The 57,671-nt window shown below is 51.6% G+C and carries 49 protein-coding genes (1 of these 49 running past the window's edge); 27 read left to right on the top strand and 22 right to left on the bottom strand.

Annotated features, from left to right (window positions below; translation table 11 throughout):
- Nucleotides 1-677, top strand: the 3' portion of a protein-coding gene (fruA, locus tag M975_RS12100) for a PTS fructose transporter subunit IIBC (protein ID WP_064559693.1). The gene continues 1,018 nt to the left of window position 1, outside the view; only the last 677 of its 1,695 coding nucleotides appear in the window; its start codon lies beyond the left edge, outside the window; the stop codon is at nt 675-677.
- 89 nt (nt 678-766) lie between these two features.
- Here the strand turns inward: fruA and nfo are convergent, their stop codons facing one another.
- Both nfo and M975_RS12090 read right to left on the bottom strand, forming a co-directional pair.
- Entirely contained in the window at nt 767-1,624 is an 858-nt protein-coding gene (gene nfo / locus M975_RS12095; RefSeq protein WP_064560072.1) for a deoxyribonuclease IV, read from the bottom strand.
- Between the two features lie 66 nt (nt 1,625-1,690).
- Entirely contained in the window at nt 1,691-2,740 is a 1,050-nt protein-coding gene (locus M975_RS12090) for a YeiH family protein (RefSeq protein ID WP_064559690.1), read from the bottom strand.
- Between the two features lie 157 nt (nt 2,741-2,897).
- Between M975_RS12090 and yieE the strand changes: the two genes are divergently transcribed.
- From yieE to cirA, 5 genes are all read left to right on the top strand, one after another.
- Nucleotides 2,898-3,764 (top strand): DNA-binding transcriptional regulator YeiE, encoded by an 867-nt coding sequence (yieE, locus tag M975_RS12085; RefSeq protein WP_064559687.1) that lies wholly within the window; start codon nt 2,898-2,900, stop codon nt 3,762-3,764.
- Between the two features lie 136 nt (nt 3,765-3,900).
- Nucleotides 3,901-4,386: a hypothetical protein gene (locus M975_RS12080; RefSeq protein WP_157093375.1), complete on the top strand. Its 486-nt coding sequence runs from the start codon at nt 3,901-3,903 to the stop codon at nt 4,384-4,386.
- 240 nt (nt 4,387-4,626) lie between these two features.
- Entirely contained in the window at nt 4,627-5,736 is a 1,110-nt protein-coding gene (locus M975_RS12075; protein WP_064559681.1) for an SDR family oxidoreductase, read from the top strand.
- Between the two features lie 200 nt (nt 5,737-5,936).
- Complete coding sequence (locus M975_RS12070) at nt 5,937-7,406, top strand: amino acid permease (protein WP_064559678.1); 1,470 nt, start codon at nt 5,937-5,939, stop codon at nt 7,404-7,406.
- A 259-nt stretch (nt 7,407-7,665) separates the two neighbouring features.
- Complete coding sequence (cirA, locus tag M975_RS12065) at nt 7,666-9,636, top strand: catecholate siderophore receptor CirA (protein ID WP_064559675.1); 1,971 nt, start codon at nt 7,666-7,668, stop codon at nt 9,634-9,636.
- Between the two features lie 103 nt (nt 9,637-9,739).
- Here cirA and fghA read toward each other — a convergent pair whose 3' ends face one another.
- Nucleotides 9,740-10,570, bottom strand: coding sequence for an S-formylglutathione hydrolase (gene fghA, locus M975_RS12060; protein ID WP_064559673.1), 831 nt, complete (start codon nt 10,568-10,570; stop codon nt 9,740-9,742).
- A gap of 107 nt (nt 10,571-10,677) precedes the next feature.
- On the opposite strand from fghA, the gene M975_RS12055 reads away from it, so the two are divergent.
- The 7 genes from M975_RS12055 (at nt 10,678) to mglC (ending at nt 19,011) form a co-directional block, all read left to right on the top strand.
- Complete coding sequence (locus tag M975_RS12055; RefSeq protein ID WP_064560070.1) at nt 10,678-11,802, top strand: YbfB/YjiJ family MFS transporter; 1,125 nt, start codon at nt 10,678-10,680, stop codon at nt 11,800-11,802.
- Between the two features lie 128 nt (nt 11,803-11,930).
- On the top strand, nt 11,931-12,596 hold the full coding sequence (gene folE / locus M975_RS12050; protein ID WP_064512467.1) for a GTP cyclohydrolase I FolE: 666 nt from the start codon (nt 11,931-11,933) through the stop codon (nt 12,594-12,596).
- A 20-nt stretch (nt 12,597-12,616) separates the two neighbouring features.
- Nucleotides 12,617-13,774, top strand: a complete 1,158-nt coding sequence (gene yeiB / locus M975_RS12045; RefSeq protein WP_064559670.1) for a DUF418 domain-containing protein YeiB — start codon at nt 12,617-12,619, stop codon at nt 13,772-13,774.
- Nucleotides 13,775-13,929: 155 nt separating this feature from the next.
- The gene (gene galS, locus M975_RS12040; RefSeq protein ID WP_064559668.1) at nt 13,930-14,952 is read left to right on the top strand and encodes an HTH-type transcriptional regulator GalS; all 1,023 of its coding nucleotides are present in this window, start codon (nt 13,930-13,932) and stop codon (nt 14,950-14,952) included.
- 416 nt (nt 14,953-15,368) lie between these two features.
- Nucleotides 15,369-16,367 carry a galactose/glucose ABC transporter substrate-binding protein MglB gene (gene mglB, locus M975_RS12035; protein ID WP_064559666.1) on the top strand — a complete coding sequence of 333 codons (999 nt, stop codon included), beginning with the start codon at nt 15,369-15,371 and terminating at the stop codon, nt 16,365-16,367.
- Between the two features lie 92 nt (nt 16,368-16,459).
- Nucleotides 16,460-17,980 carry a galactose/methyl galactoside ABC transporter ATP-binding protein MglA gene (gene mglA / locus M975_RS12030; protein ID WP_064559664.1) on the top strand — a complete coding sequence of 507 codons (1,521 nt, stop codon included), beginning with the start codon at nt 16,460-16,462 and terminating at the stop codon, nt 17,978-17,980.
- Between the two features lie 20 nt (nt 17,981-18,000).
- A complete protein-coding gene (gene mglC / locus M975_RS12025) occupies nt 18,001-19,011 on the top strand; it encodes a galactose/methyl galactoside ABC transporter permease MglC (RefSeq protein ID WP_064559662.1) in 1,011 nt (336 codons plus the stop codon).
- 58 nt (nt 19,012-19,069) lie between these two features.
- On the opposite strand, the gene sanA is transcribed toward mglC, so the two are convergent.
- The 5 genes from sanA to ldtB all read right to left on the bottom strand — a co-directional run bounded on the left by sanA (nt 19,070) and on the right by ldtB (nt 23,185).
- The gene (gene sanA / locus M975_RS12020) at nt 19,070-19,789 is read right to left on the bottom strand and encodes an outer membrane permeability protein SanA (protein WP_064559660.1); all 720 of its coding nucleotides are present in this window, start codon (nt 19,787-19,789) and stop codon (nt 19,070-19,072) included.
- Nucleotides 19,790-19,920: 131 nt separating this feature from the next.
- Nucleotides 19,921-20,805 carry a cytidine deaminase gene (gene cdd / locus M975_RS12015; protein ID WP_064559658.1) on the bottom strand — a complete coding sequence of 295 codons (885 nt, stop codon included), beginning with the start codon at nt 20,803-20,805 and terminating at the stop codon, nt 19,921-19,923.
- Between the two features lie 130 nt (nt 20,806-20,935).
- On the bottom strand, nt 20,936-21,631 hold the full coding sequence (locus M975_RS12010; RefSeq protein ID WP_064559656.1) for a CidB/LrgB family autolysis modulator: 696 nt from the start codon (nt 21,629-21,631) through the stop codon (nt 20,936-20,938).
- Nucleotides 21,628-22,029, bottom strand: coding sequence for a CidA/LrgA family protein (locus M975_RS12005; protein WP_064559653.1), 402 nt, complete (start codon nt 22,027-22,029; stop codon nt 21,628-21,630). Before M975_RS12005 ends, M975_RS12010 begins: the two co-directional genes overlap by 4 nt.
- Nucleotides 22,030-22,264: 235 nt before the next feature.
- Complete coding sequence (gene ldtB, locus M975_RS12000) at nt 22,265-23,185, bottom strand: L,D-transpeptidase (protein WP_064559651.1); 921 nt, start codon at nt 23,183-23,185, stop codon at nt 22,265-22,267.
- A gap of 234 nt (nt 23,186-23,419) precedes the next feature.
- On the opposite strand from ldtB, the gene M975_RS11995 reads away from it, so the two are divergent.
- Nucleotides 23,420-25,015 (top strand): ABC-F family ATPase, encoded by a 1,596-nt coding sequence (locus M975_RS11995; protein WP_064559649.1) that lies wholly within the window; start codon nt 23,420-23,422, stop codon nt 25,013-25,015.
- Between the two features lie 103 nt (nt 25,016-25,118).
- Here the strand turns inward: M975_RS11995 and M975_RS11990 are convergent, their stop codons facing one another.
- Nucleotides 25,119-27,482 (bottom strand): glycoside hydrolase family 31 protein, encoded by a 2,364-nt coding sequence (locus tag M975_RS11990; protein ID WP_064559647.1) that lies wholly within the window; start codon nt 27,480-27,482, stop codon nt 25,119-25,121.
- 17 nt (nt 27,483-27,499) lie between these two features.
- On the bottom strand, nt 27,500-28,801 hold the full coding sequence (locus M975_RS11985; protein ID WP_064559645.1) for an MFS transporter: 1,302 nt from the start codon (nt 28,799-28,801) through the stop codon (nt 27,500-27,502).
- Between the two features lie 295 nt (nt 28,802-29,096).
- On the opposite strand from M975_RS11985, the gene M975_RS11980 reads away from it, so the two are divergent.
- The gene (locus tag M975_RS11980; RefSeq protein ID WP_064560068.1) at nt 29,097-30,170 is read left to right on the top strand and encodes a LacI family DNA-binding transcriptional regulator; all 1,074 of its coding nucleotides are present in this window, start codon (nt 29,097-29,099) and stop codon (nt 30,168-30,170) included.
- Here the strand turns inward: M975_RS11980 and moeB are convergent.
- Nucleotides 30,158-30,919 (bottom strand): molybdopterin-synthase adenylyltransferase MoeB, encoded by a 762-nt coding sequence (gene moeB / locus M975_RS11975; protein WP_064559643.1) that lies wholly within the window; start codon nt 30,917-30,919, stop codon nt 30,158-30,160. The two genes, M975_RS11980 and moeB, sit on opposite strands and share 13 nt — an antisense overlap.
- Nucleotides 30,920-30,921: 2 nt before the next feature.
- A complete protein-coding gene (gene moeA / locus M975_RS11970; RefSeq protein ID WP_064559641.1) occupies nt 30,922-32,154 on the bottom strand; it encodes a molybdopterin molybdotransferase MoeA in 1,233 nt (410 codons plus the stop codon).
- A gap of 328 nt (nt 32,155-32,482) precedes the next feature.
- Here moeA and iaaA point away from each other — a divergent pair, with 328 nt between their 5' ends.
- From iaaA to gsiD, 5 genes are all read left to right on the top strand, one after another.
- Entirely contained in the window at nt 32,483-33,436 is a 954-nt protein-coding gene (iaaA, locus tag M975_RS11960) for a beta-aspartyl-peptidase (protein WP_064559637.1), read from the top strand.
- Nucleotides 33,436-35,286: a glutathione ABC transporter ATP-binding protein GsiA gene (gsiA, locus tag M975_RS11955; RefSeq protein ID WP_064559635.1), complete on the top strand. Its 1,851-nt coding sequence runs from the start codon at nt 33,436-33,438 to the stop codon at nt 35,284-35,286. The genes iaaA and gsiA overlap by 1 nt, the downstream gene beginning before the upstream one ends.
- A 37-nt stretch (nt 35,287-35,323) precedes the next feature.
- Nucleotides 35,324-36,865: a glutathione ABC transporter substrate-binding protein GsiB gene (gene gsiB, locus M975_RS11950; protein ID WP_064559633.1), complete on the top strand. Its 1,542-nt coding sequence runs from the start codon at nt 35,324-35,326 to the stop codon at nt 36,863-36,865.
- A 141-nt stretch (nt 36,866-37,006) separates the two neighbouring features.
- Nucleotides 37,007-37,927 carry a glutathione ABC transporter permease GsiC gene (gsiC, locus tag M975_RS11945; RefSeq protein ID WP_064559631.1) on the top strand — a complete coding sequence of 307 codons (921 nt, stop codon included), beginning with the start codon at nt 37,007-37,009 and terminating at the stop codon, nt 37,925-37,927.
- A gap of 2 nt (nt 37,928-37,929) precedes the next feature.
- Entirely contained in the window at nt 37,930-38,841 is a 912-nt protein-coding gene (gene gsiD, locus M975_RS11940; protein WP_064559629.1) for a glutathione ABC transporter permease GsiD, read from the top strand.
- Nucleotides 38,842-38,956: 115 nt separating this feature from the next.
- Here the strand turns inward: gsiD and rimO are convergent, their stop codons facing one another.
- Nucleotides 38,957-40,270, bottom strand: coding sequence for a 30S ribosomal protein S12 methylthiotransferase RimO (gene rimO / locus M975_RS11935; protein ID WP_064512424.1), 1,314 nt, complete (start codon nt 40,268-40,270; stop codon nt 38,957-38,959).
- Nucleotides 40,271-40,480: 210 nt separating this feature from the next.
- On the opposite strand from rimO, the gene M975_RS11930 reads away from it, so the two are divergent.
- From M975_RS11930 to M975_RS11915, 4 genes are all read left to right on the top strand, one after another.
- Complete coding sequence (locus M975_RS11930; RefSeq protein WP_064559627.1) at nt 40,481-40,786, top strand: hypothetical protein; 306 nt, start codon at nt 40,481-40,483, stop codon at nt 40,784-40,786.
- A 3-nt stretch (nt 40,787-40,789) separates the two neighbouring features.
- Nucleotides 40,790-41,998, top strand: a complete 1,209-nt coding sequence (locus M975_RS11925) for a serine hydrolase domain-containing protein (RefSeq protein ID WP_064559625.1) — start codon at nt 40,790-40,792, stop codon at nt 41,996-41,998.
- A 142-nt stretch (nt 41,999-42,140) separates the two neighbouring features.
- Nucleotides 42,141-42,524 carry a biofilm formation regulator BssR gene (locus M975_RS11920; RefSeq protein WP_064559623.1) on the top strand — a complete coding sequence of 128 codons (384 nt, stop codon included), beginning with the start codon at nt 42,141-42,143 and terminating at the stop codon, nt 42,522-42,524.
- 105 nt (nt 42,525-42,629) lie between these two features.
- On the top strand, nt 42,630-43,748 hold the full coding sequence (locus M975_RS11915) for a PQQ-dependent sugar dehydrogenase (RefSeq protein ID WP_064559622.1): 1,119 nt from the start codon (nt 42,630-42,632) through the stop codon (nt 43,746-43,748).
- Between the two features lie 4 nt (nt 43,749-43,752).
- Here the strand turns inward: M975_RS11915 and M975_RS11910 are convergent, their stop codons facing one another.
- On the bottom strand, nt 43,753-44,379 hold the full coding sequence (locus tag M975_RS11910; RefSeq protein WP_064559621.1) for a glutathione S-transferase family protein: 627 nt from the start codon (nt 44,377-44,379) through the stop codon (nt 43,753-43,755).
- Between the two features lie 250 nt (nt 44,380-44,629).
- Here M975_RS11910 and dacC point away from each other — a divergent pair, with 250 nt between their 5' ends.
- Nucleotides 44,630-45,835 (top strand): serine-type D-Ala-D-Ala carboxypeptidase, encoded by a 1,206-nt coding sequence (gene dacC, locus M975_RS11905; protein WP_064559620.1) that lies wholly within the window; start codon nt 44,630-44,632, stop codon nt 45,833-45,835.
- A 135-nt stretch (nt 45,836-45,970) separates the two neighbouring features.
- On the opposite strand, the gene deoR is transcribed toward dacC, so the two are convergent.
- The gene (gene deoR, locus M975_RS11900) at nt 45,971-46,735 is read right to left on the bottom strand and encodes a DNA-binding transcriptional repressor DeoR (protein WP_064559619.1); all 765 of its coding nucleotides are present in this window, start codon (nt 46,733-46,735) and stop codon (nt 45,971-45,973) included.
- 84 nt (nt 46,736-46,819) lie between these two features.
- Nucleotides 46,820-47,428: an undecaprenyl-diphosphate phosphatase gene (ybjG, locus tag M975_RS11895; RefSeq protein ID WP_064559617.1), complete on the bottom strand. Its 609-nt coding sequence runs from the start codon at nt 47,426-47,428 to the stop codon at nt 46,820-46,822.
- Nucleotides 47,429-47,628: 200 nt separating this feature from the next.
- Here ybjG and M975_RS11890 point away from each other — a divergent pair, with 200 nt between their 5' ends.
- Nucleotides 47,629-48,849, top strand: a complete 1,221-nt coding sequence (locus M975_RS11890) for an MFS transporter (RefSeq protein ID WP_064559615.1) — start codon at nt 47,629-47,631, stop codon at nt 48,847-48,849.
- Between the two features lie 82 nt (nt 48,850-48,931).
- On the opposite strand, the gene M975_RS11885 is transcribed toward M975_RS11890, so the two are convergent.
- The 6 genes from M975_RS11885 to metG form a co-directional block, all read right to left on the bottom strand.
- Nucleotides 48,932-49,990, bottom strand: a complete 1,059-nt coding sequence (locus tag M975_RS11885) for an ABC transporter ATP-binding protein (RefSeq protein WP_064559613.1) — start codon at nt 49,988-49,990, stop codon at nt 48,932-48,934.
- Between the two features lie 3 nt (nt 49,991-49,993).
- Nucleotides 49,994-50,854, bottom strand: a complete 861-nt coding sequence (locus M975_RS11880; RefSeq protein WP_083967888.1) for a carbohydrate ABC transporter permease — start codon at nt 50,852-50,854, stop codon at nt 49,994-49,996.
- Nucleotides 50,832-51,737 carry a carbohydrate ABC transporter permease gene (locus M975_RS11875; RefSeq protein ID WP_064559611.1) on the bottom strand — a complete coding sequence of 302 codons (906 nt, stop codon included), beginning with the start codon at nt 51,735-51,737 and terminating at the stop codon, nt 50,832-50,834. Before M975_RS11875 ends, M975_RS11880 begins: the two co-directional genes overlap by 23 nt.
- A 9-nt stretch (nt 51,738-51,746) precedes the next feature.
- Nucleotides 51,747-53,078, bottom strand: a complete 1,332-nt coding sequence (locus tag M975_RS11870) for an ABC transporter substrate-binding protein (protein WP_064559609.1) — start codon at nt 53,076-53,078, stop codon at nt 51,747-51,749.
- Between the two features lie 23 nt (nt 53,079-53,101).
- A complete protein-coding gene (locus M975_RS11865) occupies nt 53,102-54,037 on the bottom strand; it encodes a TauD/TfdA dioxygenase family protein (protein ID WP_064559607.1) in 936 nt (311 codons plus the stop codon).
- Nucleotides 54,038-54,240: 203 nt separating this feature from the next.
- On the bottom strand, nt 54,241-56,274 hold the full coding sequence (gene metG, locus M975_RS11860; protein WP_064559605.1) for a methionine--tRNA ligase: 2,034 nt from the start codon (nt 56,272-56,274) through the stop codon (nt 54,241-54,243).
- A gap of 163 nt (nt 56,275-56,437) precedes the next feature.
- On the opposite strand from metG, the gene apbC reads away from it, so the two are divergent.
- Nucleotides 56,438-57,550: an iron-sulfur cluster carrier protein ApbC gene (apbC, locus tag M975_RS11855; RefSeq protein WP_064559603.1), complete on the top strand. Its 1,113-nt coding sequence runs from the start codon at nt 56,438-56,440 to the stop codon at nt 57,548-57,550.
- Nucleotides 57,551-57,671 lie beyond the last annotated feature (121 nt).

Genomic DNA, 57,671 nt, shown 5'->3' with positions numbered 1-57,671 from the left:
CTTCCAGCATGGAAGCGTTGAAACCTATCCTCATCATTCCACTGTTCTCAAGCTTGATTGTTGGTCTGGCGATGATTTACCTGATCGGTACGCCGGTTTCGAAAATCCTCGAAGGGTTGACTCACTGGCTGCAAACCATGGGCACAGCAAATGCGGTCCTGCTGGGTGCAATCCTCGGTGGCATGATGTGTACTGACATGGGCGGGCCGGTAAACAAAGCGGCTTATGCGTTTGGTGTCGGTTTGCTGAGTACCCAAACATACGCTCCAATGGCCGCCATTATGGCCGCCGGCATGGTGCCACCGCTGGCAATGGGTCTGGCAACGCTGGTTGCGCGTCGTAAATTCGACAAAGCTCAGCAAGAGGGCGGTAAAGCAGCGATGGTTCTTGGCCTGTGCTTTATCACCGAAGGGGCAATCCCGTTCGCGGCTCGTGATCCAATGCGTGTATTACCGTGCTGTATCATTGGCGGAGCGGTGACTGGCGCAATATCCATGGCAGTGGGTGCCAAACTGATGGCGCCACACGGTGGTCTGTTCGTTCTGCTGATTCCAGGTGCGATTACCCCGGTTGTGGGTTACCTGATTGCCATCGTTGCAGGAACACTGCTGGCGGGTCTGTCTTATGCCTTCCTGAAGCGTTCAGAAACAGATATTGCGGTAGCGAAAGCGGCCTAATACGATTCAAATCTTCAAGGTCGGATTAGCGAAGCGACATCCGACATTTATTCAGGCTCCCTGCAGGTATCTGCAGGGAGCTTTTTCGTTTATACAGTCGCTTCTTCGTGCTGTTGAGCCTTCAGCCACGCAATCTCTTCAGCCCAGATATCAGGGTTCGTGGTTTCCAGAATCAATGGAATACCATCGAAACGGTTATCGCGCATGATCCAGGCAAACGGCGTGTGGCCGATGTTACCTTCGCCCAGGCTGTTGTGGCGGTCAACGCGGCTACCAAAGGCGCTTTTGGCGTCATTAAGATGCATACCGCGTAAATACTCGAACCCAACGATACGGTCAAAGTCTGCAAACGTCTCTTCGCAGTTAGCTTCAGTACGCAGGTCGTACCCTGCGGCAAAGGCGTGGCAGGTATCAATACAAACACCTACACGGGATTTGTCTTCTACACCGTCAATGATGGCGGCGAGATGCTCAAAGCGAAAGCCAAGATTGCTGCCCTGGCCTGCGGTGTTTTCAATCACTGCCGTCACGCCTTCGGTTTTATCCAGCGCGATGTTTATCGACTGTGCGATACGAACCAGGCACTCTTCTTCGGGGATTTGCATCAGGTGGCTGCCGGGGTGGAAATTCAGCAGCGTTAAACCGAGCTGCATGCAGCGTTCCATCTCGTCAATGAAGGCTTCACGGGATTTTTCCAGCGCTTCTTCAACCGGATGGCCCAGGTTAATCAGATAGCTGTCATGCGGAAGGATTTGGCCTGGACCGTAATGATACTTTTCACAGGCACGTTTGAAATTACTGATAACTTCGTCAGTGAGCGGAGCGGCACGCCACTGGCGTTGGTTTTTGGTAAACAGGGCAAAAGCTGTGGCTTCGAGTTCGTGTGCACGAATTGCGGCATTTTCCAGACCACCTGCAGCACTGACGTGTGCGCCAATAAACTTCATCATTCTTACTCCTGTCAAAACCCGCTATCGGGAAACGGGTAATGATAGCGGGTTCAGGCGTAAATATCAGGCCATTAAATGGTGGATACCCAGGTTAATCGCGCCACCGCCGACAATCAGCCAGATAAACAGCACCAGCGCCATCAGCAGTGGCCGTACACCTGCTTTTTTCAGCGCGCTAAAGTGGGTGGTTAAACCCAGTGCAGCCATCGCCATAGCCAGCAAGAAAGTATCCAGCGTTATCAAGGCATTGACCGCCCAGGCAGGCAGCAGGTGCAGCGAGTTAAACATCGCGACCACAATAAACAGCACGGCAAACCATGGAATCGTGATTTTGCTTTTCTGCGCCTGACCGGCTGGCGCCAGTTGTTTAACGCGGGCTGCCAGGAAAATCAGGAACGGCGCCAGCATCATGACGCGCAGCATTTTCGCAATCACCGCCGCATTTTCAGTTTCCGGGCTGATGGCATGCCCTGCGGCAACCACTTGAGCGACTTCATGCATCGTTGAGCCGGTATAAATCCCAAAGGTTTCCGGGGTGAACCAGTGCGTCACATAGGGATAAATCATCGGGTAAATGAAGATCGCAAGTGTACCGAAAATAACCACCGTTGCGACGGCAACCGTGACCTTGCTGGCTTCTGCTTTTACCACCGGTTCAGTTGCAAGAATGGCTGCGGCGCCACAAATACTGCTACCCGCACCGATTAACCAGCTGGTTTGCTTATCCAGCCCAAACACTTTCTGACCCAGCCAGCAGGCGAGGGCAAAGGTGCTGGTTAAGGTTAAAATATCAATAATGACACCGCTGGCCCCTACGTCCGCAATTTGTGAGAACGTCAGGCGGAAGCCATACAAAATGATGCCAAGGCGCAATAAATGCTGTTTGGCGAATAACACACCACCATCGCAGTGCTGCCAGATTTTTGGGTAAAGCGTGTTGCCAATCACCATGCCGCACAGAATAGCGAGTGTTAATGCACCCAGGCCGAGGCCCGCAACGGAAGGAATGTTACCCAACCAAAGCGCCAGAGCCGTAATACTGGCAGCAAGAGCAAGACCTGGCAGAAAATGCCACAATGTATGTCGATGATCGGGAATTGATAGCGTAGCCATAACCTTCTCCTTTATGTACCCGTCATAGTTCAAGCTGCAGCTTTCCTGTAACTCGAACTATCCTGGCTGTTGGCAAAAGAGTAAGGCCTGCTGGCTTAAAAATAAAATTGATTATATATTTATAATCAATCTGAATAAGTGTTAAGGCGCATCCATCATGCATATTACACTGCGGCAACTTGAAGTCTTCGCTGAAGTCCTCAAAAGCGGTTCAACCACCCAGGCTTCACAGATGCTGGCGCTGTCGCAGTCTGCGGTGAGTGCAGCGCTGTCGGATCTCGAAGGGCAACTGGGTGTGCAACTATTTGACCGGGTAGGTAAACGCCTGGTGGTTAACGAGCATGGCCGTTTACTCTACCCGCGAGTGGTGGGTTTACTGGAGCAGGCGGTCGAAGTCGAACAACTGTTTAAAGAAGATAACGGGGCAATCCGCGTTTATGCCAGTAGCACCATCGGTAACTACATCCTGCCGGAAATGATTGCCCACTATCGCCGTGATTTCCCCACGCTCCCGCTGGAGATGAGCGTGGGAAACAGCCAGGATGTGATTAACGCCGTGGCGGATTTCCGGGTCGATATCGGCCTGATTGAAGGCCCAAGCCATATGACGGAGCTGGTTACCGAACCGTGGCTGGAAGACGAACTGGTGGTGTTTGCGCCGCCAACTGCACCTTTATTGCAGCATCCAATTACGCTGGAAAGCCTGGCGCAACAGCATTGGATCCTGCGTGAAAAAGGATCCGGTACGCGTGAAATCGTGGATTACCTGCTGCTTTCGCATTTGCCGCAGTTCCATCTCGGTATGGAGTTGGGAAACTCCGAGGCGATTAAACATGCGGTGCGCCATGGGCTCGGCATTAGTTGCCTGTCGCGCAGGGTGATTGCGGAACAACTCGACACGGGGTCGCTGGTGGAGGTGCCAGTACCTTTGCCGCGCCTGGTGCGTACTTTGTACCGTATTCATCATCGTCAGAAACATATTTCCAATGCGTTACAGCGTTTTTTGAAATATTGCGACGATTAGCAGAATAGCTAGATTCAGTGGTGTTGTTTACAGGGCGGTCTTGTTTAAAATCAATTAAGATTTTGCTGTTTTGGGTATCCTGCTGCTCCGCAAACAGGCTGTTACCTGCTTTGTAAACGTCAGAGATTATGAATCAATGGATGTTAAAGAAACTGCACCCGCTCGCTACACCGACAACCTGAATCTTTATCGACTATGCGCAAACTGTGCCGCAATTTTAACCATCATTGTTGGCACGGGATTATTACTGCTTCATATCGTTACATTACACGGCGTTGCTATGCAGTGGGTGATGTTAGGGGCCGCAGTAGGCACCACAATTTTATTGATTGGGAGGAGTTACTTTCCTCGATTTTGTTCAGCCTGTTTGCTCGCAAAGTTTCACTTTTCTAATGCCTATTTTGCCTGGAAAGGGTTTGAAATCAGTCCTTGGTTTACGCTAATTAGTTCCACCTTTTTCTGCATGGGTTATGTTGAATCGGTGCAGTCTATGCGGATTAAAAAGGGGCTAAATTCATTTTGGCTTGCGCTGCCACGTGTACTACCAACCGTAATAATTATATTAATTGGCACTCTTTTGGCTATGATTTCTAGCGGTTATATATATAAACTGATTTTTTAATAAAATAAATTATATAACTTTCGTTAAATTAAAGTTAGCTGCTTGGGTTGATAATGCACTTGTAATTTATGAAATCAATATACAATGCTTAAACGAGATTACTTTTTTGTTTTATAAAAAAACAATAAATACAGTAAGTTACAAATAAAACTCAACCCTGTTTTTTGTTATTTGTTTTATTGATGCACTGTTTATAAATCGCCACATAGTATGGCGTTTTTTCATTCAGAGTATTTCATCATGAGCAATCTACTGATAACCGGATCAACAGGTTTTCTGGGCGGTGCTGTATTAGCACGGGCTATTTCTGACTCTTCAATTCGCTCAATTCTATTGCTGGTGAGGGCTGACTCTCCCGCCGAAGGTGTAACACGAGTCAGAAACAATCTGGCTAAGTTTGGTTGCCACGAGCACCTACTGAATAAAATTAATGAAAATAATATCTTACTGGGCGATTTAGCTTATTCAGACGATTTTTTGGATGACGCCAGGCTTTCAACCATCACGCATGTGATCAATTCCGCGGCCGTTGCTTCATTCGGCGATAACGCGCTGATCTGGAAAGTGAATGTGGAAGGCACGCTGAAGTTTGTGAAACGAATGGCAGAGGTTTCGGGTCTGGTTCGCTTTGTTCACGTGGGAACGGCAATGTCATGTGTGCCGGAAGCGGGAACGCTGGTAACCGAAAGCATGGAGCGCAAACCTGAAGAAGAGCACCTGGTTCAATATACCTGGTCCAAATCCACCATTGAACAATTGATGATTGAACACTGCCCGCAGCTGCCGCTGGTGATTGCGCGACCTTCTATTGTCGTTGGTCACAGTGAAGAAGGGTGTCGCCCATCCAGCAGTATTTTTTGGGTATTCCGCATGGCGCTGATGCTCGGGAAATTCATGTGTTCGATGGAAGATAAAATTGATGTTATCCCGGTCGATTATTGCGCTGAAGCCCTGTTGTTATTAACCAAAAGCACTGAGCTGAGCGAGAAGGTTTACCACATATCGGCCGGTGATGCCGGGAGCACTCCGTTTATTGAAATAGATGCAGCCATGGCCGCGGCATTAAATCAAAAACCGATTCGCTCCACTTACCAGCAGGTGGATTACAGCGAACTGGTAAAAAATCGCAAAGATTTCAAAACCATTTATGGTCCATGTAATGAACGCCTGATGCTCAGAGCAATGCGTTTGTATGGCGAGTTTTCGATGCTGAATGTGCGTTTTTCAAATAAAAAACTGTTGGATTTAGGGATGTTACCGCCACCTCGTTTTGTTGATTACATCAGCCGCTGCGTGGAAACCACTCGCGATTTCACCATTCCTGAACTCATGAAAGTCGATTTTAAGTAACAGCCTCAAATTCCCCGGGGAATGGATTCCCATCACTCACGTTTATTGATTCCCACGCTCACATCGACTCCTGCCATAAGTGCTTTACTTATAATTCGCCCCCGATTATGAAGCTCTCTTATAACAGCGTATTTCTACTATCTGTCTCAGTTTGGTTTGCTACAATCTCGCCTCATTTTTAGGACGGACCACAATTTTCTATGGTTTCTCAAGATAAAACAACACAAGCGCCTGGCTTACGTCGTGAGCTAAAAGCGCGCCACTTGACGATGATCGCCATCGGCGGTTCCATCGGGACTGGGCTATTTGTTGCCTCTGGTGCAACCATTTCTCAGGCGGGCCCTGGCGGCGCGCTGCTCTCTTACATGCTGATTGGTCTGATGGTGTACTTCCTGATGACAAGCCTGGGTGAGCTTGCGGCATATATGCCGGTTTCTGGTTCATTCGCCACCTACGGGCAGCAATACGTAGAAGAAGGTTTTGGTTTCGCACTGGGCTGGAACTACTGGTACAACTGGGCGGTGACTATCGCCGTTGACCTGGTTGCATCACAATTGGTGATGAACTACTGGTTCCCTGATACCCCAGGCTGGATCTGGAGTGCGCTGTTCTTGGGCATCATGTTCTTGCTGAACTACATCTCCGTAAAAGGTTTTGGTGAAGCAGAATATTGGTTCTCGCTGATTAAAGTGGTCACCGTTGTCATCTTTATCATTGTCGGTGTGATGATGATCCTCGGCATCTTTAAAGGTGCACAACCAGCAGGCTGGAGCAACTGGGGGATTGGTGATGCGCCATTTGCCGGTGGGTTCTCGGCCATGATTGGCGTGGCGATGATAGTCGGCTTCTCATTCCAGGGGACTGAGCTTATCGGTGTGGCTGCGGGCGAATCTGAAGATCCAGGCAAAAACATCCCACGCGCTGTGCGTCAGGTGTTCTGGCGTATCCTGCTGTTCTATGTGTTCGCGATTCTGATTATCAGCCTGATCATTCCTTATACCGATCCGAGCCTGCTGCGTAATGATGTAAAAGACATCGGCGTGAGCCCGTTCACCCTGGTATTTGAACATGCAGGTCTGTTGTCTGCGGCAGCAGTAATGAATGCGGTAATTCTGACTGCGGTACTGTCTGCGGGTAACTCCGGGATGTACGCTTCCACTCGTATGCTCTACACCCTGGCATGCGACGGCAAAGCACCACGCATTTTCTCTAAGCTGTCCAAAGGTGGTGTACCGCGCAATGCGCTGTACGCGACAACCGTTGTAGCGGGTTTGTGCTTCCTGACATCCATGTATGGCAACCAGACAGTTTACCTGTGGCTGCTGAACACCTCGGGGATGACTGGTTTTATCGCCTGGTTGGGTATTGCGATTAGCCACTACCGTTTCCGCCGTGGCTATATCAAGCAAGGCCTTGATCTTAAAGACCTGCCATATGTGTCCGGTTTCTTCCCGGTAGGGCCGATTTTCGCCTTCGTCCTGTGCCTGATCATTACGCTTGGTCAGAACTATGAAGCGTTCCTGGCCGATAAAATCGACTGGGCAGGCGTAACGGCTACCTATATTGGTATTCCATTGTTCCTGGCAATCTGGATGGGCTACAAGATCACCAAAGGCACGCATTTCGTGAAGTATGAAGAAATGACGTTCCCAAAAACGTTTAAGAACTAAGTCAGAAGGGCGCGATTATCGCGCCCTTTTTTATCCCTTCTCGCATCAGCCTTTCGCATTATCCCCTTTCTATACATTACAAATTTTAACAATTTGATTGATAACCATTCTCGTTTAATTTATGGTGTCGCCTCGCTTTACCGCTGCTGGATGTAGTGAGTAGGGCGCGCAGTTGCTTGCCAAAGTAGCCAGCAACGCATCAAGGAATGTGAGCGCAATTAATTCAGTAATGTTTGCCATTCACCTCATGGAGAAAGGAATGTTAAGGTTGAATCCCATCGTCCGGGGAGGACTTTGCGCGTCGATAATCAGTGCTGCGTTTCCGGTTATTGCCGAAGAACGTGAAGACACCATGGTGGTTACTGCTTCGGCTACCGAGCAAAACCTCAAAGATGCCCCCGCCAGTATTAGCGTTATCACCCAGGAAGACCTGAAAAGGAAACCGATCCAGAACCTGAAAGATGTCTTGCAGGAAGTCCCGGGCGTGCAGCTCACGAACGAAGGGGATAACCGCCAGGGCGTCAGTATCCGTGGCCTGAGTAGCAGCTACACGCTGATTCTGGTGGATGGCAAGCGGGTTAACTCGCGCAACGCCGTGTTCCGCCACAATGATTTTGACCTTAACTGGATCCCGGTCGATGCCATTGAGCGCATCGAAGTAGTGCGTGGGCCGATGTCTTCACTCTACGGCTCGGATGCGTTAGGCGGCGTGGTGAACATCATTACGCGCAAAGTAGGCAAAGCCTGGCATGGCACCGTGACGGCGGACACCACGATTCAGGAAGATCGCGATCGCGGCGATTCTTATAACAGTAACTTCTTTGCCAGTGGGCCGATCATTGACGATCTGCTTGGGGTGAAAGTTTACGGCAACCTTGGTAAGCGCGAGAAAGATAAACAGGAAGCGTCAAGCACCAGCGCAACGGGCGAAACGCCACGCATTGAAGGCTTTACTACGCGTAGCGGCAGCGCTGAGTTTGCTTTGACACCAGCCGAAAACCAGGACATGAGTTTTGGCTACGGGTTTGACCGCCAGGACCGTGATTCAGATTCGCTGAATCAAAACCGCATGGAGCGCCAGGATTACTCGATTTCCCACAATGGACGTTGGGATTACGGTAATACCGAACTGCGTTTCTATGGCGATAAGATTGATAACCTCAATCCAGGCAACAGCTCGCCTATCACTTCACGCAATAACAGCCTCGACGGCAAACTGGTTCTGCCATTAGGTGAAATCAACCAGTTGCTGACCTTCGGTGGAGAGTGGCGACACGACAAGCTGACAGATCCGGTGAACTTAACGGGCGGCAACAGCTCAGAAACATCCGCCAGCCAGTACGCGCTATTTTTGGAAGATGAATGGCGGATTTTCGAACCACTGGCATTGACCACCGGCGTGCGTATGGATGACCACGAAACCTATGGTGACCACTGGAGCCCGCGTGCCTATCTGGTGTATAGCGCGACGGATACCATCACCATGAAAGGTGGCTGGGCAACGGCATTCAAAGCCCCTTCATTACTGCAACTTAGCCCGGACTGGACCAGTAACTCCTGCCGTGGCTCTTGTAAGATTGTCGGTAGCCCGGATTTGAAACCGGAAACCAGTGAAAGTTTCGAGCTGGGTCTGTACTACGCAGGTGACGAAGGCTTGCTGGAAGGGGTTTCAGGTAGCATCACCACCTTCCAGAACAATCTCGACGATATGATTGATATTAATCGTACTTCGAGCATCAGCCAGGCTCCGTCCTACCCTAACTTTGTTGGTTTTGACAGCGCGGGCCGCCCGATCTTCAAATACTACAACGTTAACAAAGCGCGTGTACGGGGTGTGGAAACCGAGTTGAAAGTACCGTTCAGCGAGCAGTGGAAACTCACCCTGAACTACACCTATAACGATGGCCGTGATTTGAGTGGCGGTGGCAACAAACCGCTGGCGTCGCTACCATTCCACACCGCTAACGGTACGGTGGATTGGGTGCCATTGGATGACTGGTCGTTCTACGTTTCGGCGAACTACACCGGTGAGCAACGTGCGACAACCGACGGCTCGCCAACGCCTGGTGGCTACGTGGTGTGGAATACGGGTGCAGCGTGGAAGGCAACGAAGAGCGTTAAGTTACGTGCCGGGGTAATGAACCTGGGTGATAAAGATCTGAGTCGTGACGATTACAGTTACAATGAGGATGGTCGTCGCTACTTTATGGCGGTGGATTACACGTTCTGATTTGAGCTTTTGCCCTCACCCTAACCCTCTCCCACGGGAGAGGGGACATCCGGTTTTCTCCCTCTCCAGGGGGAGAGGGCCGGGGTGAGGGCAAACCCAACGGTTAAGCCAAATGCTCCGCGTGGAACCGCAAATGGTCTTCGATAAACGAAGCAATAAAGTAATAACTATGGTCGTAACCCGGCTGCACGCGCAGGGTCAGCGGCCAGCTTTTTTGCCGGGCAACCTCAGCAAACTGCGCCGGTTGTAGCTGGTCTGCCAGGAACTGATCGGCATCACCCTGATCGATAAGCACAGGAATGGCATGGGTAGTATCGGCCTGCATCAGCAAGCAGCAGCTATCCCACTCGCGCCATTTCCCTTCGTCAGCACCTAAATAAGCATTAAAGGCTTTTTGCCCCCACGGCACGCGGGTTGGGTTCACAATCGGCGCAAAAGCAGAAACAGAGCAGTAACGGCCCGGGTTTTTCAACGCGATACTAAGTGCACCGTGGCCGCCCATAGAGTGCCCGAAAATAGAGGCTTTCTCACTGATGCTGAAGTTATCAGCAATCAACGCTGGCAACTCATCATTAATGTAGTCGTACATACGGAAATGGTCGGCCCACGGCTGTTCGGTGGCGTTCAGGTAAAAACTTGCACCCTGGCCGAGATCGTAACTTTCATTATTAGGCACATTTTCGCCGCGCGGGCTGGTGTCAGGCATGACCAAAACAATTCCCAACTCAGAAGCGACTCGTTGCGCGCCCGCTTTGGTGGTGAAATTTTCGTCATTACAGGTCAAACCGGAGAGCCAATAGAGCACCGGTGGGGGAGTCGTACGTGGCGTTGGCAGAAAAATACTGAACGTCATTGGGCATTTCAGTACCGCGGAATCATGGCGCCAGCGCTGCTGCCAGCCTTCAAAGCATCGGTGTTCTTCAAGCAGTTCCATCCAGAGGTTCCTCAAATATATTCAATATCAATGAATAACTTTCACTTCACCCCAGTCTAGCCATGCGGCATCATGCTGGCAACGAAATCGCAACATTTGGGGTGGCTGTGGCTGCACGTATAGCATTGACGGGTTTTTTAGTGCTGGTGGTGGCAATGGGCATTGGCCGCTTTGCTTTCACGCCGCAAGTCCCGCTGATGATCACGGAAGGGCAACTTACCTTAACCCGTGCGGGTTTGGTAGCGGCGATTAACTACCTTGGTTATCTGGTTGGTGCGTGGGATGCCATGCGAGCCCATCGGCGGGTAGAGCTGCGCCTGCACGCCGGAGTCTGGGGAGCGGTCATTCTTACGCTGCTTTCTGCTACCGTGGATGCAGCCCTGTGGCATGCGTTGATCCGTTTTATGATTGGTTGCGCCAGTGGCTGGGCGATGGTGTTAATTGCCGCATGGAGCAATGAGCAGCTGGCACATTTAGGTAAGCCGGGGTTAAGTGCGGCGGTGTTCGCAGGGCCGGGGGCGGGAATATTTATCAGCGGTTTGTTGGCGGTGGCAATCCACAGTTACGGGTTGTCAGCAAGCAGTGCCTGGCTGGTTTATGGCACTTTGGCGCTGCTTTTTATCCTGTTAATCGCCCGAAATTTGCCACGCAAAGGGGAGTTGCACCGCCCGGAAACGGCACCCGAGCCGCTGGTGTTAACGCCACAACTCAAACGCCTGGTGTGGAGTTACAGCCTGGCCGGGTTTGGTTATATTCTGCCCGCCACATTTTTATCGCAGATGGCGAGCGCACGTTTCCCTGGTAGCGCGTTTGCGCAGTTTGTCTGGCCGATATTTGGCGGTGCGGCGGTTTGCGGTATTTTGCTCGGCATTGCCGCCCGTCAAAAGCTACAAAGTCATCAGCGCCTGGCGCTGGTTTTGTGGTTACAAGCGCTTGGGGTATTCGCCTCAGATATGATTCCCGGTATGGTCGGGCTAGTTTTAGGTTCGTTGCTGGTGGGCGGTGGCTTCTTATGTGCGGTGCAATTATCGTTGCAATATGGTCGTGAACTGGCGCCAAAGCATACCCGTTACATGGCAGGGTTACTCACTACCGGTTACGCCATGGGGCAATTAGTCGGACCGATGCTGTCAGCATTATCGACTTCGCTTACCGGGCAACTTGAGCCTGCGCTATATGTTGCGGGTTTTGCCTTGTTAGTCGCAGGCGGTTTGGTCTGGCGAAGGTATTGACGATTTCTATGATTATTTAGCGCAATTATCGTTCGCACTACTGGATTATGCGACCGCGCTCACGCACAATGAGCGCACACTTTGCCCCACGTAGGGCCGAGGTCAGTCACACCTGCAGGAGAAAAAACATGTCATCACTAAGTCCAGAAGCCGCATTGGTTCATGAAGCATTGGTTGCACGCGGCCTGGAAACGCCACTGCGCCCACAATTGCGTGAGCTTGATAACGAAACCCGCAAACGCGAGATTGCCGGGCATATGACGGAAATCATGCAGTTGCTGAATCTTGATCTCAGCGACGATAGCTTGATGGAAACCCCGCATCGCATTGCTAAAATGTATGTCGATGAGATTTTCTCCGGCCTTGATTACGCTAACTTCCCGAAAATCACCGTCATTGAGAATAAGATGAAGGTTGATGAGATGGTCACCGTGCGCAACATTACGCTCACCAGCACTTGTGAACACCATTTCGTGACGATCGACGGTAAAGCGACAGTGTCTTATCTGCCGAAAGATACCGTGATTGGCTTGTCGAAAATTAACCGCATTGTGCAATTCTTTGCACAGCGCCCGCAGGTTCAGGAACGCTTAACCCAGCAAATCCTGATTGCACTGCAAACCTTGCTTGGCACCAACAATGTGGCGGTCTCTATTGATGCAGTCCATTATTGTGTGAAAGCCCGTGGCGTGCAGGATGCAACCAGTGCGACGACAACCACGTCGTTGGGTGGATTGTTTAAATCGAGCCAGAATACACGCCAGGAATTCCTGCGCGCTGTGCGTCATAACTAATCATTAAGCGAGCAGGGTTTATGGAGAGAAATGTCACGCTGGATTTTGTCCGTGGCGTCGCTATTCTCGGCATCCTGCTACTTAATATCGTGGCCTTCGGTTTACCGAAGGCGGCGTACCTCAATCCAGCATGGTCCGGTACGATTACCGAAAGGGATGCCTGGACATGGGCGATTTTAGATCTCTTCGCTCAGGTAAAATTCCTCACCTTATTTGCTCTGTTATTTGGCGCGGGCTTGCAGATGTTGTTACATCGCGGCAAACGCTGGATTCAGTCACGTCTGACGCTACTCGTCCTGCTCGGTTTTATGCACGCTATCTTCTTTTGGGATGGCGATATTTTGCTGGCCTACGGTTTAGTTGGGCTGGTGTGCTGGCGCTTGATTCGTGACGCGCCGGGAAACCGCTCGCTGTTCAATACTGGCGTGATGCTTTATCTCACCGGCATCGGCGTGCTGCTGCTGTTAGGCTTTATTTCAGGTGATGCGCCAAACCGTTCCTGGGTTCCGGATGCTGCCAATTTGCAGTACGAGCAGTGGTGGAAGCTGGGTGGTGGCAGCGAAGCCATCAGTAATCGTATTGATCTGCTCTCCTCAAACTTAGTGGCATTAGGCGCACAATACGGCTGGCAGCTGGCTGGCATGATGTTAGTGGGCGCGTCATTAATGCGCAGCGGCTGGCTGCGAGGCGAGTTTAGTCTGCATCATTATCGCCGCATTGGGTTGTGGCTGATTGTGGTCGGGATGCTGATTAACATTCCTGCGATTTATGCCCAGTGGCACGTTGGCTGGATGTATCGCTGGTGTGCTTTCTTGCTGCAGGCACCGCGTGAATTGAGTGCTCCGTTTCAAACCATCGGCTACGCGGCCCTCGCATTTGGCTACTGGCCGCAGCTTTCGCGTTTACGCATAGTGAATGCTGTCGCGCATGTCGGGCGTATGGCGCTGTCGAACTATTTGCTGCAAACGCTGCTTTGTACCACCTTCTTCTTCCATATGGGGTGGTTTATGAAATTTGACCGCCTTGCATTGCTCGGTATTGTGCCGGTTATCTGGGTTATCAATATTCTTTTCTCTATGATTTGGCTGCGTTATTTCCGCCAGGGACCCGTTGAATGGCTCTGGAGACAGCTCACCGCACGAGCCGCAGGGGTTTCCCTGAAACATCCAGCAAGATAATGATATACATCACAAACGTTAACGATTTGTATGTAACCGTTTTCATTGATGTGATCATCCTCACGTAGTCATTCCCAACTCGCTGCCAGAATAGCCACCTTGCCAAATACAGGGTGCATTCATGAGACTAACTCTTCCTTCGCCTGGTGATACCTATGATCACCATTCGTGACGTTGCTCGCATCGCCGGCGTCTCCGTGGCGACGGTATCCCGTGTACTCAATAACAGTGCGCTGGTCAGTGCTGATACCCGTGAAAGTGTCATGCAGGCGGTGGCACAACTAGGCTATCGTCCAAATGCCAACGCCCAGGCGCTGGCCACTCAGGTCAGCGACACCATCGGTGTGGTGGTGATGGATGTCTCCGATCCCTTCTTTGGTGCGCTGGTGAAAGCAGTGGATGTTGTGGCACAGCTTCACAATAAATACGTGCTCATCGGTAACAGCTATCACCAGGAAGAAAAAGAACGTCATGCTATCGAAGTGCTGATTCGTCAGCGCTGTAATGCATTGATTGTTCATGCGAAAGCATTAAGCGATCAGGAGTTAGGCGCATTCCTCGAAGACATTCCTGGCATGGTGTTGGTCAACCGCATTGTGCCGGGTTACGAGCACCGATGCGTCGGGCTTGATAACGTCAGTGGTGCGTTAATGGCGACCCGAATGCTGTTTAATCAGGGCCATCAACGCATTGGTTATCTGGCTTCCAGCCATGCCATTGAAGATAACGCCCATCGCCGGGAAGGGTGGATGCGCGGCATGACGGAGCAGGGGATTACCCCGCCGGAAAGCTGGGTAGGCGTGGGTTCGCCCGATATGCAAGGCGGCGAAGCCGCAATGGTGGAACTGCTTGGCCGCAACCTGCAACTCAGTGCGGTGTTCGCCTATAACGACAGCATGGCGGCTGGAGCGTTAACCGCCCTGAAAGATAACGGGATTATCGTTCCGCACCATGTGTCAGTGATTGGTTTTGATGATATTCCGATAGCGCGTTACACCGACCCGCAGTTAACAACGGTGCGTTACCCCATTGTTTCAATGGCGCGACTGGCGACTGAACTGGCGTTACAAGGGGCCGCAGGCACGCTCGATAATGGTGCAACACACTGTTTTATGCCGACTTTAGTTCGTCGCCATTCTGTGGCTCCGCGGCAAATTGCGGCACCGATCACTCTCTGAATAAAGTCTTTTATGTAACCGGTTTCAATTTGTGAGTAAATTCACAGTTAATTAACATTGCGATGACTATGATGTCAGCGTCTTATCAGCTGAAACTATATGTAACGGTGACTAATCAGTTTACCTATAGGTATTCAGCCAAAAAAATTATACCCAAATAATTCAAGTTGAAGAAAGGCGGCAAGAGCGTGAGTCCCGATGAGCTTACTCTGGTAAGAGATTCGGGCGAACAAACGCAGCCAACGCATCAGCAACTTGAAGTATGACGGGGATATCAATAAAAGCAGTTATGGATCGTTACAGAACACGGAAGAGTTTTTTACTATAGAAAAATTTTCGGCATTCAGTAACGTTTTATTAACAATGCTGCCTGCCTGAATACCACTGAACTACCCTGCAAAAAAACCGGAGATACCATGAATAAGAAGGTTTTGACCCTGTCCGCCGTTATGTCTTGCATGTTGTTTGGCGCAGCCGCTCATGCAGCTGATACCCGTATTGGCGTGACCATTTATAAATACGACGATAACTTCATGTCGGTCGTGCGCAAGGCAATCGAAAAAGACGCAAAAGCATCTCCAGACGTAGAACTGCTGATGAACGACTCCCAGAACGACCAGTCCAAGCAGAACGATCAGATTGACGTGCTGTTGGCAAAAGGCGTGAAAGGTCTGGCAATCAACCTGGTTGACCCTGCTGCTGCTGGCACCGTTATCGAAAAAGCCCGTGGCCAGAACATTCCAATCGTGTTCTACAACAAAGAGCCTTCTCGTAAAGCGCTGGATAGCTACGACAAAGCTTACTACGTTGGTACCGACTCTAAAGAATCCGGTGTGATTCAGGGCGACTTGATTGCTAAACATTGGGCAGCAAACCCGGCGTGGGATCTGAACAAAGATGGTCAGGTTCAGTTCGTTCTGCTGAAAGGTGAGCCAGGCCACCCGGATGCTGAAGCTCGTACAACTTACGTTATCAAAGAGCTGAACAACAAAGGCCTGAAAACCCAACAGCTGCAGTTAGATACTGCAATGTGGGACACCGCTCAGGCGAAAGATAAAATGGACGCATGGTTGTCCGGCCCGAACGCTAACAAAATCGAAGTGGTTATCGCCAACAACGATGCGATGGCAATGGGTGCTGTAGAAGCTCTGAAAGCACACAACAAATCGTCTATTCCAGTCTTCGGTGTGGATGCCCTGCCAGAAGCGTTGGCAATGGTTAAATCTGGCGCAATGGCCGGTACTGTTCTGAACGATGCGAACAACCAGGCTAAAGCAACCTTCGATCTGGTGAAAAACCTGGCCGCTGGCAAACCAGCAGCAGAAGGCACTAACTGGAAAATCGAAGACAAAATTGTCCGTATTCCTTATGTCGGCGTTGATAAAGACAACCTGGCTCAGTTCGTCGGTAAATAAGTATCGCGTCCAGGATAGGGTTTTAAGTGTGTCGAATCCGGGCGAATTTTCGCCCGGTATCAGGCCTGATAATCAGCCACACAGGTATAACTATGGTTGACACTAATACAAATCAGTCGTCGGAATATTTGTTGGAAATGACCAACATTAATAAATCATTCCCCGGCGTTAAGGCACTGGATAATGTTAATTTAAAAGTTCGTCCTCATTCCATTCACGCATTAATGGGTGAGAACGGCGCAGGTAAATCAACATTATTAAAATGTCTTTTTGGGATCTACAGCAAAGATTCCGGCAGCATTCTTTTTCAGGGACAAGAAGTTAATTTTTCCAGCACCAAAGAAGCGCTGGAAAACGGTATCTCCATGGTGCATCAGGAATTAAATCTGGTTTTACAACGCACCGTAATGGATAACATGTGGCTGGGGCGTTACCCAACCAAAGGTGTATTTGTCGATCAAGACAAAATGTACCGCGATACCAAACACATCTTCGATGAACTGGATATTGATATTGACCCTAAAGCTCGTGTGGGCACTTTGTCAGTATCGCAAATGCAGATGATCGAAATCGCTAAAGCGTTTTCTTACAATGCCAAAATCGTCATTATGGATGAGCCAACATCCTCACTGACGGAAAAGGAAGTTAATCACCTTTTCAAAATCATTCGTAAGTTAAAAGAGCGTGGCTGCGGCATTGTTTATATCTCTCACAAAATGGAAGAGATCTTCCAGTTGTGTGATGAAATCACCATCTTGCGTGACGGACAGTGGATTGCCACCCAGCCTTTAGAAGGGTTGGACATGGATAAAATTATCTCCATGATGGTTGGCCGCTCTCTGAACCAGCGTTTCCCGACAAAAGAAAACGTCCCGGGCGAAGTGATTATGGAAGTCCGTAACCTGACTTCTTTACGCCAGCCGTCTATTCGTGATGTTTCCTTCGATTTGCATAAAGGTGAAATCCTTGGCATTGCAGGTCTGGTGGGTGCGAAACGTACTGATATTGTTGAAACGCTTTTTGGTATCCGCGAGAAATCAGGCGGTACCATTATGCTACACGGCAAAAAAATTAATAACCACTCGGCGAATGAAGCCATTAACCACGGTTTTGCGTTAGTCACCGAAGAGCGCCGCTCTACGGGTATTTACGCTTATCTCGATATTGGTTTTAACTCGCTGATTTCTAATATTCGCAATTATAAAAATAAAGTCGGCTTGCTGGATAACTCGCGTATGAAAAGCGACACCCAGTGGGTTATCGACTCAATGCGTGTAAAAACACCAGGCCATCGCACCTCTATTGGTTCGCTGTCCGGTGGTAACCAGCAGAAAGTTATTATTGGCCGTTGGTTGTTAACCCAGCCAGAAATTTTAATGTTAGATGAACCCACCCGTGGGATTGATGTCGGCGCTAAATTTGAAATTTATCAGTTAATCGCTGAGTTGGCCAAAAAAGGGAAAGGAATCATCATTATTTCGTCCGAAATGCCGGAGTTGTTAGGGATTACAGATCGTATTCTGGTCATGAGCAATGGTCTTGTTGCCGGAATTGTAGACACTAAAACAACCACACAGAACGAAATATTACGTCTTGCGTCTGTGCACCTTTGATAATTTAGGGGCTATTAAAAATGAGTGCGTTAAATAAGAAAAGTTTTCTAACTTATCTGAAAGAAGGCGGCATTTATGTCGTATTGCTGGTGCTACTGGCGATTATTATTTTCCAGGATCCCACGTTTTTAAGCTTGATGAACTTAAGTAACATTCTGACCCAATCCTCGGTGCGTATTATTATTGCACTGGGTGTGGCGGGGCTGATTGTGACCCAGGGTACTGACCTTTCGGCTGGTCGCCAAGTTGGCCTGGCGGCGGTCGTTGCGGCAACGCTTTTGCAGTCCATGGAAAACGTGAACAAAGTTTTCCCTGAAATGAGCACCATGCCTATTCCGGTGGTTATCCTGATCGTTTGTGCGATTGGCGCCATCATTGGTTTGGTTAACGGTATTATCATTGCTTACCTGAATGTGACGCCGTTTATCACCACTTTGGGCACCATGATCATCGTTTACGGTATCAACTCCCTGTATTACGACTTTGTGGGGGCGTCGCCAATTGCCGGGTTCGACAGCGGGTTCTCGACCTTTACCCAGGGCTTTATCAAAATGGGTAACTTTAAGCTCTCGTACATCACGTTCTATGCGTTGATTGCGATTGGCTTTGTCTGGATCCTCTGGAACAAAACTCGCTTTGGTAAGAACATCTTCGCCATCGGTGGTAACCCGGAAGCGGCTAAAGTTTCAGGCGTTAACGTTGCGCTGAACCTGATCATGATTTATGCGCTGTCTGGTGTGTTCTACGCCTTCGGTGGGATGCTGGAAGCGGGGCGTATCGGTTCTGCAACCAACAACCTCGGCTTTATGTACGAACTCGATGCGATTGCGGCGTGTGTGGTAGGCGGCGTGTCATTTAGCGGCGGTGTGGGTACGGTAGTTGGTGTGGTGACCGGTGTTATCATCTTTACGGTTATCAACTACGGTTTGACTTATATCGGCGTGAACCCTTACTGGCAGTACATTATCAAGGGCGCGATTATTATCTTCGCAGTAGCGCTTGATTCCCTGAAATACGCTCGTAAGAAGTAATCTCTACGGTTTTACCAAGACCCGCACAGGAAGATATGTGCGGGTTTTTTTATGCATTCTACTTCTTATCTTTCTTCTGCAATTCCAGCAACTGCTCTGGTGTGACTGCAGGATAAGCCTGCGCATCTTCGGGGACTTCGTGCATGGCGGGGATTGGTACCAGCGGCCCAAGGAAACGTGGCTCACGTTTGAAGAGATACAAATCTGCCAGCGCACCCAAACGCGCACCAAATTCCCTGATACGCACCGTCATCATATTTTTTGGTGAAGGTACTGCGTAGCACTGCGCCTGAATGCCCATATGCAGCGCGATAAACAACGCACGCTCACAATGGAAACGCTGAGTGATGATAATAAAATCGTTGGTATCAAAGACTTTACGAGTACGAACGATGGAGTCGAGGGTACGAAAACCTGCGTAATCCAGCACGATATCGGCAGGGTCAACGCCACCGGCAATCAGGTCTTTGCGCATGGTCATCGGTTCGTTGTAGCTTTGCATGGCATTGTCACCGCTTAACAACAGGTAGTTCACTTTCCCGCTGTTATACGCGTTTAATGCACCCTGAATGCGGAATTGATAATACTGATTGATAACACCGGTGCGGTAATATTTGGCGGTTCCCAGCACCACGCCGACCTGGCGATAGGGCAAATCTTGCAGCTCATCGTAGACGTAAGGCGCAGTTTTCCAGCTTATCCAGCGGTCAAGGCACAGCGCAGTGACCACAGCCAAGCCGATGATAACCAACAGGCCATAAAACACGCGCTTCAACATGGACTTGCGACTCAATAATGGGATGAAATTTTATCCAAGGCTACTTTACCTGGTGGTGAAGAGCAAGATTCGAGGTGTTGGTTGAAGCATTTTTCATCACTAAGGGCGTGCTTGCGCCCTTAGTGCGAGTCTTAGCTTAAAAGTGCGCGATCGATATTTGAGCAGCCCAGCGCTTTTAATGTCGCAGCAGTTGCATCCCACTGTGTCAGTGGTGCATCGGCTTTTTCCGCCAGAATTGCGCGCTGGATTTCATTGTAGTCATAACCCGAAAGGCTCAGCAGATTCAATGCCGCTTGCAGCGGAGGCAGGGAAGGGTTGAATGCGGCGTTTTCGGCATAGCTGCCTTTGAAAATAGAGCCGTCACGCATTTCCAGTGCAACACCTGATGGCGCATTACTGTATGGCGCGTGGCTGCGGTTTGCCGCCGCAATCGCGGCCTGGCTCAGTTCATCACCCTGCAACTCAAAACCATGATCCATTTCATCCAGTAACAGCGTCTTAATTTCTAAGTCACGCGGGCCAAACGCATCTGGCAAATAGTCGCCAAGTGTTGCAGGTTTGCGGCCAGGCAGATTAATACGTAATGCAACACCGCTGTTCAGTTCGTTCATAAACTGGCGGCAATGCCCGCATGGCGTGTAGTTAACGGTAATGGCTGCGAGGACTTTTTCACCGCGCATCCACGCGTGAGTAATCGCGCTTTGTTCAGCATGAACGGTTTGTTGCATGGTGGAGCCGAGGAACTCCATGTTGCCGCCAAAATAGAGATTACCGCTGACGCCACGCGCCACAGCACCCACATAGAATTGAGATAAATCGGCACGCGCGCAGGAGGCTGCAAGCGGCAGCAAAGCAAATGCCAACGCATCGTCATCAAGGCCAGTCTGGCCTTTCAGTGATTCCACTTCCGCTGCACTAAACATCGCTGAGAAGTGGTCATCAGCAAGCAAGGGTTGCAAAGCGGCTTGCAGAGAAGCCGGGAGTTGTGCGAGAGCAGCCTGAAAACGTGAGCGCATAAGTAGTAGCCTCATAACAAGTAATTGAACCGTAGTTTACGGGTCTGTATGGGCTTTATATGTGATCTTTATCTAATTACAAATGCAACTTATGAAATAAAAAATGAAAATGCGCGATCTCTCGCAAGTTTTAACGGAAAACCGCCAGAATTATCGGGAAAAGGAAAGGGGCAATCAGTGATGTGATTATGCCGCAAATGACCAGCGCCAGTGAGCTAAATGCCCCTTCCTGGAAGTCCAGTTCGGCACAGCGAGCGGTGCCCAGCGCATGTGAAGCTGTCCCCATCGCCAGCCCACGCGAGGCTTTGGTAGTGATTTTCATCAGGTTCAGCAATGCATGGCCAAAAACAGCACCCAAAATCCCTACAAAAATCACACAAACTGCGCTGATTGCCGGAATACCACCGATGCTTCCACCCACCGCCATCGCAATCGGCGTAGTGACGGATTTCGGTAACACTGAAGCCGCAATTTCAGGAGTTGCACCCATCAGCAGTGCAACAGATGTGCCGGTGATCATCGCTACCATGCTGCCAATAAAGCAGATAGTGATAATGGACTTCCAGCGCGCACGAATCTGATGAAGTTGTTCGTAAAGCGGGAAGGCGAGGGCAACCACCGCAGGTTGAAGTAAGTCATTCAACACTTTGCTGCCCTGGAAATAGTGGTCGTATGGCGTGCCGGTAAACACCAGAATGGGAATAATGACAATCATTGAAACCAGTAATGGGTTCAGCAATGGTGTCTTAAAACGAGAACCGATTTGGCGCGCAAGGAAAAAAGTCACCAGGGTTAAGGGTAAAGACCACCAGATATGATGCATCATTTTGTTTCGCCCTCGCTTTCGCCAATCACTTTGCGTTCACCGTGCACCAGTTGGGAACTCAGGCTCACCACCACTAATACCACCAGCGTACTGATAAAACATGACACCACCACCGGGCCAAATTGCTGTTTTATCACATCGACATACTGCATTACGCCCACGCCAATCGGCACAAATAACAGCGCCATGTAGCGGATAAGCAAATGGCAGCTTGGCTTGACCCATTTGGCTGGCAGGATTTGCAATGACAGCAAAACGAACAGAATTAACATGCCGATAATACTGCCGGGAATGGTAATGGGGAGCAGTGATGCAATGGCAATGCCTGCATATAAGCATATGTAAATTAATACAAAAGAACGCAGGTACTGCCAAATTACGGTGAGCGAATTACGCATGGTGATTACCCTTTAATAAACGCATTCATCATACAATTAAACTTTAAAATGTGCTACCGATCACATCATGAATTATGAGCATACCAAATATTCCTGTCTGGAACTTTTCCTCATTTGTTTTCTCTTTCTGGCGAAGACAGTCGGGACGAGGGAAACCGGGCATCAGGCAGGGTGTGACGAAGGTGACAGGCATAAAAAAAGCGACCGAAGGTCGCTTTTTAACTCAAACGCTTGATTAGTTCAGGCGTACTGGCATACCGGAACGGCCCAGAACAGCTTGATCGACCACAGCGGTGTCAACATCAGGCTGAGCGGTAATCGCAGTCACATTGCTTTTCAGCGTGATTGGCACGATCTCAGTTGAGTTGAACTGTTCTTCAGTTGTAGACAGTGGGTTATGCACTTCAATGTAGCGCGCACCATCTGGCTCAACGGTTGCTTTCACAGGTTCGTTGATGAACTGAACGCGAGTTCCGACCGGCACTTTCTCGAACAGGAACTTGATGTCTTCGTTACGCAGACGCACACAACCGTGGCTCACACGCAGACCAATACCAAAGTTTGCGTTAGTGCCGTGGATGGCATACAGGCGGCCAATGTACAGCGCGTACAGACCCATAGGGTTGTCCGGACCGGCTGGCACAACGGCTGGCAATGGTGTACCCGCAGCGATGTATTCCGCGTGCATTTTCGCCGTTGGCGTCCAGGTCGGGCCTGCTTTTTTACGTTCGACTTTTGTCGTCCAGTTCAGCGGGGTGTCTTTACCCAACTGGCCGATACCGATTGGCAACACGATGACCGTGTTAGTACCCGCCGGGTAGTAGTAGAGGCGCATTTCAGCACTGTTGATCACAATGCCTTCATGAACGGTATCCGGCAGAATTAACTGCTGAGGAATGTTCAGGATGGTACCAGGTTTTGGCAAATACGGGTCAACGCCTGGGTTTGCTTCCAGCATGTTGGAAAGGCCCATCTGATAACGCGCCGCATACTCTTCCAGCGGTGCAGTGCTACCTTCAGGAATAGTAACGACCTGGTTTTGACCAATCAGACGGCTGCCATCAGTAGGCAGTGGATAGGTCACGGCAGAAGCTGTCTTACTGAAAGACACAACAGCTACAAATGCCAGTAAAATTGTGCGTAGTTTCATATTCATGTTATGTGAAGTATTTACGGCCCTGCAGGCGAGTTAGTGAAGAAACGGAGCGATTTGAGCGCGCATTATATGTGCATTACATCGGCCTGGGAAATCGGATGTGGATTAAATCACACTTTTTTGTTATTTGATTATTTTATCACCACTGCATAAGCAGAGCGATCTGCACGTTGAGTTATGGCATAATGTGCACGATCTCACATATTACAAACCTTCTTTTACCAGGACATCTCTGTGCTAGTTTCCAGTAACGTCACAATGCAGTTCGGCAGTAAGCCGTTGTTTGAAAATATTTCTGTCAAATTTGGCGGCGGCAACCGTTACGGCTTGATCGGCGCTAACGGTAGCGGCAAGTCTACCTTTATGAAAATCCTCGGTGGTGATTTAGAGCCAACGCTGGGTAACGTTTCACTTGATCCGAACGAACGCCTCGGTAAGTTGCGTCAGGATCAATTCGCCTTTGAAAAATTCACCGTGCTCGACACCGTGATCATGGGCCACGCTGAACTCTGGGAAGTAAAAGAAGAGCGCGACCGCATTTACGCGTTACCAGAGATGAGCGAAGAAGACGGCTACAAAGTCGCTGACCTGGAAGTGCTGTACGGCGAAATGGACGGTTACACCGCTGAAGCTCGCGCGGGTGAACTGCTGTTAGGTGTAGGCATTCCTGTAGAACAACATTACGGCCCGATGAGCGAAGTCGCTCCAGGCTGGAAACTGCGTGTGCTGCTGGCGCAGGCACTGTTCTCAAACCCAGAAATTCTGCTGCTTGATGAACCGACGAACAACCTGGACATCGACACCATTCGTTGGCTGGAAACCGTGCTGAACGAACGTAACAGCACCATGATCATCATTTCGCACGACCGTCACTTCCTGAACATGGTGTGTACTCACATGGCGGATCTGGACTACGGCGAACTGCGTGTTTATCCAGGCAACTACGACGAATACATGACGGCGGCAACACAAGTGCGTGAACGCCTGTTGTCTGATAACGCGAAGAAAAAAGCGCAAATTGCAGACCTGCAATCCTTCGTAAGCCGTTTTAGTGCCAACGCCTCTAAATCTCGCCAGGCGACTTCTCGTGCTCGTCAGATTGATAAAATCAAACTCGACGAAGTGAAAGCATCCAGCCGTCAGAACCCGTTCATTCGCTTCGAGCAGGACAAGAAACTGTTCCGTAATGCGCTTGAAGTTGAAGCTCTGTCTAAAGGCTTTGATAACGGCCCGCTGTTCAAAGACGTTAACATGCTGCTGGAAGTGGGTGAGAAACTCGCCATTCTGGGTACCAACGGCGTGGGTAAAACGACTTTGCTTAAAACGCTGGTCGCTGAACTGACTCCAGATGCAGGTACTGTGAAGTGGTCTGAGAATGTGCAAATCGGCTATTACGCACAGGATCACGAATACGAATTCGAAAATGACCTGACTGTGTTCGACTGGATGAGCCAGTGGATGCAAGAAGGTGACGACGAGCAAGCGGTGCGCAGCATTCTTGGCCGTCTGCTGTTCAGCCAGGACGATATCAAAAAGCCTGCGAAGGTGCTGTCTGGTGGTGAAAAAGGTCGCATGTTGTTTGGTAAATTAATGATGGAACGCCCTAACGTTCTGGTCATGGATGAACCAACAAACCACCTGGATATGGAATCCATTGAATCGCTGAACATGGCGCTGGAAATGTACCCAGGCACGCTGATCTTCGTTTCTCATGACCGTGAATTTGTTAGCTCGCTGGCAACCCGCGTGATTGAGATTACACCAGAGCGCTTGATTGACTTTACCGGTGGGTACGAAGATTACCTGCGCAGTAAAGGCATTGATAACTAAGTTTTAGCTTAGAACGCCCTCACCCTAGCCCTCTCCCCCAGGAGAGGGAACTGACGGTTTTCCCCCTCTCCCTGAGGGAGAGGGCCGGGGTGAGGGTTACAACTTAAATCTTCCAGCTAACCTGTTCTTTCCCGTCAACCATCAAGCGGCGTTTCTCGCCCACAGGCAACGTCAACGCAATCTCTTTCCAGGCTGGCTGATAATCGCCTTTACGCGTGAACATCACGTGGATTTCATCCGCTGTGCAGCGAATTTCCCAGTCAAGCCACAGTGCGTTGCCCTGCTGATAACCCCACGACTCGCCATCATCTTCAAACAGACTGCCGTGTGAAACGCCAGTGCCTTGTAACGGATACACTTTTAGCTCGCGTACATTGTCAGCACTCGCTTTCACATGAGTAATACGCGCGGAATGTGGCAGTGCGGCTCCGGCGCGAACCAGAAGTGGCAGGCGCTCAAGCGGTGCGTCGACAACAATCGTCTGGCCGCTGCTATACCATTGGCCAGTGTAATAGTCGTACCAGCCCGCGCCATTTTCCGGCAACCAGACTTCGCGCTCACGCTGGCCTTCTTCCACAACACTTGCCACCAGTAGATCACGGCCCAGCATAAAATCGTCGCACTCTTCGAAGGTTTTCGCGTCGTGTTCGTGGTCGAGGAACGTCGGGCGCAGCATCGGCTCGTCGTCGGCATGGGCCTGCCACAGCAGTGTGTAGAAGTACGGCAACAGGCGATAGCGTGTTTCAATCGCGCTGCGAATTGCCGGCGTGACGCTTGCGTACATCCACGGCTCATTCACGGTCTGGTCGTCATTCCATGAGTGAATAGTAAAGCGCGGGTGCATCACGCCGTTTTGAACCCAGCGTACAAACAGCTCGGCTTCTGGTTTGTCGCCAGAGAAACCGCCAACGTCGTGCCCAACGTTATACAAACCAGACAGGCTCATGCCCACGCCCATGCGGGTGTTATAGCGCAGAGTATTCCAGTTGGTGCGGTTATCGCCGCTCCAGGTTTGCACGTAACGTTGCATCCCGGCGCAGCCGGAACGAGAAATCAGATACGGGCGTTTTTCTGGTGCAAAGGCCTGCTGTGCTTCAAGGGAGGCACGCATCATCAACAGTGGCATGACCGGGCGGATATTTTTGATGGCAATCTCTTCACCAAAACCGTAGCAGCGCGCTTCGCCATCCCACACTTCGTACTCGTTGTTATCGTTCCACGTTGAGTCGATACCCATTTCCAGCAGCTGCGTGGTGACGCCGTTTTGCCACCATTTCACCGTCGCCGGGTTGGTGAAGTCGAGATGTGAACCTTCATCGTCCCAGAAGATTGAGCGCTCCGGGGTATCCTGCTCTGAATCTTGAATAAACAGCCCTTGCTCAACCACTTCCTGGTAGCGCGGGTGATCCTGCAACAGGCACGGCTTAATATTCGCCGCCAGTTTGATACCGGCATCGTGGAACGCCTGGCTCATCACTTTCGGCTGCGGCACTTTGTCGTAGTTCCAGTTGAACACATAGCGCTTGTTGTTAATCGAGGTATAGCCCGACGACAGCTGGAACGAATCGCAAGGGATTGCATGCTCTTCACACAGTTTGATAAAGCTCATCAGCTGGTTTTGCGCGTCAGGTGCATCGGTGTAATGCATGGTTGAACCGCTATAACCGAGGCTCCATTTCGGGCCAAACAGCGTTTTACCGGTCAGGCGCACAAAGGCTTTGGTGACATCTAAAACCTGCGGGCCGAGGAACAGGTAATAATCGACATCGCCAGACTCTGCCTGCCAGCGGCGGTAGGGCAGGTGATAGTTGTCAATTTCATTACCTAAATCCAGCCAGCAGCTGCTCAGGTTGTCGTAAAACATCCCAAAGCTGACATCCGGGCGGCGTGTGATGGTAAACGGAATATGTTTGTACAGCGGATCAGTTGATTGCGCGTTATAGCCCATTGCGTCCAGGTTACGCATTTCATAACGCTTACCGGTACGTTGAAGTGGACCCGCTTTTTCGCCTAAACCGTAATATTGTTCTTCTTTATAGCGGCGCTGATAATGCGCCACGCCATCGCCATGTGCGTTGAGTAAATAAGCGCTGGTTGGGCGGTCGCTTGCCAGGAATTGCCACTCGCCAGCTTCGTTGAGATATTCCCACGCAAGCCACAACGGCTGGTGAACAGTTACACGCAGTTTATCGCTGCTGATGCGAAGTGTGTCACCGAGTTCTTCCATGGTGAAACCCGGCAATGCAAAACCTTCCAGGCTTTCACGATTACGGCCTTCCCATGGCACATCATTTTCTGGCGCGATGCTCCAGGTGCGGTTGAGCGCCAGTTTGTTTTCGCGCTTAATCAGCACACGGAACATGCCTTGTTCTAGTACAAACAGGTTCAGGCGATGTTTCCCATCCACGCTTAGCTCAACGTGGTTGGCATCAGATTTTAACAGTGTCCAATTTTTCAACGTTTTCATCGTTCACAATCCATATATCAGGCACGCTTGGTGCGGCGTTCAGCAATAAAAGAAACCAGGAATACAGCGCCAATCAGGTCAAAGAAGCCCATGGCGATAAATAAAGGGTTGTAGCCAATCTTGTCGGCGGTGACGCCAATCAACAGTGAGAACAGGAAACTGGCAATCCAGGCTGCAGAACCACGCATGCCGTTGACTGTCGCCATCTGGCCTTTATCGAAGGAATCAACAACCAGCGCACTTAACATGCAGGAGATAATCTGGTGCCCGAAGCCACCGACGGAAATCAGGGCGATGGTGATGTACGGGTCTTTTGTGATGGCAACCAGCGCCAGCGAAATCATCAGGAATGCGCCAGTCACCGAACTTGCCACAATGGAATTAGTGCGTGAGCAACCAAACCAGCGGGTATAGATTTTCGTCAGATAGCCACTTGCGATACTGCCGAGGTCTGCGGCAAGGAACGGCAGCCAGGCAAACATCGCTATCTGTTTGAGATCCATTCCACGTTCGGAAGCAAGGTAGAGCGGAACCCAGAAGCTCAGCACGGCCCAGGCCGGCTCAGCCATAAACGCCGGAATGGCGATACCGTAGAAACGCTTGTTTTTGCCCACGGTTTTCAGTGCGGTCAGGAACGGCAGTTTCACCGCTTCAGGTTCGTTATCCTGCTTAATGAAAGCCAGCTCTTCTTTGCTCAGGTTCGGGTGCTGCTCAGGGTTGTGATAGAACAACCACCACAAAATAACCCACAGCATCGCCAGCACGCCGGTAAACATAAACGCGCCCTGCCAGCCAAAAGAGGCGTGGGCAAAGTAGATGATTGGCGGTGCCAGCATGGCACCAATTGAGAAGCCAACGCCTGCCCAACCTGCGGCAATCGGGCGTTCTTTTTTCGGGAACCATTCACCGATAGTTTTGGCGTTAGCAGGTGTTGCCGCCGCTTCAGCTCCACCCATAAAGAAGCGTAAAATTGCCAGTTGTAGCCAGCTTCCGGCACCTGCGTGCATCACACAGACAATCGCCCATACCCCGGCACACACTAAAAAGCCGAGCTTGAGACCGATAACGTCAATTAACCAGCCGCAGATAGGCTGGAATAAGGTGTAAGCCAGTTGAAACGCACCCACAATCCACGAGTATTGTTCGGTAGTAATCCCCAGGCTGGTTTTCAGCTCAGGGGCCAAAATACCCAATGAGTTGCGGGTAATGTAGTTAACGGTAACGCCTAACAAAAACAGGACCAGAACCCACCAGCGCAGGTTGCGGACGGTGCGCTTTGCCTTTACGGCGGTGACACCCGGATTTATGCCATGACTCATGTCGTTCTCCACGAACAGATGTATCTATCGGAAAAATTTATCAATTCACTGATTGAATGAATTGTTATCTAATTGATTAATAATTATTTTTTTAATTTCTCACCGCATGATGGCAGGTTCAATCGCGGCAATGGAGAGAGCGTAAAACAGTTAGAAACGGCTCAATAGTGACTTTGATGCAAAAATTTTCATATGAAAGATAAATACGTGCGTTCGTTAACGAAAATCCCCGTGATAAAGCCATACACTTTATCGTGAAAAATTTTTCATGGCCGAAATGGGCACAGATCACAAAATGAGTAAAAAGCTAAAAATCGCCGAAATTGCTGCGGAAACGGGGCTGTCTATCAGCACGGTTTCACGCGTCCTTGCAGGAAAATCGAATACCAGTGAACAGGCGCGCCTGCAGGTGCTGAACTGCGCCGGGCAAAAAGGTGTACTCGCGGGAATGGCGGCGGGGCGCATGTTACTTAACAGTCTGGTCGTTTTCGCGCCGCAGCGTGCTTTTGATGAGCGATCTGACGTCTTTTATTATCGTGTCACGCAGGGGCTAAGTCAGGCGCTGGCACCGCACGAAGTCCGGCTGCGCTATTGCGCACTTGAAGAAAATGACAGCGATGCCAATCTGTTTTTGAGCAAAATGAATGAACCAGAAACCGAGGCGGCGATCCTGCTCGGCATTGACGATCCGCATATTCACGATCTGGCGGTGGATCTTGGCAAGCCATGCGTGTTGATCAACTGTCGTGACCGTAAAATGCGCCTGCCCGGTGTGGCACCGGATCACCAGTTAATTGGCGACTTTGCCGCGAGCTATTTGTTCGAACAAGGCCATAAATCAGTCGTCACCTTGCTGTGCCTGCGGCGTTATACCATGGAGTTGCGTCTGGCCGGAATTCGTGACGCCTGGGATGCCAGCAACCTGCAATTTGATGACGCTCGCCACCTCATCACCGCGCAGAGCTTTAGTGCGAAAGAGAGTGAAAAACTGATAGACGAGTTTCTGGCGGCCACTCCACGCCACTTGCTTCCCACCGCTTTTTTGGTCGGTGGCGATTTCATGGCGGCAGGGGTGGTGAAGGCGTTGCAAAACGCCGGGCTACGCGTACCGCACGACATTTCAGTGATGAGCATTGATGGCTTTAACCTTGCTGCAATTCACGATGTGCCACTGACATCAGTGCATGTGCCGCGTGACCAACTGGGCGAAGAGGCAATCCATATTTTGCAGCAACGCTTAATTCGCCCGGAAGCGCCGGTCGGCAATTTACTGCTTAACGGCATGCTGGTGGTGCGTGATTCGGTGCGCCGTATTCGCCCAAACAAGAGCCATACGGCGGTCAGTAGCGTGGGGCTTTATGATGAGTGAGTACCGCAAACCTCACACTGCGAATTTCGCGGCAGTTTCATTTCGCGGAACTGGCAGGTCATCGCATCGTACATGACGATTTTCCCGCTTGCCGGTGTGCCGTAATTTGCCAGCAGTTTGATGGCTTCCATCGCCTGCAATGAGCCAATCACACCCACTAACGGGGCCATGACACCCGCTTCAACACAGGTCAGCGCATTGTCGCCAAACAGGCGGCTCAGGCAGCGATAACAAGGTTCGCCATCCTGAAAAGTGAACACGCTGATTTGCCCTTCCATACGAATCGCCGCACCGGAAACCAGCGGTTTTTGGCTGGTGAAACAGCACTGATTAAGCTGATTGCGAATCGCCACGTTATCAGTGCAGTCGAGCACCAGGTCGTGCTGTGCGGTTAGCTCCAGCAGTTGCGCTTCGTCTAACAGCGCATTCACCGTTTCAATCTGAATATGGGGATTGATCGCCGCCAGCATATCCCGGGCGGAGTCCACTTTCGGCTGCCCGATAGTGGCATCACGATGCAGTGTCTGGCGCTGCAAATTGGACAGCGCCACGGTGTCAAAATCCAGCAACGTCAGGTGCCCCACACCTGCCGCGGCAAGGTACGGGGCAGCAGCACAACCCAGGCCGCCAAGCCCAACCACCAATACTCGCGCGGCTTTCAACGCTTCCTGCCCGTCAAAATCAAAACCGCGCAGAATAATCTGGCGGTTATAACGCAGCATTTCCTGATTGCTCAGTTCAGCGCTCATCATCAGCCCCCGAACAGGTGGTTGAATGGCTCAACCTCAACCCAGTCGCCCGCTTCAACATTGCCGCGCTCACGCTCCAGCACAATAAAACAGTTGGCCTGGCTAAATGAGCTGAAAATATGCGAACCCTGGTGGCCGGTGCTCAGCACTTCTAATTGCCCGTCTTCGCCGGTACGCAGTATTCCGCGCTGGAAATCGAGGCGGCCCGGTGATTTTTTCAAGCGCCCAACGGTGCGAGCGCGTTGACGTGGCGGCAGGGCATTACCCTGTTGGCCGCTCAGTTTGGCGAGCAACGGCTGAACCAGTTGATAGAAAGTGAGTGCCGCAGAAACCGGGTTGCCCGGCAGGCCGCAGAACCAGCTGTTTTTTAGGCGGCCAAAGGCAAAAGGTTTGCCCGGTTTAATCGCCAGTTTCCAGAAACCGACTTCACCCAACTCTTCGAGCAGCTGTTTGGTGTAATCCGCTTCACCGACGGAAACGCCGCCGCTGCTGATCACCACATCGGCCTGACTGTCCGCTTCAACAAATGCAGCGCGCAGGGCTTCAGGGTCATCACGGATAATCCCTAAATCAATCACCTCACAGCCCAACTGCTCAAGCATGATATGTACCGCCAGGCGGTTGGTATCGTAGATTTGGCCTTCGCCAAGCGGTGTTCCTGGCAGTTGCAACTCATCGCCCGTGGAGAACACCGCCGCACGCACTTTGCGCAGCACAGTGACCTCTGGAATACCTAACGAGGCAATCAGCGGCAATTCGGCCGCCGTTAGTTTTTTACCTGCGGGCAACACACTCGCACCCTGGCGAATATCTTCCCCACGCAGGCGAACGTTTTGCCCGTTTTTCACTGCTTCGTTAAGACGCACACCGCTTTCGGTCACTGTGGCTTCTTCTTGCATCACCACGGCGTCGGTTTCTGGCGGTACAGGCGCGCCGGTCATAATGCGGATGCAGGTGCCTTCAGGCCAGACGCCTGCAAACGGCTGCCCGGCAAAGGCTTTCCCCGCGACAGGCAACGCCGTGCCCAGCGCGATATCTTTCAGGCGCACCGCGTAACCGTCCATTGCTGAGTTATCAAACCCCGGTACATCGATTGGCGACGTGACAGGGTGGGAGGTAATGCGCCCACAAGCCGTCAGCAAAGGGATGGACTCAGATTCAGTGACAGGAACAATACGCGACAACATCTGTTCCATTGCGGTTTCAAGGGGGATAAGCCCGGCGGTAAATTCCATGAAAGCTCCTGCGGCGCGGGAAAAATATGTCGGACATTATGGCAGAGAAACGCCGCTGGCTGATATACCCGTCATACTTCAAGTTGTGGGGGTGTTGGCTGCGCTTACTTACCCCAGTCACTTACTTAAGTAAGCTCCTGGGGATAAGCTCCCTTGCCGCCTACCCACAACTCGAATTATTTAGGGTAAGAGGAGTAACCCAGAGCGCCATTTTCCTTTACATCACATTTACATCTTTCTATATTCAAAAATCGTCTCATACCGGTTCAATTAATCTGATATCTATAGAGAAAATAAAACCGGATAAACATGACAGGGTTACGTCGCAATGAGCAAAGCAGTAATCGCGATTCACGGTGGCGCGGGAGCCATCACTCGTGCACAACTCAGCCCGGAAAAAGAGCTGCTCTACATTAAAGCGCTGTCGGAAATCGTTGAGGCGGGCCAGGCATTGCTGGCCGCTGGCGGCAGTGCGCTTGATGCCGTTACGGAAGCCGTGCGCTTACTCGAAGAATGCCCGTTGTTCAATGCAGGAACCGGTGCGGTGTTTACTCACGACGACACGCACGAGCTGGATGCCTGCATCATGGACGGCAATACCCTCGAAGCCGGAGCGGTGGCGGGTGTCAGCCATATTCGCAATCCCGTGCTGGCTGCTCGCCAGGTGCTGGAACACAGCCCGCACGTGCTGCTCATCGGGCGCGGGGCGGAAAATTTTGCCGAACAGCATGGGCTTGAACCGGTGTCACCGGACATTTTTTTCACGCAGGAACGTTGGGACCAACTACAGCGTGCCCGCGCAAACCAGCAAACCGTATTGGATCATGATGGCGGCGAGCCTATTCATCCGGACACTAAATTTGGCACCGTCGGTGCTGTTGCGCTTGACCAGTCTGGCAATCTGGCCGCCGCCACTTCAACGGGCGGCATGACCAACAAACTGCCGGGCCGGGTGGGCGATTCCCCAATTATTGGCGCGGGTTGCTATGCCAATAACGCCAATGTCGCGGTGTCATGCACCGGAACCGGGGAAGTGTTTATGAAAACTCTCGCGGCATATGACATTGCGGCCCTGATGGAATACGGCGGGCTCAGCCTGCACCAGGCAACCGAACGTGTGGTGATGGAAAAACTTCCCGTGCTGCAGGGCAGCGGCGGGGTGATTGCTGTCGACAACGAAGGCAATGTGGCGATGCCTTTTAACAGCGAAGGGATGTACCGCGGCTACGGTTACGTGGGTGATGCCCCAAGCGTCGGAATCTATAACAGCCAGGAGCATTGATGCCCCATAGTCACGAACTGCCCGATGACGAAGTGCTCTGCGTGAACGCGCTGAACGTCTCTTTTCGCCAGGAGAGGGTGGATACCCAGGCGGTGTCTGACCTGTCGTTTACGCTTAAGCGTGGTGAAACACTGGCGATTGTCGGGGAGTCCGGTTCGGGGAAATCGGTCACAGCACTGGCATTAATGCGCCTGCTGGAAAGCTCTGCAAGTACCGTCGAAAGCCATCAAATTCTGCTACGCCGCCGCAATGGCCAGGTGATTGAACCCGCAGTACTGAGCTCATCGCAAATGCGTCATGTGCGCGGCGCTGATATCGCGATGATTTTCCAGGAGCCGATGACCTCGCTCAACCCGGTGTTTCCGGTTGGCGAGCAAATCGCCGAGTCCATCCGCTTGCACCAGGGCCTCGGTCAGCGTGAGGCGATGCTAGAGGCGCAGCGCATGCTTGAACGGGTGCGTATCCCCGAGGCGAAAGCCATCTTAGGGCGTTATCCGCACCAGCTTTCAGGTGGCATGCGCCAGCGTGTCATGATTGCCATGGCGCTCTCATGCCGCCCGGCCGTACTGATTGCCGATGAACCGACTACCGCGCTGGATGTGACTATCCAGGCGCAAATCCTCCAGCTGATTCGCGTCCTGCAAGATGAAATGCAAATGGGGGTGATTTTTATCACTCACGATATGGGCGTGGTGGCGGATATCGCCGACCGTGTGCTGGTGATGTATCGCGGCAAAGCGGTTGAAAGCGGCACGGTTGACCAAATTTTCAATGCCCCAACGCACCCTTACACCAAAATATTGCTGGCCGCAGTACCCCGCCTTGGCGCCATGAATGGCCGCGATTTACCCTGCAAGTTTCCGCTCATTGACCCCGAAAACCTTAATAACCCCGAGCCGGAAACGGAGCAGGACACCATCAAACCTGGCTCAACACCGGTACTGCAAGTCCGTGATTTGGTTACGCGGTTCGATATTCGCAGCGGTATTTTTAACCGGGTTACCAGCCGGGTACATGCAGTAGAAAATGTCAGTTTTGATTTATGGCCAGGTGAAACGCTGGGGCTGGTGGGGGAGTCGGGCAGCGGCAAATCCACCACCGGGCGAGCCCTGCTGCGGCTGGTAGAAACTCAGGGCGGCAGTATTCACTTCAACGGCCAGCGTATCGACACGCTCTCCAATGCCGACATGCAGCATGTGCGTAAAGACATCCAGTTTATCTTCCAGGACCCGTACGCCTCACTCGACCCGCGTCTGACCGTTGGCTATTCGATTATGGAACCGTTGCTGGTGCATAACGTGATGCCCAAAGAGCAGGCGCAGCAGCGTGTGGCGTGGCTGCTTGAGCGAGTCGGGTTGCTTCCTGAACATGCGTGGCGTTATCCGCATGAGTTTTCCGGCGGCCAGCGCCAGCGCATTTGCATTGCCCGCGCACTGGCACTCAATCCAAAAGTGGTGATCGCCGATGAGTCTGTCTCGGCGCTCGACGTTTCTATCCGCGCGCAAATCATCAATTTATTGCTCGATTTGCAGCGTGAATTTGGCATCGCCTTTTTGTTTATTTCCCATGATATGGCAGTGGTGGAGCGTATTTGCCACCGTGTGGCGGTGATGTATCTCGGGCAAATTGTTGAGATTGGCCCACGCCGCGCGGTGTTTGAAAATCCACAGCACCCGTATACCCGCAAATTAATGACGGCAGTGCCGGTGGCTGACCCCACGCACCGTCGCCCAAAACCTGTTTTGCTTTCTGATGAGATCCCCAGTACCACGCACAAACTGGGGTTTGAACCGCACGTCGCAACGCTTGTGAATGTTGGGCCGGGGCATTTTGTTGCCCGACCACAGTGATAATCATATTTAGGCAAGGGATAATCAGGAGAACACCATGACAGCATTAAAAAATAAAAAGTGGCTGTTGGCCGCAGGTCTTGCGACCAGCGTCATCGCCTCACCGGCATTTGCTGCAAAAGATGTCGTCGTCGCTGTAGCATCCAATTTCACCACGCTTGACCCATATGATGCCAATGACACGCTTTCGCAGGCGGTAGCAAAATCGTTTTATCAGGGGCTGTTCGGCCTGGATAAAGAGATGAAATTGCAAAATGTGCTGGCAGAAAGCTACACCGTTTCAAGCGACGGGCTGGTTTACACTATCAAACTGCATCCTGGCGTTAAATTCCAGGATGGCACTGACTTCAACGCAGAAGCGGTGAAAGTAAACCTTGATCGCGCCAGTAACCCGGAAAACCACCTCAAGCGCTATAACCTCTACAAGGCGATTGCCAAAACAGAAGCGGTGGATGCCAACACGGTAAAAATCACCCTTAAACAGCCGTTCTCGGCGTTTATTAATATCCTGGCCCACCCGGCAACGGCGATGATCTCCCCGGCGGCGTTGAAAAAATACGGCAAAGAAATTGGCTTCCACCCGGTGGGCACCGGCCCGTATCAGCTGGATACCTGGAACCAGACCGATTTTGTGAAAGTGAAGAAATTCGACGGTTACTGGAAACAAGGCCTGCCGAAACTCGACACCATTACCTGGCGTCCGGTGGTCGATAACAACACCCGTGCGGCTATGCTGCAAACCGGTGAAGCGCAGTTTGCCTTCCCGATCCCTTACGAACAGGCTGGTGTGCTCGAGAAAAACGACAAGCTGGAGCTGGTGGCATCACCTTCCATCATGCAGCGTTATCTCAGCATGAACGTGACGCAAAAGCCGTTTGATAACCCGAAAGTGCGTGAAGCCATCAACTATGCCATTAACCGCCAGGCGCTGGTGAAAGTGGCGTTTGCCGGTTACGCGACACCAGCAGAAGGCGTTGTGCCGCCATCAATCGACTTCGCACAAATTTATAAACCCTGGCCATATGATCCGGCAAAAGCCCGCGAACTGTTGAAAGAAGCAGGCTTCCCGAATGGCTTCGAAACCACGTTGTGGTCATCCCACAACCACAGCACCGCGCAGAAAGTGTTGCAGTTTACTCAGCAGCAACTGGCACAGGTTGGCATTAAAGTGAAAGTCACGGCGATGGATGCCGGGCAACGTGCTGCGGAAGTGGAAGGCAAAGGCCAGAAAGAGAGCGGCGTGAGAATGTTCTACACCGGCTGGTCGGCCTCGACGGGCGAAGCTGACTGGGCATTGTCGCCGCTGTTTGCTTCATCAAACTGGCCGCCAACGCTGTTTAACACGGCTTTCTACAGCAATCCACAAGTTGATAAAGATTTGACTGAGGCGCTGAAAACCACCAATCGTGATGATAAAGCGAAGCTGTACAAAGACGCGCAAGATACCATCTGGAAAGAGTCACCGTGGGTGCCGCTGGTAGTTGAAAAGCTGGTTTCCGCGCACAGCAAAAACCTCAGTGGTTTTTATGTGATGCCAGATACCGGGTTTAGTTTTGATGATGCGGATTTGAAAGAGTGATGATTTGCCCTCACCCTAACCCTCTCCCACAGGAGAGGGGACTGGATCGAGTATCTTTCCCTCTTTCCCTGGAGAGGGAGCTGTCTGGTTGTCTTCTTTTCCCCCTCTCCCTTAGGGAGAGGGCCGGGGTGAGGGGGATCCATGTTTAACTACTTCCTCAAACGCTTACTGGGCCTTATCCCCACACTGCTCATCGTGGCGGTGCTGGTGTTTCTGTTCGTCCATATGCTGCCGGGTGACCCGGCACGCCTGATTGCCGGACCGGAAGCCGATGCCACCGTTATCGAGATGGTGCGCAAACAGCTCGGCCTGGACTTACCGTTGTGGCAGCAGTTTCTGCACTATATCGGCAATATTTTGCAGGGCGATTTCGGCACCTCGATGGTCTCGCGCCGCCCTGTTTCTGAAGAGATCGCCAGCCGCTTTATGCCGACCTTCTGGCTGACCATAACCAGCATGGTTTGGGCGGTGATATTCGGCCTGTTCACCGGCATTATTGCCGCCGTCTGGCGCAATCGCTGGCCGGACCGGCTGAGCATGACGATTGCGGTATCCGGTATTTCATTTCCCGCGTTTGCACTCGGCATGTTGATGATGCAGGTTTTCTCAGTCGAATTGGGCTGGTTGCCGACGGTGGGAGCCGATAGCTGGCAGCATTACATTCTGCCGTCAGTCACGCTTGGCGCGGCTGTGGCGGCAGTGATGGCGCGTTTTACCCGCGCCTCGTTTGTTGATGTGCTGCAGGAAGATTACATGCGCACCGCGCGCGCCAAAGGGGTAAGTGAAACACTGGTTGTCATCAAACATGGGCTGCGCAACGCGATGATCCCGGTCGTCACCATGATGGGGCTACAGTTCGGCTTCCTGCTTGGCGGCTCAATCGTGGTCGAAAAAGTGTTTAACTGGCCGGGGCTTGGGCGCTTGCTGGTGGATTCGGTCGAGATGCGTGATTACCCGGTGATTCAGGCGGAAGTGCTGCTGTTCTCGCTGGAATTTATTGTTATCAACTTAGTGGTGGATTTGCTGTACGCCGCCATTAACCCAGCTATCAGGTACAAGTAAGGATGCGACTCTTTAACTGGCGACGCCAGGCGGTACTGAATGCGATGCCGATTGTTCGGCCAGACCAGGTGCGCACGCCATGGCACGAATTTTTGCGCCGTTTGCGTAAGCAACCTGTGGCAATGTTTGCTGGGATGTTCGTACTATTTTTGATTGTTATTGCTCTAATTGCACCGTGGATTTCCCCGTTCGATGCGGAAAACTATTTTGACTACGACCGGCTTAACGACGGCCCGTCGATGATGCACTGGTTTGGTGTGGATTCACTCGGGCGTGATATTTTCAGCCGTGTATTGGTGGGCGCGCAAATCTCGCTGGCGGCGGGTGTTTTCTCGGTGTTAATCGGCGCGTTGATTGGCACGTTCTTCGGTTTACTGGCGGGTTATTACGAAGGTTGGTGGGACCGCATCATTATGCGCATTTGCGATGTGCTGTTTGCCTTCCCGGGTATTTTGCTGGCGATTGCCGTGGTAGCGGTGATGGGCAGCGGTATGTCGAATGTGATTATCGCGGTCGCCATTTTTAGCATTCCCGCGTTTGCCCGCCTGGTGCGCGGCAACACGCTGGTGCTGAAACATCAGACCTTTATTGAATCGGCGCGCAGTATCGGCGCATCGGATGCGACGATTATCTTCCGCCATATTTTGCCGGGCACGGTTTCGTCGATTGTGGTCTATTTCACGATGCGTATCGGCACGTCGATTATTTCGGCGGCGAGTCTGTCATTTTTGGGGTTAGGTGCGCAACCGCCAACGCCGGAGTGGGGGGCGATGTTAAACGAAGCGCGTGCCGATATGGTGATTGCGCCACATGTGGCACTTTTCCCGAGTCTGGCGATTTTCCTGACGGTGTTGGCGTTTAATTTGCTGGGGGATGGGCTGCGGGATGCGTTGGATCCGAAGATAAAAGGGTAGTTAAAACAACCCTCACCCCGGCCCTCTCCCAAAGGGAGAGGGGGAAACCGTACAATTCCCTCTCTGGGGGAGAGGGCCAGGGCCAGGGTGAGGGGGTAAATCCGCTAAAGCAGAATTAAACCACTGAGCCCCACAGGTCATATTCGTCCGCGTTTTCAACTTTCACGCGCACCACATCACCAGGTTTCAATTTAGTTTCGCCATTGAGATAAACCGCGCCGTCGATTTCTGGAGCATCAGCCATACTGCGGCCAATCGCGCCTTCTTCGTCAACTTCATCAACGATAACCAGAATTTCGCGACCCACTTTTTCTTGCAGACGTTCAGCAGAAATCTGCTGTTGCAGCTGCATAAAGCGGTTCCAGCGCTCTTCTTTTACTTCTTCTGGCACAGGATCAGCCAGTTCGTTGGCGGTAGCACCTTCAACCGGGCTGAACTTGAAGCAACCGACGCGATCCAGACGAGCTTCTTTCAGGAAGTCGAGCAGCATCTGGAAATCTTCTTCGGTTTCGCCAGGGAAGCCAACGATGAAGGTAGAACGCAGCGTCAGATCCGGGCAGATCTCGCGCCATTGCTTAATGCGCTGCAACTGGCGATCAACGCTGCCTGGGCGCTTCATCAACTTCAGAATACGTGGGCTGGCGTGCTGCAGAGGGATATCCAGATACGGCAGGATTTTACCTTCCGCCATTAATGGAATCACATCGTCAACGTGCGGATATGGGTAAACGTAGTGCAGACGCGTCCAGACGCCGAGTTTCGCCAGTTGCTCACACAGGCTAACCATGCTGGTTTTCACCGGCTCGCCGTTGTAGAAACCGGTGCGGTGCTTAACATCCACGCCGTAAGCCGAGGTATCTTGCGAAATCACCAGCAGCTCTTTCACGCCTGCATCAACCAGACGTTTCGCTTCAGACAACACATCGCCAATCGGACGGCTGTCCAGATCGCCACGCATTGAAGGGATGATGCAGAAGGTGCAACGGTGGTTACAGCCTTCGGAAATTTTCAGGTAAGCGTAGTGACGTGGCGTCAGCTTCACACCTTGTTCCGGCACCAGGCTCAGGAACGGGTTATGTTTTGGTTTCGGCACATAGTGGTGAACGTGCTGCAAAACTTGCTCGTAGCTATGCGGGCCGGTGATTTCCAGAACTTTAGGGTGCACCTGGCGGATTTGATCTTCTTTGGCCCCTAAACAGCCGGTTACAATCACTTTGCCATTTTCGTTCAGCGCTTCGCCGATCGCTTCGAGCGACTCTTGTACGGCACTGTCGATAAAGCCACAGGTGTTAACGATAACCATATCGGCATCATCATAACTAGGCACTACATCGTAACCTTCGGTGCGCAGCTCAGTCAGAATTCGTTCAGAATCGACGAGGTTTTTTGGGCAGCCGAGGGAGACAAAGCCAATACGGGGTTGTTGCATACAGGTCACGCTCACAAAGTAATCAATAAAAGAAAAGCCGGGCGATTCTACACGGGTTTTGGGTGTGGCTCTACTGGTTGTTTTTTTCAGCGCACAAGATGAAATTTCAGAATCATTGAAGTGCCTTAGTTTTTGCTTACCTGAGAAGCTGGTTCTATTATCTTCCCGCCCGGCTTAAACGTCATATCCCACTAATAGAGATACTACTTAATGCGCAAGATTTTAGCCCTTACCGGTATGCTGACTGCGGTTGCATTGCTTTCTGCCTGTAATGTGATCCCAACCCCTCTCAACACACCCCCTGCGACGGCGCAAAAATTTGTTTGTGGCGGTGAGAAGCTCGCGATTGATGGCGACTATGCCTGGTATAACGGCGATCGTTACTCTTATCAAAGCATGAGCGGTGGGCAGGCGTTTTATCGCTATCACAGCAGTAACTTCGGCCTGAAAAAAGTCGGTGAAAACCGCACCATGCTTGTCGGTCTTGATGCTAAACCTTGTGTGGCGGCAAACTAATTGATGAATGCGCCCCGTCGCCTGAGTACGCTGCTGCTCGGTTTTATGCTGGCGGGGTGTGGAACGCTGTCTAACGTCGCACCTGAGGCCGAAGTTCCGCAAAAAGCGCAGCGAGCCTGCGGGGACCCGGCAAATCGCGATATCGGCCAATGGTTGCCTGCCATGGTTGAGGAGCAATCACCCGGCATGGTGGTGGGAGTGATTGACGCCCGCAATCAGCGGCACTTCTGGCATTTTGGCGTCACCGATACCGAACACCGTTATCCGGTCAATGAACACACTTTGTTTGCCGTGGGTTCGCTCAGTAAAGGCATGACTGCTGAGGCAGCGGCGGTGTTAGTGGCGCAGGGGCGCCTGCACTGGTCAGATACGCTCGAAACATTGTTACCACCATCGGTGGCGTTAAGCCGCGATGCGAAAAAAATCACTCTGCTGCAACTGGTGACACATACCTCCGGTTTGCCACGGCAAAACATGGATTTGCCAATGTTGACAGCCTTTATTCGTTATCTTGGCAACGGTGAGAATTTCTATTCGCATCTTGATAGTGACGATGTTGTCGCAGACCTGGCTGACTTCAGCAAACCGGGCAATGCCGAACCGCGTTACTCAAATCTGGGTTATGCGGTGCTGGATTACGTGCTGCGCTACCAGACCGGCCAGCGAGCGGATCAACTGGTGCAATCGCTGATCTTTGATCCCCTCGGGATGCACAGCAGCAGCTTTACCCCGCAAAAACTAAAAAGTTACCCGCTACGCGCCATTGGCCATGCGGGAAGCCAGCCGAAATTTATCCCGCGCGGGCAAGTGGTGCCTGACTGGCAGTTCAGCGGCAATATGGTCGGTGCAGGTGGTTTGTATACCAACACGGCCGATTTACTGACTTTTGCCGCAGTACACCTTGCCAGCACGGGTGATGCAACGTTGGATAAAGCGATTCACGATACGATGCAAACCTATTATCCACGGGATAAAGAAGCCGCCAATATTGCCTGGGTAACAGATACCTATGGCGAGCAGTCGATCACTTATCAGGTGGGATATATCGGTGGTTACTCCAGCTATATTGGTATTGATCGGGCGAATCACTTTGCGGTGGTGGTGCTACAAAACAGTTTCACCTGGCAAAATAACCTTGGGCACAGTGTGTTACGACAGATGCTTGAGGAGCAGCGCAACGCAGCCACTTGCCGGGTCACAACCGCTGCGTAATCCCTTGTTTCATTACAAATGTTAGTCATTGTAAAACTTGTTGCCGTGGATCAAAAAACTCGGCAAAAAAACCAGAATCGGTTAAAATTTATCCATACTATAAGTGTGTGTTACTGATTGAAACCACACGGAGGGTAAATGTATGACCGGGGAGCCACTCAAACGTGATCTCTTGAAAAAGATGATTATCGCCAAAATAGACCTTGCCGCTTATCTTGCTCTGAGAAAAGCGAAAGGCTATATGTCTGTCATTGAAACTGAGCATCTGCGCGATAACTTGTTCGACCTGTCTGCTGAGTACCGTGAGAACTCTTTACGCCTCAAATCCCATCTTGCAGCGCATGAAATGGACAGTATTAACCAGGGAATGAATGCGGTTTGTTCTGCCGCCGTTTGCCTGATGACCGGGCGCCACGATTGCCCGCAATATATCGCCATTGATGCCCAAAAACTGGAAAGTTGCCTGTCCGGGCTTTCTGCCAGCCTGAAAGAGATGATGAGCCACCAACTTGCTGTTGAATCGTGATTCTGGGGGGAGGCCACTCCCCCTATCTTAAGTTTTTGTAAAATTACCCACTGTGAAAATCTGTGCGGCTAACCTTACTCAAATATTGCCAATCAGGAGAAGGCTATGCCGCGCCCGTCATTCCATTCACTCATTGCCGCCACGCTGCTGCTTTCAGCAAGCGTTGCCTGTGCCGCCGACGTCAAAATTGATGTCCTGCAAAGTAAGCTCGATCACCCCTGGTCGCTGGCATTTTTACCGGGTAACCAGGGCATGCTCATTACGCTGCGTGACGGACAACTGCGCCGCTGGCAGCCCGGAGAAGGCTTAGGTGACCCGATTGTTGGTGTGCCAAAAGTCTGGGCGCATGGGCAAGGGGGCTTGCTGGATGTGGTTCTGGCTCCGGATTTCGACAAAAGCCGCCGCGTCTGGCTGAGTTTTTCTGAGGGTAATAGCGATGATAAAGCCGGAACAGCCGTGGGCTTTGGCACGCTAAGCAGTAATATGCAGCGGCTGGAAAACTTCAAAGTGGTTTTCCGCCAGACGCCAAAACTCTCGACGGGCAACCATTTTGGCGGGCGCATGGCGTTCGATGGCAAAGGTTATTTGTTTATCGCGTTGGGTGAAAATAACCAACGTTCGACCGCGCAGGATTTGGACAAGCTGCAAGGGAAAGTCGTGCGCCTGACGCAGGACGGCGAGGTGCCACCGGATAACCCATTTGTCGGCAAGCAGGGCACCCGTAGCGAAATCTGGTCTTACGGACACCGTAACCCTCAGGGTATGGCATTTAACCCAGCCAACGGCGAGTTGTGGCTTAATGAACACGGGCCGAAAGGCGGTGATGAAATTAACGTCGCGCAGCCGGGAAAAAACTACGGCTGGCCGCTAGCGACGTGGGGTATTAATTACAGCGGGTTGCCGATCCCTGAAGCGAAAGGCGAAATTGTGGCAGGCACCGAACAACCTGTTTATTACTGGAAGGTTTCCCCGGCTGTGAGCGGTATGGCGTTTTATCACGCTGACAAATTCCCGCAGTGGAAAGGGAAGTTATTCGTGGGTGCGTTAAAAGAGAAAAACCTGATTGAGCTGACGCTTGCGGGCGATAAAGTCACAGAGCAAAAGCGTTTGCTGGACGACCATGGTGCGCGTATTCGTGATGTGCGCGTCGGCCCGGATGGTTATCTGTACGTCCTGACCGACGAATCTGACGGGCAATTACTGAAAATTAGCCCATCAGCCTAAGGTATTAACTTAACGGAATCATCACGACTTTCTTGAATGCCGGGCGCTGGGTCAATTGCTGATACCAGCGCTGCAGATTGGGAAAATCATTCCATTGCACATCAAGATTGAGCAGGTTGTAAACGCTTGGGGCAAGGGCGATATCCGCCACGCTGAACGCATCGCCTCCCAGCCATTTTTGCTTCGCCAGTTCCGCTTCAACCATGGCAAACAGCGTGTTGCATTGCTCAATGCTCTCATCGATAAGTTTTTGACTGCGATCTTCCGGTGCGATGCGTACCAGGCTGAAAAACACACCACGATGCGGGCCTGCAAGGGCGGTTCCTGCCCAGTCCATCCACTTTTCACCGCGTGCCCGGGCGGCAGGTTCTGCTACCCAAAGTGAGTCTTTACCATACTGCGCCGCCAGATAGCGTACGATAGTATTGGACTCCCAAAGCGTCAGGTCGGTGGCGTCGTCGTGAATACATGGCACCAGCGCGTTGGGGTTCATTGCCAGATATTCAGCATCGTGGGTTTTACCAAATTTCCCGCCAGCCGGAACCGATTGATACGCCACGCCTAATTCTTCCAGACACCACAACACTTTTTTCACATTCGTCGAATTATCTCTGCCCCAAACTGTGATCATTTTGTTTCCTCTGTATGTGGGTTTGCACCCCAGTATGCCGTGGGCTGATGAAGAAAACAGCAGTGAACATCAACGGCAGGTAAAAAACTCATCAACGTGGCGGCAAGTCGCGCAGTTATCGAATAAACTTAAAAAACTTTACCAACGTTATGTTTCATTAAGATGTTTCCCGCGATAGCTTACTGGCAACTTGAAACATTAAGTCACGGCGCGCGTCGTAACTTTTATAGAATGGATACTGGGTGGTGTTATGAAAACTTTGCAAATCCCTGCTTCGCTTCGAGCATTACTGGCGGGTACAACCCTGCTGTTGGTGGCCGCACCTGCGGTTAGTGCGGAACAACAGACTGCTGATGCACCGCAAGTTGATGCTAAAGCATGGATCTTAATGGATTATGCCAGTGGCAAAGTATTGGCAGAAGGAAACGCCGATTCACAGCTTGACCCGGCGAGCCTGACAAAACTGATGACCAGCTATGTGGTTGGGCAGGCTATCAAGGCTGAAAAGATTAAGCTGACGGATATGGTTACCATCGGCAAAGATGCCTGGGCAACCGGTAACCCGGCGCTGCGCGGCTCGTCGCTAATGTTCTTAAAACCGGGCGATAAAGTCTCAGTTGAAGATTTGAACAAAGGCGTGATCATCCAGTCAGGTAACGATGCCAGCATCGCGATTGCCGATTACGTTGCCGGCAGCCAGGATTCGTTCGTCAGCCTGATGAACAACTATGCGCAGAAACTCAATCTGACCAATACCACTTTTAAAACGGTACATGGCCTGGACGCACCAGGGCAGTTCAGTACCGCGCGTGATATGGCGCTGCTGGGCAGAGCGTTGATTCATGACGTGCCGGAAGAGTACGCCATCCACAAAGAGAAAGAGTTCACCTTTAACAACATCAAACAGCCGAACCGTAACCGCTTGCTGTGGAGCTCCAATCTCAACGTTGACGGGATGAAAACCGGCACCACCGAAGGCGCAGGCTATAACCTGGTCGCATCGGCAACGTCTGGTGATATGCGTCTGATTTCCGTGGTGTTAGGTACCAAAACCGACCGTGTTCGTTTCAATGAAAGTGAAAAATTGCTGACGTGGGGTTTCCGCTTCTTTGAAACCGTGACACCGATTAAACCGGATGCCACTTTCGTGACTCAACGTGTGTGGTTTGGGGATAAAAGCGAAGTGAATCTGGGGGCTGGTGAGGGTGGCTCTGTCACTATTCCACGTGGTCAGTTGAAGAACCTGAAAGCGAGTTTCTCGCTGACCGAACCGCAGCTTACCGCGCCGCTTAAGAAAGGCCAGGTTGTAGGGACGATTGATTTCCAGCTTAACGGTAAATCAATTGAACAGCGCCCGCTGATGGTGATGCAGGCGGTGGAAGAAGGTGGTTTCTTTAGTCGGATGTGGGATTTTGTGTTGATGAAGTTCCATTCTTGGTTCGGCTCCTGGTTCTAATACCCTTCATATTTTGAGTTGCAGGGGTGTTGGCTACGGCCATTCACCCCAGTCACTTACTTATGTAAGCTCCTGGGGATTCACGTCCTTGCCGCCTACCTGCAATCTCAAACTATTTTGGGTATAGCTTATTTATTACCACTCGAGATGAATATTCTCCGACGCGGCAAATTCAACAAACGCCGCGTCAGGTTCTTCGTTACTGATAATCAAATCAAAAGCAGAAAGTGGCCCCATACAGGCTGAACGCACTTTGCCAAATTTGCTGTCATCTACCACCAGCACACGCTGTTGTGCCATTTCTAATGCCCAATGTTTCACCGGCAACTCATCGAGATTAAAACAGGTTGCCCCATGGCGGATATGAATGCCTGCCGCCGAGAAAAAGGCGATATCCGGGCAAAAATTGTTCAGGCACTCCTGGAAGTTAATCGGCTTGAAAATCGCATTGCTGGCATGAAACTCGCCGCCGCTCAAAATCACGCGGCAGCCGGGTTTATCTTGTAACGCCAGAAAAGTATTTAACGAATAACAAATCCCGGTAAATTGCAGTTCATCATCCAGCGCTTCAATGATGTAAGGCGTGGTCGTGCCACAGTCAAAAAACACCGTTTGATGCGGACGAACCAGTGCTGCCGCAAGGCGTGCAGCATGGCGTTTTTCTTCAATGCGACGGGTTTTCTGATCGCTGAGCAAATAATGGTTAGCGGTAACGCTACGAGGCTCAAGCACCACATATCCGCCCAACAGCACCACGGGGCCGGGTTCGCTGCTGAGGTCGCGGCGAATGGTCATTTCAGAGACACCGAGTAAAGCTGATGCCTCTTTAAGGTGAATTTTGTCGCTGCGTTTAAGCGCCTGAATCAGGCGATTAATGCGTTCGTCGCGTCGGGTTTCCATGGTGAGCAGCTAAACCTTATTGTGTTCCCTCAACAGGGATAGGGTGAGAGCGTGAGTTAACGCATCTTACCTTTGCACAACGGCTTAGTCACGCACCCAGCCTTTGCGGATGGGCAGGGCAAAACAGAAACGATATGCCTGATGCAAGCGAGCATAAAGCGACTCGCCAAGCAGGTTCCAGACCATTTGCGCCAACAGGCAAGAACACAAGCCCACCAGCAAACCGCCGAGCATATCCAACGGCCAGTGCACGCCAAGATAAACGCGTGACCAGGCAATCGCGCAGGCGATAGCAAAAAGCACCACGCCTGACCAAACCCGATGCCAGTACAAAAATGCCAGCGCGAAGGTGAAAATCACCGTGCCGTGGTCGCTTGGGAAAGAATCATCCGGCGCGTGATGCAGGAAGTTATAGCCAAACCCGCTGACAAACGGCCTGTCGTGCGGGAAAGCATGGCCGATAATCCACGATAGAGACACGCTGACGATAATAGCCAGTGCGGTCTTAATCACGACGACACGTTGTGCGGTCATCTGGCGGCGTTGCCCCCACAACCACAGAATGGCAATCAGCAATGGCACGATGCTAATCAGATCTTTGGCAATAAAAATGGCAAATTTAATCAGCCATTCAGGTGAATCAGGTGTGGCATTAATCAGCAAAAAAAGAGACTGATTCAATTGTTCAATCATAACGTTATGAGTTCCTTATCCCGTCAAATGAAGATGATGCCGTACACCCTGCATCGTGACCATAGGACGACAGCCTACTTTGAGCTTCTTAAGAAAACCTTAAACAACTGAACGATTGTTCTGGTTAAATAACAATTCACTATCTACCTCGAAGCCAATTTATTACACTTCGTTCGTTTTTCTTCTCTTTTGAGTTATTCATGCAAAATAATAAACGACTGGGTCGCCAGGCACTGCTTTTCCCGCTGTGTCTGGTGCTCTATGAATTTTCTACGTATATCGGCAATGACATGATCCAGCCCGGCATGCTGGCGGTTGTCGAACAATACAACGCAGGCATTGAATGGGTGCCAACGTCCATGACTGCCTATCTGGCAGGCGGTATGTTTTTACAGTGGCTGCTTGGGCCGCTGTCGGACCGCATTGGTCGCCGCCCGGTGATGCTGACTGGTGTGGTGTGGTTTATCGTCACCTGCCTTGCGACCTTGCTGGCGCAAAACATTGAGCAATTTACCATTCTGCGATTCTTGCAGGGCATTAGCCTGTGCTTTATTGGTGCGGTGGGGTATGCGTCGATACAGGAATCATTCGAAGAAGCGGTGTGTATTAAAATCACGGCGCTAATGGCAAACGTGGCGTTGATTGCGCCGCTACTTGGCCCGTTGGTGGGTGCTGCGTGGATCCACTACGCACCGTGGGAAACGATGTTCGTGCTGTTTGCGGTACTGGCGGCGTTCTCCTTCTTTGGTTTGCATCGCGCGATGCCGGAAACCGCAACGCGTCTGGGCGAGAAACTCTCGCTGCGCGACTTAGGCCATGACTACAAACTGGTGCTGAAAAACGGGCGCTTTGTTGCCGGTGCGCTGGCGATTGGTTTTGTCAGCCTGCCGCTGCTGGCGTGGATTGCCCAATCACCGATTATTATTATCAGCGGTGAAAAACTGTCGACCTATGAATACGGTTTGCTGCAAGTGCCCATCTTTGGCGCATTGATTATGGGCAACCTGGTGCTGGCGCGTTTAACCTCACGCCGTAGCGTGCGTTCGCTGATTATTCTGGGTGGCTGGTGGATTGTACCGGGGCTGGTGGTTGCGGCTGTGGCGACCGTTGCTTCATCGCATGCTTATTTGTGGATGACGGCCGGGCTAAGTCTCTACGCTTTCGGTATTGGCCTGGCTAACGCCGGATTAGTGCGTCTGACGCTGTTTTCCAGCGAGATGAGTAAAGGCACGGTTTCGGCGGCAATGGGCATGTTGCAGATGCTGATATTCACCGTCGGCATTGAGGTGAGCAAACACGCTTATCTGTTCGGTGGCAACGGTCTGTTCAGCCTGCTGAATTTGCTGGGCGGCGTGCTGTGGCTGGGTTTGATGTTTGTATTCTTAAAAGATAAGACCGTCGGCAACAGAACGGATGCGTAATTTTCCCCGCATGCGGTAAAGGGCCATTGAGGATTCGTCACGTTCAGGGGAATGGTTCTGTATTGTCCCCTGAACGCCAGCGCTACTTAATCCGTGTGCCGCTGTGCTCATCAAACAGATGCGTTAGCTGAACGTTTGGCAGTAAGCGCATTTCACTCCCCGGTTTTGTTTGTATCCTGTCTCTGAAGACGGCAATCGCCTTTTGATTGCCGATATTAAGGGCAATCTGTGTTTCCGCACCGGTGGGTTCTACGACATTCACTTCTGCCACCACGCCTCCTTGTGAAACCTGAGAGAAATGCTCTGGTCGCACGCCGTACAAGACTCGTTGCCCCTGCACGCCGGCAGGCACGTTGGCTAACGGCAGACGCAAACCATCATCGGTGACCACCGATTCACGGTCGACTTTGCCGCTTAGTAAATTCATGGAAGGGGAGCCAATAAACCCGGCGACAAACGCATTGCGCGGGCGGTCGTACAGCTCAAGTGGCGTCCCGACTTGCTCGATGACCCCGTCTTTGAGCACCACAATCCTGTCGGCCATCGTCATCGCTTCGACTTGATCATGAGTTACATAAACCATGGTGGCGTTCAGGCGCTGGTGCAGCGCTTTAATTTCGGTTCGCATCTCGACCCGCAGCTTGGCGTCAAGGTTTGACAGCGGTTCGTCAAAAAGGAACACGCGCGGGTTGCGCAAAATAGCTCGCCCCATGGCCACACGCTGACGCTGACCGCCAGAAAGCTGGCCAGGTTTTCGCTTAAGCAACGAGGATAAACCCAGCGTTTGTGCCACCTGAGCGACGCGTTCATCAATCAGCAGTTTTGCCACGCCCTGCATCTTGAGCGAAAACCCCAGATTCTCTGCCACGGTCATATGCGGATATAACGCATAGTTCTGGAACACCATCGCGATATTTCGCTCTTGTGGAGAAATATCGTTAACGATTTCACCATCGAGCGCTATCTCACCGTCGGTAATGCTTTCAAGCCCGGCAATCATGCGCAGCAGAGTGGATTTCCCGCATCCAGAAGGGCCAACCAGCGCGACAAACTCGCCTTCACGAATGGTTAATTCCAGCCCGTTGATTATCACGTTATCTTCATAACGTTTATGAATATTGCTTAACGTAATCGTTGCCATGATTTAGTCCTTGAGACCGCCAGCAGTCAGGCCATGAACGAGATAGCGGCGCACCAGTAGTGTAAATGCCACTACCGGAAGCATCACCAGCGTGCCGCTGGCAGCTATTTTGCTCCACTCCCATCCTTCGTACTGGAGAAAATTGACGATAGCCACCGGTGCCGTGACGGCCTGCGTGCGAGTCAGGATCAAGGCATAGAAGAAATCGTTCCACGAAAAAATAAAACACAGTATGGCGGTAGCCGCCAGGCCTGGCGCCACAAGTGGTAGCGTAATGGTCCAGAATGTTCGCCATATAGAACAGCCATCAAGCCAGGCCGCCTCTTCTAAAGCTGTAGGGACGGCTGCAAAAAAGGTCTGCATCAGCCAGATAACAATCGCCAGGTTGAAGGTGAGATAGACAATCGCCAGCCCGATGACCGTGTCCTGCAAACCTAACCAGCGCCAGGCGAGATAAAACGGAATAGTGAACGCGATGGGCGGTGCCATGCGGGTCACCAGAATCCAGAGTGCAACGTATCTGCGCCCGGGGAATTGCCAGCGGGTTAATACCCACGCCGCGGGAACGCCGATCGCCAGTGAAAGCCCGGTTGATAGCGTACTCACCAGCAGACTATTTCCGAACGAGTGGAGAAAATTCCCTTGCCAGAGCGCGCGAAAGGCATCAAGCGTCGGGGTGAACCACAGCGTGAGGTCAAACACTTCGATGGCCGGGCGAAAGGCCATCACCACCATCCACAGGAACGGGGAAAGCACGGCCAACAGCAATAGCCAGGTTGCGACTTCCCGACTGCCGCGCAGACGAAAAGGCTTTCTGCGTCTTGCGTTGCCAGACACGTGTTCAAGCGCTAGCTTTTCGCTCATCGCTCCACCCCGCTTTGCCAATGATATAGCTCAGTACAAATACCCCAACCAGAATCACCACCGCGATCGCGCTGCCGTAGCCCCAATACGAGAAATTAAACGCCTGAATGAAGCCGTAATAGTTGGTGACTTCAGTGACCGTGCCCGGCCCGCCATCGGTCAAAATATAAATCAGCGGGAACGCTTTAAAGCTGTCGATAAGCCGGAAGAGGGCGCAGACCACCAACACCGGTTTAATATAGGGCAACACGATATAGCGGAAGATATTACGTGCACTCGCGCCGTCCAGACTGGCGGCTTCCAGCGGGTCACGCGGGATCATCTGCAAAGCCGCGAGCACCATTAACATGGTAAACGGGAACCACTGCCAGATATCCGCCACCGCAATCGCCCATAAAGCGGTCGCTGGATTGGCAATCAGCGAATTGAGGGTGATCCCCCAAAGCTCTAACACTTGATGCAGCGGGCTAATATCCGGTGTGTAAATGATTTTCCAGATAAGCGCCACGATAATAGGTGGGAGCACCATGGGGATCAAAAATAATGTTCTGGCGGTATGCAGCCACGCTGATGTGCCATTTAATAGCAACGCTAAACCCAGCCCAATAATCACCTGGAATAACACGCTGACTAACGATAATTTTATTTGCGTAATAATAGAATTAAGAAAACGTGGGTCCTCGAGAAGTTGCCGGTAATTAATTAACGGGTCGCTAAAATTAAATGTTTCCTGGGGATTAGTCAGGCTTAACGGTGTCAGGCTGGTAATGATTAATGCCATTGCGGGTAGTAACGTAATCACCACCAGCAAAATAATCGACGGCATTAACCCGGCCAGCCAGGCGTTGCGCTGTTGGCTACGCCAGTTGGTTTTACCCTTCATCAAGGCTCCTTAGATCTTCGCACCTGAGCGTCTGAGATCGGCAATCGACGCGGTTTGAGCCTGCTGCATCGCCTGTTTCGCTGAAAGCTGACCCGAAATAATCAACGCGATAGCCTTGTTGAGCTGCTGGTCAACCTGAGGATAAACATCCACGGTGCGGTATTTCATGTAGCCACCCTGGGCTGCACGTTCAATGGCGCTGAGCGAAAGCTGAGCCAAATCGACACCGTTGATAATTTGCTTACTGCGATAGGCCTGGGAATCAATATCGCTCCGGCGTGTTGGGGAACCGTACCCCGCCTGAACCGCCCGCTGCGTGGTTTGCTTAGAAAGCGCCCACTGAATAAATGCCCACGCCGCCTCTTTATTTTTCGAACCCGCAGGGATCCCCAGCGCGTGTACCGCCATCCCAGGGAAGCGTCCTGCTGGCCCTTGTACCAGTTGACCGAAATTCACAGTCTTTAATGTGCGTGAAGATGCCGGGTCGCCAAGCTGCGCCAGGTAGGGCTGGCTTGAGTCGGAGAAATTAACGCGCCCTAATTTTAGTGCCTGAGTCGATTGATCAGCGGTATAAGTCAGGCCTCCGTTCGGGCCAAACTCGCGGATAAGTCGTGCAAAATAGTCCGCTGCGGCGATAGCCTCTGGGGTATCAAGTGTCGGGAACAGGTCGTCAGGCGGATTGCGGAATACGTTGCCGCCAAACGCTTGCAGATAAGGAATGAACGTCCAGCCGTAATGGCTATCGGTCACATAAGCCGCCACACGTTCCTTTTTATTGACGGCCTGGAAAACCTTAACCAGATCGTCGGTGGTGTCAGGGTATTTGAGCCCGGCTTGTGTCACCAAATCAAAGCGCGAGGCGCCTGAAATCATCCCTTCGACTACCCAGGGAATGCCGTACAGTTTGCCATCCCGCCCGGTTTCCGGTGCCAGCCCGCCTTGCAGAAAGTCATGCACGTCCCACTCGGCACTGGTCAGATTTGGGTTGGCGATGAATTCATCCAGCGGTGTTAACCAGCCGGAGTTTATCCAGCGACTGGTGTAGATAAACGTTACGTTGACTACGTCGTAGGCGGAACCTTTGGTGGACAGCTCGAGATCGGCTCGCTGGTTATAAACCGGAAATGCGGGCGTATCGAAGTTCACTTTCGCCCCGGTCAACGCTTCAAATTCCGGTAGCCACTGGCGCAGTAAAGTGGGGTAAGCGGTGCTAAACGTCGAGACATTCAGCGTCACGCCATCATACTTTTTGGCACCATTAGCGCCGCGTGCAAAAGACGGTACCATCGCATACACCCCGAAGGCCGCCATCGCTTTCAATAAATCCCGACGTTGCATCATTCTCTTCCTTTTTTATTCGCGGCTCAGGCCACTTCGCTGACGGGAGATTGCGTATCCGGGCGGCTCAAGGTGCGGCTACGGCTGCCATCAACGGCCACGGCGGCATCGCCCTCAATGGTGACGCGGCGTACGAGGCGCGGTTGTGTACCGTAATCATTGACCGCGTAATGCTGTGTCGCCCGGTTATCCCAAATCACCACGTCATCTTGCTGCCACTGCCAGCGCACGGTGTTTTCCAGTTGGATGACACGGTTTTGCAGCAGCTCAAACAGGCGTGCTGATTCACGGCTGCTAAAGCCAGATAAGCGTTTGAAGAAATGTCCGAGCAGCAGTGCCTTTTCGCCACTGACCGGATGCACATGGACCACCGGATGCTCTGCCTCATAAACCGCAGAAACAAAGACTTTACGGTGATGATCCAGGCGCTGCTGTTCGGCCACAATGCGGTCTGCACCATAGTCATAATCATTGCTGTGAACCGCTCGCAGGCTTTCAGCAAAGCGCTTTAACTCTTCAGGCAGGTTTTCATAAGCCGTCGCGGTATTTGCCCACACGGTATCGCCGCCGTATTCAGGAATTTTCACGCCACGCAAAATAGAAATTTTGGGGAAAGCCTCAACGAAGGTGACATCGGTATGCCAGGAATCCGCTCTGCCGCCGCCTTTCGAAGCATCGAGTTCGAAGAGTTTGGTACCGGTGGGCGCTGGAACGGTAGGGTGGGCAACCACTTTGCCAAATCGTGCACCAAAGGCCTGGTGAGATTCGTCATTTAATTGTGTCTGCTTACGGAAAAAGAGAACTTTATATTTCACCAGTGCGGCTTCTATTTGTGAAAATATATTTTCATCGATGTCAGGTGTTATTTTAAAGTCAACAATCTCAGCGCCAATATTCCCGGAGACACGGCGTATAGTCAGGTTTTTAAATTCAACGTCAGAATGTGAAGAATGAATTGTCATAGGAGCGGACCATTAATGGTGAAGTGAGTTCGCAGTATAAAAATTACAAATTGATAACTAAAAGAACTATTCTGCATAACTTAAAGATTTGCTGGTGGCAAAGCTAAGTTAATTTACGTATATAGGCAGAAGGGGGCATTATTGGCGGGAAATAAAAATGGCTCCCGGTTAGGGGAGCCATTAAAGATTTTACTGATATACGATTACTTAACTGCCATACCCGCTTGAGCGCCGCTGTCTGGGCTTAACAGGAATATATCTTTCCCGCCAGGACCTGCCGCCATCACCATCCCTTCCGAGATGCCAAAGCGCATTTTACGCGGTGCCAGGTTTGCCACCATGATGGTCAAACGGCCTTCCAGTGCGGCTGGGTCCGGGTAAGCTGAACGGATACCGGAGAACACGTTACGTTTCTCACCACCAAGGTCCAGCGTCAGACGCAACAGCTTGTCAGAGCCTTCAACAAATTCCGCTTTCTCAATCAGTGCAACGCGCAGGTCCACTTTAGCGAAATCATCAAACGCGATGGTTTCGCCAATCGGGTCGTCAGCCAGTGGGCCGGTTACCGGAGCGGCAGCCGCTTTCACTTCTTCTTTTGATGCTTCAACCAGAGACTCAACCTGTTTCATTTCAATGCGGTTATACAGCGCTTTGAAATTATTTACTTTGTGGTCGAGCAGCGGCTGCTGGATAGCATCCCAGCTCAGTTCGCAGTTCAGGAAGGCTTCAGCACGTTCAGCAAGCGTTGGAATAACCGGTTTCAGCCAGGTCATCAGTACGCGGAACAGGTTAATACCCATGGTGCAGATGGCTTGCAGGTCAGCATCGCGGCCTTCCTGTTTTGCTACAACCCACGGCGCTTGTTCGTCGACATAGCGGTTTGCCACGTCTGCCAGCGCCATAATTTCACGCACGGCTTTACCAAACTCACGACTTTCCCACGCTTCACCGATGGTCTGTGCCGCGTCGGTAAAGGTTTTGTACAACGCCGGGTCAGCGATTTCAGCAGACAGCTGGCCATCAAAACGCTTGGCGATAAAGCCGGCGTTACGCGATGCCAGGTTAACCACTTTGTTGACGATGTCGCTGTTCACGCGCTGCACGAAATCTTCCAGGTTCAGGTCGATATCGTCGATACGTGAAGAGAGTTTCGCGGTGTAGTAATAACGCAGGCTATCGGCGTCAAAATGGTTCAACCAGGTGCTGGCTTTAATGAACGTACCGCGAGATTTGGACATCTTCGCGCCATTCACTGTCACATAGCCGTGAACGAACAAGTTGGTTGGTTTGCGGAAACCGCTGCCTTCCAGCATCGCAGGCCAGAACAGGCTGTGGAAGTAAACGATGTCTTTACCGATGAAGTGATACAGCTCGGTGGTGGAATCTTGCTTCCAGTATTCGTCAAAGCTTGTGGTGTCGCCGCGTTTGTCGCACAGGTTTTTGAATGAACCCATGTAACCAATTGGCGCGTCCAGCCAGACGTAGAAATATTTGCCCGGTGCATCAGGAATTTCGAAGCCGAAGTAAGGCGCATCGCGGGAGATATCCCACTGTTGCAGACCAGACTCGAACCACTCCTGCATTTTGTTCGCCACTTGCTCTTGCAGAGCGCCAGAACGTGTCCAGGCTTGCAGCATTTCGCTAAACGATGGCAAATCAAAGAAGAAGTGCTCGGAATCACGCATCACCGGAGTTGCGCCTGAAACCACAGACTGCGGGTTAATCAGCTCGGTTGGGCTGTAAGTTGCGCCACAAACTTCGCAGTTATCGCCGTACTGGTCCGGTGCTTTACATTTCGGGCAGGTGCCTTTTACGAAACGGTCAGGCAGGAACATGCCTTTTTCCGGGTCGAAAAGCTGAGAAATGGTACGGTTTTTAATGAAACCGTTCTCTTTCAGACGGCCATAAATCAGCGTTGCCAGCTCGCGGTTTTCATCGCTATGCGTCGAATGATAGTTATCATAGCTGATGTTAAAGCCAGCAAAATCAGTCTGATGCTCCTGACTCATTTCGGCAATCATCTGCTCTGGTGTGATACCTAACTGCTGTGCTTTCAGCATGATAGGTGTACCGTGTGCATCGTCCGCGCAGATGAAGTTGACCGTGTTTCCGCGCATTCGTTGGTAACGGACCCAGACGTCAGCCTGGATGTGCTCCAGCATGTGACCAAGGTGGATTGAGCCGTTAGCGTACGGAAGTGCGCACGTTACCAATAATTTTTTCGCGGTATGAGCCATAGTAGAAATTGCATCTTCTAAATAGAAAAGGGCCTTAGATGTTAACTGAGAGCCGCCTTGTGGTAAACCACACAAGCTGAACAAGGAAATTTTATCGCGCCTGGCGGGTTCTGGTATGCTTAACAAACTGCAATGTCCGACAATAAAAACATAAGGAGCCGGGATGAATTCGCAATCCCCGTCAAGTCGTTCCCCCGAGCAGCTGCGCGCTATGGTCGCCGGGACACTGGCCAATTTTCAGCACCCCACCCTCAAACATAATCTGACCGCACTTAAGGCGCTGCACCATGTCGCGATGTTAGACGACACGCTGCATGTCGAGCTGCTGATGCCATTCGTCTGGCGCAGCGGTTTTGAAGCGCTGCAAGAACAGTGCAGTTCGGATTTGCTGCGTATTACCGGTGCAAAAGCGGTGGACTGGAAACTCAGCCACAACATTGCCACGTTAAAACGTGTGAAAAATCACCCCGGCATTAACGGCGTGAAGAACATTATCGCCATCAGTTCTGGTAAAGGCGGGGTCGGGAAGTCGAGCACGGCCGTTAACCTGGCGCTGGCGCTGATTGCCGAAGGGGCGAAAGTCGGGATTCTGGATGCGGATATCTACGGCCCGTCTATCCCAAACATGCTGGGCGCTGAGCATGAACGCCCAACCTCACCGGACGGTACGCACATGACGCCAATTATGGCGTATGGCCTGGCAACCAACTCCATTGGTTATCTGGTGACCGACGAGAACGCCATGGTGTGGCGCGGCCCGATGGCCAGCAAAGCGTTGTTGCAGATGCTGCAAGAAACCATGTGGCCTGATTTAGATTATCTGGTGCTGGATATGCCGCCGGGCACGGGTGATATTCAGCTGACGCTGGCACAAAATATTCCGGTAACCGGGGCCGTCGTGGTCACCACGCCGCAGGATATTGCGCTGATTGATGCACGTAAAGGCATTGTGATGTTTGAGAAAGTGGATGTGCCGGTATTGGGCATCGTCGAAAACATGAGCATGCATATTTGCAGCAACTGCGGTCACCACGAGCCGATTTTCGGCACCGGCGGCGCGCAGAAGCTCGCGGATCAGTACCACACCACACTGCTGGGGCAGATGCCGCTGCACATTACGCTGCGTGAAGATCTCGATGCCGGTAAACCGACGGTGATTAGCCGCCCGGAAAGTGAATTTACGGCGATCTACCGCCAGTTGGCGGGGAGCGTTGCAGCCCAGCTTTACTGGGGCGGGGAAGTGATTCCAGCGGATATCGCGTTCAGAGCGGTGTAATTTAAAACCACCCTCATCCCGACCTTCTCCCTGAGGGAGAAGGAGAAAACTGAGTTCCCTCTCCTGGGGGCTGTCTCTTATACACAACTCACCCAGGCAATTTTGTCAGGGTGAGATCTGT

This window comes from Buttiauxella brennerae ATCC 51605, from assembly GCF_001654925.1.
GTDB classification, from domain to species: Bacteria; Pseudomonadota; Gammaproteobacteria; order Enterobacterales; family Enterobacteriaceae; genus Buttiauxella; species Buttiauxella brennerae.
The sequence above is the reverse complement of the archived record's forward strand: the minus strand, read 5'-3'. Positions and strand labels throughout refer to the sequence as shown.

Excerpts from the sequence above, each read along its gene's own strand:
- sanA (WP_064559660.1), bottom strand. The coding sequence starts at position 19,789 with ATGTTGAAGCGCGTGTTTTATGGCCTGTTGGTTATCATCGGCTTGGCT.
- M975_RS11925 (WP_064559625.1), top strand. The coding sequence starts at position 40,790 with ATGAATGCGCCCCGTCGCCTGAGTACGCTGCTGCTCGGTTTTATGCTG.
- fghA (WP_064559673.1), bottom strand. The coding sequence starts at position 10,570 with ATGGAACTGCTTGAAGAACACCGATGCTTTGAAGGCTGGCAGCAGCGC.
- apbC (WP_064559603.1), top strand. The coding sequence starts at position 56,438 with ATGAATTCGCAATCCCCGTCAAGTCGTTCCCCCGAGCAGCTGCGCGCT.
- M975_RS11875 (WP_064559611.1), bottom strand. The coding sequence starts at position 51,737 with ATGAAGGGTAAAACCAACTGGCGTAGCCAACAGCGCAACGCCTGGCTG.
- M975_RS11880 (WP_083967888.1), bottom strand. The coding sequence starts at position 50,854 with ATGAGCGAAAAGCTAGCGCTTGAACACGTGTCTGGCAACGCAAGACGC.
- mglA (WP_064559664.1), top strand. The coding sequence starts at position 16,460 with ATGGTTGACACTAATACAAATCAGTCGTCGGAATATTTGTTGGAAATG.
- cirA (WP_064559675.1), top strand. The coding sequence starts at position 7,666 with ATGTTAAGGTTGAATCCCATCGTCCGGGGAGGACTTTGCGCGTCGATA.
- M975_RS11915 (WP_064559622.1), top strand. The coding sequence starts at position 42,630 with ATGCCGCGCCCGTCATTCCATTCACTCATTGCCGCCACGCTGCTGCTT.
- M975_RS11990 (WP_064559647.1), bottom strand. The coding sequence starts at position 27,482 with ATGAAAACGTTGAAAAATTGGACACTGTTAAAATCTGATGCCAACCAC.
- gsiD (WP_064559629.1), top strand. The coding sequence starts at position 37,930 with ATGCGACTCTTTAACTGGCGACGCCAGGCGGTACTGAATGCGATGCCG.
- moeA (WP_064559641.1), bottom strand. The coding sequence starts at position 32,154 with ATGGAATTTACCGCCGGGCTTATCCCCCTTGAAACCGCAATGGAACAG.
- M975_RS11920 (WP_064559623.1), top strand. The coding sequence starts at position 42,141 with ATGACCGGGGAGCCACTCAAACGTGATCTCTTGAAAAAGATGATTATC.
- gsiA (WP_064559635.1), top strand. The coding sequence starts at position 33,436 with ATGCCCCATAGTCACGAACTGCCCGATGACGAAGTGCTCTGCGTGAAC.
- M975_RS11910 (WP_064559621.1), bottom strand. The coding sequence starts at position 44,379 with ATGATCACAGTTTGGGGCAGAGATAATTCGACGAATGTGAAAAAAGTG.
- rimO (WP_064512424.1), bottom strand. The coding sequence starts at position 40,270 with ATGCAACAACCCCGTATTGGCTTTGTCTCCCTCGGCTGCCCAAAAAAC.
- deoR (WP_064559619.1), bottom strand. The coding sequence starts at position 46,735 with ATGGAAACCCGACGCGACGAACGCATTAATCGCCTGATTCAGGCGCTT.
- ldtB (WP_064559651.1), bottom strand. The coding sequence starts at position 23,185 with ATGAATATGAAACTACGCACAATTTTACTGGCATTTGTAGCTGTTGTG.
- M975_RS11980 (WP_064560068.1), top strand. The coding sequence starts at position 29,097 with ATGAGTAAAAAGCTAAAAATCGCCGAAATTGCTGCGGAAACGGGGCTG.
- M975_RS12080 (WP_157093375.1), top strand. The coding sequence starts at position 3,901 with ATGGATGTTAAAGAAACTGCACCCGCTCGCTACACCGACAACCTGAAT.
- yieE (WP_064559687.1), top strand. The coding sequence starts at position 2,898 with ATGCATATTACACTGCGGCAACTTGAAGTCTTCGCTGAAGTCCTCAAA.
- mglC (WP_064559662.1), top strand. The coding sequence starts at position 18,001 with ATGAGTGCGTTAAATAAGAAAAGTTTTCTAACTTATCTGAAAGAAGGC.
- galS (WP_064559668.1), top strand. The coding sequence starts at position 13,930 with ATGATCACCATTCGTGACGTTGCTCGCATCGCCGGCGTCTCCGTGGCG.
- ybjG (WP_064559617.1), bottom strand. The coding sequence starts at position 47,428 with ATGATTGAACAATTGAATCAGTCTCTTTTTTTGCTGATTAATGCCACA.
- M975_RS11890 (WP_064559615.1), top strand. The coding sequence starts at position 47,629 with ATGCAAAATAATAAACGACTGGGTCGCCAGGCACTGCTTTTCCCGCTG.
- dacC (WP_064559620.1), top strand. The coding sequence starts at position 44,630 with ATGAAAACTTTGCAAATCCCTGCTTCGCTTCGAGCATTACTGGCGGGT.
- M975_RS11930 (WP_064559627.1), top strand. The coding sequence starts at position 40,481 with ATGCGCAAGATTTTAGCCCTTACCGGTATGCTGACTGCGGTTGCATTG.
- nfo (WP_064560072.1), bottom strand. The coding sequence starts at position 1,624 with ATGAAGTTTATTGGCGCACACGTCAGTGCTGCAGGTGGTCTGGAAAAT.
- mglB (WP_064559666.1), top strand. The coding sequence starts at position 15,369 with ATGAATAAGAAGGTTTTGACCCTGTCCGCCGTTATGTCTTGCATGTTG.
- folE (WP_064512467.1), top strand. The coding sequence starts at position 11,931 with ATGTCATCACTAAGTCCAGAAGCCGCATTGGTTCATGAAGCATTGGTT.
- M975_RS11885 (WP_064559613.1), bottom strand. The coding sequence starts at position 49,990 with ATGGCAACGATTACGTTAAGCAATATTCATAAACGTTATGAAGATAAC.
- gsiC (WP_064559631.1), top strand. The coding sequence starts at position 37,007 with ATGTTTAACTACTTCCTCAAACGCTTACTGGGCCTTATCCCCACACTG.
- metG (WP_064559605.1), bottom strand. The coding sequence starts at position 56,274 with ATGGCTCATACCGCGAAAAAATTATTGGTAACGTGCGCACTTCCGTAC.
- M975_RS12005 (WP_064559653.1), bottom strand. The coding sequence starts at position 22,029 with ATGCGTAATTCGCTCACCGTAATTTGGCAGTACCTGCGTTCTTTTGTA.
- gsiB (WP_064559633.1), top strand. The coding sequence starts at position 35,324 with ATGACAGCATTAAAAAATAAAAAGTGGCTGTTGGCCGCAGGTCTTGCG.
- M975_RS12010 (WP_064559656.1), bottom strand. The coding sequence starts at position 21,631 with ATGATGCATCATATCTGGTGGTCTTTACCCTTAACCCTGGTGACTTTT.
- M975_RS11870 (WP_064559609.1), bottom strand. The coding sequence starts at position 53,078 with ATGATGCAACGTCGGGATTTATTGAAAGCGATGGCGGCCTTCGGGGTG.
- M975_RS12090 (WP_064559690.1), bottom strand. The coding sequence starts at position 2,740 with ATGGCTACGCTATCAATTCCCGATCATCGACATACATTGTGGCATTTT.
- cdd (WP_064559658.1), bottom strand. The coding sequence starts at position 20,805 with ATGCGCTCACGTTTTCAGGCTGCTCTCGCACAACTCCCGGCTTCTCTG.
- moeB (WP_064559643.1), bottom strand. The coding sequence starts at position 30,919 with ATGAGCGCTGAACTGAGCAATCAGGAAATGCTGCGTTATAACCGCCAG.
- M975_RS12070 (WP_064559678.1), top strand. The coding sequence starts at position 5,937 with ATGGTTTCTCAAGATAAAACAACACAAGCGCCTGGCTTACGTCGTGAG.
- iaaA (WP_064559637.1), top strand. The coding sequence starts at position 32,483 with ATGAGCAAAGCAGTAATCGCGATTCACGGTGGCGCGGGAGCCATCACT.
- M975_RS11865 (WP_064559607.1), bottom strand. The coding sequence starts at position 54,037 with ATGACAATTCATTCTTCACATTCTGACGTTGAATTTAAAAACCTGACT.
- yeiB (WP_064559670.1), top strand. The coding sequence starts at position 12,617 with ATGGAGAGAAATGTCACGCTGGATTTTGTCCGTGGCGTCGCTATTCTC.
- M975_RS12075 (WP_064559681.1), top strand. The coding sequence starts at position 4,627 with ATGAGCAATCTACTGATAACCGGATCAACAGGTTTTCTGGGCGGTGCT.
- M975_RS11985 (WP_064559645.1), bottom strand. The coding sequence starts at position 28,801 with ATGAGTCATGGCATAAATCCGGGTGTCACCGCCGTAAAGGCAAAGCGC.